At 63.4% G+C, this 57,241-nt stretch carries 51 protein-coding genes (2 of these 51 only partly in view); 28 read left to right on the top strand and 23 right to left on the bottom strand.

What is annotated here, in order from left to right:
- The 6 genes from NKK50_RS23800 to puuE form a co-directional block, all read right to left on the bottom strand.
- Nucleotides 1–867 carry the 5' portion of an ABC transporter substrate-binding protein gene (locus NKK50_RS23800; RefSeq protein WP_352543930.1) on the bottom strand. It extends 720 nt beyond the left edge of the window, so the window shows 867 of its 1,587 coding nt (coding positions 1–867); its start codon is at nt 865–867; the stop codon falls past the left edge of the window.
- A 154-nt stretch (nt 868–1,021) separates the two neighbouring features.
- On the bottom strand, nt 1,022–3,007 hold the full coding sequence (locus tag NKK50_RS23795; protein WP_352543929.1) for a CocE/NonD family hydrolase: 1,986 nt from the start codon (nt 3,005–3,007) through the stop codon (nt 1,022–1,024).
- Nucleotides 3,008–3,104: 97 nt separating this feature from the next.
- A complete protein-coding gene (locus NKK50_RS23790; protein WP_352543928.1) occupies nt 3,105–3,698 on the bottom strand; it encodes a nucleoside deaminase in 594 nt (197 codons plus the stop codon).
- Nucleotides 3,699–3,701: 3 nt separating this feature from the next.
- A complete protein-coding gene (locus tag NKK50_RS23785) occupies nt 3,702–4,202 on the bottom strand; it encodes an ureidoglycolate lyase (RefSeq protein ID WP_352543927.1) in 501 nt (166 codons plus the stop codon).
- Nucleotides 4,199–5,056, bottom strand: coding sequence for a bifunctional allantoicase/(S)-ureidoglycine aminohydrolase (locus tag NKK50_RS23780; RefSeq protein WP_460221618.1), 858 nt, complete (start codon nt 5,054–5,056; stop codon nt 4,199–4,201). Before NKK50_RS23780 ends, NKK50_RS23785 begins: the two co-directional genes overlap by 4 nt.
- Nucleotides 5,057–5,088: 32 nt before the next feature.
- Nucleotides 5,089–6,507 carry an allantoinase PuuE gene (puuE, locus tag NKK50_RS23775; protein ID WP_352543926.1) on the bottom strand — a complete coding sequence of 473 codons (1,419 nt, stop codon included), beginning with the start codon at nt 6,505–6,507 and terminating at the stop codon, nt 5,089–5,091.
- 184 nt (nt 6,508–6,691) lie between these two features.
- Here puuE and uraH point away from each other — a divergent pair, with 184 nt between their 5' ends.
- The 4 genes from uraH (at nt 6,692) to xdhC (ending at nt 12,014) form a co-directional block, all read left to right on the top strand.
- A complete protein-coding gene (gene uraH, locus NKK50_RS23770; protein ID WP_023694734.1) occupies nt 6,692–7,066 on the top strand; it encodes a hydroxyisourate hydrolase in 375 nt (124 codons plus the stop codon).
- A 3-nt stretch (nt 7,067–7,069) separates the two neighbouring features.
- Nucleotides 7,070–8,551: a xanthine dehydrogenase small subunit gene (gene xdhA, locus NKK50_RS23765; RefSeq protein WP_352543925.1), complete on the top strand. Its 1,482-nt coding sequence runs from the start codon at nt 7,070–7,072 to the stop codon at nt 8,549–8,551.
- A complete protein-coding gene (gene xdhB, locus NKK50_RS23760; protein WP_023742580.1) occupies nt 8,551–10,917 on the top strand; it encodes a xanthine dehydrogenase molybdopterin binding subunit in 2,367 nt (788 codons plus the stop codon). Before xdhA ends, xdhB begins: the two co-directional genes overlap by 1 nt.
- Before the next feature lie 74 nt (nt 10,918–10,991).
- Nucleotides 10,992–12,014, top strand: coding sequence for a xanthine dehydrogenase accessory protein XdhC (gene xdhC, locus NKK50_RS23755; RefSeq protein WP_352543924.1), 1,023 nt, complete (start codon nt 10,992–10,994; stop codon nt 12,012–12,014).
- On the opposite strand, the gene NKK50_RS23750 is transcribed toward xdhC, so the two are convergent.
- The 3 genes from NKK50_RS23750 to NKK50_RS23740 form a co-directional block, all read right to left on the bottom strand.
- Nucleotides 12,011–13,270 (bottom strand): LLM class flavin-dependent oxidoreductase, encoded by a 1,260-nt coding sequence (locus tag NKK50_RS23750; RefSeq protein ID WP_352543923.1) that lies wholly within the window; start codon nt 13,268–13,270, stop codon nt 12,011–12,013. The genes xdhC and NKK50_RS23750 overlap by 4 nt on opposite strands.
- Nucleotides 13,267–14,208, bottom strand: coding sequence for an LLM class flavin-dependent oxidoreductase (locus NKK50_RS23745; RefSeq protein WP_023834808.1), 942 nt, complete (start codon nt 14,206–14,208; stop codon nt 13,267–13,269). The genes NKK50_RS23750 and NKK50_RS23745 overlap by 4 nt, the downstream gene beginning before the upstream one ends.
- A 107-nt stretch (nt 14,209–14,315) precedes the next feature.
- A complete protein-coding gene (locus NKK50_RS23740; RefSeq protein WP_023671373.1) occupies nt 14,316–15,236 on the bottom strand; it encodes a LysR family transcriptional regulator in 921 nt (306 codons plus the stop codon).
- A gap of 135 nt (nt 15,237–15,371) precedes the next feature.
- Here NKK50_RS23740 and NKK50_RS23735 point away from each other — a divergent pair, with 135 nt between their 5' ends.
- From NKK50_RS23735 to NKK50_RS23720, 4 genes are all read left to right on the top strand, one after another.
- Entirely contained in the window at nt 15,372–16,589 is a 1,218-nt protein-coding gene (locus NKK50_RS23735; RefSeq protein WP_023819674.1) for a urate hydroxylase PuuD, read from the top strand.
- Nucleotides 16,590–16,591: 2 nt separating this feature from the next.
- Nucleotides 16,592–17,908 (top strand): guanine deaminase, encoded by a 1,317-nt coding sequence (gene guaD, locus NKK50_RS23730; protein ID WP_023834807.1) that lies wholly within the window; start codon nt 16,592–16,594, stop codon nt 17,906–17,908.
- 310 nt (nt 17,909–18,218) lie between these two features.
- Entirely contained in the window at nt 18,219–18,725 is a 507-nt protein-coding gene (locus tag NKK50_RS23725) for a heme-degrading domain-containing protein (RefSeq protein WP_023711326.1), read from the top strand.
- A 167-nt stretch (nt 18,726–18,892) separates the two neighbouring features.
- Nucleotides 18,893–20,173: a glycerate kinase type-2 family protein gene (locus NKK50_RS23720; RefSeq protein ID WP_023689251.1), complete on the top strand. Its 1,281-nt coding sequence runs from the start codon at nt 18,893–18,895 to the stop codon at nt 20,171–20,173.
- Between the two features lie 276 nt (nt 20,174–20,449).
- Here the strand turns inward: NKK50_RS23720 and NKK50_RS23715 are convergent, their stop codons facing one another.
- From NKK50_RS23715 to NKK50_RS23700, 4 genes are all read right to left on the bottom strand, one after another.
- On the bottom strand, nt 20,450–21,919 hold the full coding sequence (locus tag NKK50_RS23715; RefSeq protein ID WP_352543922.1) for a UdgX family uracil-DNA binding protein: 1,470 nt from the start codon (nt 21,917–21,919) through the stop codon (nt 20,450–20,452).
- A 2-nt stretch (nt 21,920–21,921) separates the two neighbouring features.
- Nucleotides 21,922–23,157 carry a putative DNA modification/repair radical SAM protein gene (locus tag NKK50_RS23710; RefSeq protein ID WP_023689249.1) on the bottom strand — a complete coding sequence of 412 codons (1,236 nt, stop codon included), beginning with the start codon at nt 23,155–23,157 and terminating at the stop codon, nt 21,922–21,924.
- Nucleotides 23,158–23,276: 119 nt separating this feature from the next.
- The gene (locus tag NKK50_RS23705) at nt 23,277–24,662 is read right to left on the bottom strand and encodes a glutamine synthetase family protein (protein WP_023683505.1); all 1,386 of its coding nucleotides are present in this window, start codon (nt 24,660–24,662) and stop codon (nt 23,277–23,279) included.
- Nucleotides 24,663–24,697: 35 nt separating this feature from the next.
- Nucleotides 24,698–26,080, bottom strand: a complete 1,383-nt coding sequence (locus NKK50_RS23700; protein ID WP_352543921.1) for an aspartate aminotransferase family protein — start codon at nt 26,078–26,080, stop codon at nt 24,698–24,700.
- 155 nt (nt 26,081–26,235) lie between these two features.
- Here NKK50_RS23700 and NKK50_RS23695 point away from each other — a divergent pair, with 155 nt between their 5' ends.
- Nucleotides 26,236–26,688 carry a hypothetical protein gene (locus NKK50_RS23695; protein ID WP_023683507.1) on the top strand — a complete coding sequence of 151 codons (453 nt, stop codon included), beginning with the start codon at nt 26,236–26,238 and terminating at the stop codon, nt 26,686–26,688.
- A 1-nt stretch (nt 26,689) separates the two neighbouring features.
- Here the strand turns inward: NKK50_RS23695 and NKK50_RS23690 are convergent, their stop codons facing one another.
- Nucleotides 26,690–27,664, bottom strand: coding sequence for a WD40 repeat domain-containing protein (locus tag NKK50_RS23690; RefSeq protein WP_352543920.1), 975 nt, complete (start codon nt 27,662–27,664; stop codon nt 26,690–26,692).
- 248 nt (nt 27,665–27,912) lie between these two features.
- On the bottom strand, nt 27,913–28,965 hold the full coding sequence (locus NKK50_RS23685; protein ID WP_023689243.1) for a CobW family GTP-binding protein: 1,053 nt from the start codon (nt 28,963–28,965) through the stop codon (nt 27,913–27,915).
- Between the two features lie 421 nt (nt 28,966–29,386).
- Here NKK50_RS23685 and NKK50_RS23680 point away from each other — a divergent pair, with 421 nt between their 5' ends.
- Nucleotides 29,387–29,857 carry a MarR family winged helix-turn-helix transcriptional regulator gene (locus NKK50_RS23680; RefSeq protein WP_023671361.1) on the top strand — a complete coding sequence of 157 codons (471 nt, stop codon included), beginning with the start codon at nt 29,387–29,389 and terminating at the stop codon, nt 29,855–29,857.
- A 10-nt stretch (nt 29,858–29,867) separates the two neighbouring features.
- On the opposite strand, the gene NKK50_RS23675 is transcribed toward NKK50_RS23680, so the two are convergent.
- Nucleotides 29,868–30,731, bottom strand: a complete 864-nt coding sequence (locus tag NKK50_RS23675) for an AraC family transcriptional regulator (protein ID WP_023736881.1) — start codon at nt 30,729–30,731, stop codon at nt 29,868–29,870.
- Between the two features lie 46 nt (nt 30,732–30,777).
- Between NKK50_RS23675 and NKK50_RS23670 the strand changes: the two genes are divergently transcribed.
- Nucleotides 30,778–31,185, top strand: coding sequence for a DUF2000 family protein (locus NKK50_RS23670; RefSeq protein WP_023683511.1), 408 nt, complete (start codon nt 30,778–30,780; stop codon nt 31,183–31,185).
- Here the strand turns inward: NKK50_RS23670 and NKK50_RS23665 are convergent.
- Nucleotides 31,182–31,970, bottom strand: a complete 789-nt coding sequence (locus NKK50_RS23665; protein WP_023683512.1) for an alpha/beta fold hydrolase — start codon at nt 31,968–31,970, stop codon at nt 31,182–31,184. The two genes, NKK50_RS23670 and NKK50_RS23665, sit on opposite strands and share 4 nt — an antisense overlap.
- Nucleotides 31,971–32,098: 128 nt before the next feature.
- Between NKK50_RS23665 and NKK50_RS23660 the strand changes: the two genes are divergently transcribed.
- The 5 genes from NKK50_RS23660 to NKK50_RS23640 all read left to right on the top strand — a co-directional run bounded on the left by NKK50_RS23660 (nt 32,099) and on the right by NKK50_RS23640 (nt 36,668).
- Nucleotides 32,099–33,040 carry a LysR family transcriptional regulator gene (locus NKK50_RS23660; RefSeq protein ID WP_023755786.1) on the top strand — a complete coding sequence of 314 codons (942 nt, stop codon included), beginning with the start codon at nt 32,099–32,101 and terminating at the stop codon, nt 33,038–33,040.
- 182 nt (nt 33,041–33,222) lie between these two features.
- A complete protein-coding gene (locus tag NKK50_RS23655) occupies nt 33,223–34,107 on the top strand; it encodes a DMT family transporter (protein ID WP_032889662.1) in 885 nt (294 codons plus the stop codon).
- A gap of 65 nt (nt 34,108–34,172) precedes the next feature.
- A complete protein-coding gene (locus NKK50_RS23650) occupies nt 34,173–35,195 on the top strand; it encodes a LacI family DNA-binding transcriptional regulator (RefSeq protein WP_023671355.1) in 1,023 nt (340 codons plus the stop codon).
- A complete protein-coding gene (locus tag NKK50_RS23645; protein WP_352543919.1) occupies nt 35,192–36,175 on the top strand; it encodes a 2-hydroxyacid dehydrogenase in 984 nt (327 codons plus the stop codon). Before NKK50_RS23650 ends, NKK50_RS23645 begins: the two co-directional genes overlap by 4 nt.
- Before the next feature lie 82 nt (nt 36,176–36,257).
- Nucleotides 36,258–36,668 carry a hypothetical protein gene (locus NKK50_RS23640; protein ID WP_023671353.1) on the top strand — a complete coding sequence of 137 codons (411 nt, stop codon included), beginning with the start codon at nt 36,258–36,260 and terminating at the stop codon, nt 36,666–36,668.
- A gap of 10 nt (nt 36,669–36,678) precedes the next feature.
- On the opposite strand, the gene NKK50_RS23635 is transcribed toward NKK50_RS23640, so the two are convergent.
- A complete protein-coding gene (locus NKK50_RS23635; protein ID WP_023671352.1) occupies nt 36,679–37,452 on the bottom strand; it encodes a gamma-glutamyl-gamma-aminobutyrate hydrolase family protein in 774 nt (257 codons plus the stop codon).
- 295 nt (nt 37,453–37,747) lie between these two features.
- Here NKK50_RS23635 and NKK50_RS23630 point away from each other — a divergent pair, with 295 nt between their 5' ends.
- Complete coding sequence (locus tag NKK50_RS23630) at nt 37,748–38,857, top strand: TRAP transporter substrate-binding protein (protein ID WP_023725935.1); 1,110 nt, start codon at nt 37,748–37,750, stop codon at nt 38,855–38,857.
- Between the two features lie 249 nt (nt 38,858–39,106).
- Here the strand turns inward: NKK50_RS23630 and NKK50_RS23625 are convergent, their stop codons facing one another.
- From NKK50_RS23625 to NKK50_RS23610, 4 genes are all read right to left on the bottom strand, one after another.
- The gene (locus NKK50_RS23625) at nt 39,107–40,135 is read right to left on the bottom strand and encodes a zinc-dependent alcohol dehydrogenase family protein (RefSeq protein ID WP_352543918.1); all 1,029 of its coding nucleotides are present in this window, start codon (nt 40,133–40,135) and stop codon (nt 39,107–39,109) included.
- A 33-nt stretch (nt 40,136–40,168) separates the two neighbouring features.
- Nucleotides 40,169–41,947 (bottom strand): TRAP transporter large permease, encoded by a 1,779-nt coding sequence (locus NKK50_RS23620; protein WP_352543917.1) that lies wholly within the window; start codon nt 41,945–41,947, stop codon nt 40,169–40,171.
- A complete protein-coding gene (locus tag NKK50_RS23615) occupies nt 41,944–42,549 on the bottom strand; it encodes a TRAP transporter small permease subunit (RefSeq protein ID WP_352543916.1) in 606 nt (201 codons plus the stop codon). The genes NKK50_RS23620 and NKK50_RS23615 overlap by 4 nt, the downstream gene beginning before the upstream one ends.
- Before the next feature lie 197 nt (nt 42,550–42,746).
- Complete coding sequence (locus tag NKK50_RS23610; RefSeq protein WP_352543915.1) at nt 42,747–43,652, bottom strand: branched-chain amino acid ABC transporter permease; 906 nt, start codon at nt 43,650–43,652, stop codon at nt 42,747–42,749.
- A 148-nt stretch (nt 43,653–43,800) separates the two neighbouring features.
- On the opposite strand from NKK50_RS23610, the gene NKK50_RS23605 reads away from it, so the two are divergent.
- From NKK50_RS23605 to NKK50_RS23560, 10 genes are all read left to right on the top strand, one after another.
- Nucleotides 43,801–44,409 (top strand): CGNR zinc finger domain-containing protein, encoded by a 609-nt coding sequence (locus NKK50_RS23605; RefSeq protein ID WP_023746551.1) that lies wholly within the window; start codon nt 43,801–43,803, stop codon nt 44,407–44,409.
- Nucleotides 44,402–44,932, top strand: coding sequence for a hypothetical protein (locus tag NKK50_RS23600; protein WP_023746550.1), 531 nt, complete (start codon nt 44,402–44,404; stop codon nt 44,930–44,932). The genes NKK50_RS23605 and NKK50_RS23600 overlap by 8 nt, the downstream gene beginning before the upstream one ends.
- A gap of 221 nt (nt 44,933–45,153) precedes the next feature.
- Entirely contained in the window at nt 45,154–48,624 is a 3,471-nt protein-coding gene (locus NKK50_RS23595) for an indolepyruvate ferredoxin oxidoreductase family protein (RefSeq protein ID WP_352543914.1), read from the top strand.
- 112 nt (nt 48,625–48,736) lie between these two features.
- A complete protein-coding gene (locus NKK50_RS23590) occupies nt 48,737–51,079 on the top strand; it encodes a putative bifunctional diguanylate cyclase/phosphodiesterase (protein ID WP_488362113.1) in 2,343 nt (780 codons plus the stop codon).
- A gap of 167 nt (nt 51,080–51,246) precedes the next feature.
- Entirely contained in the window at nt 51,247–52,014 is a 768-nt protein-coding gene (locus NKK50_RS23585) for an N-acyl amino acid synthase FeeM domain-containing protein (protein WP_023671342.1), read from the top strand.
- Between the two features lie 104 nt (nt 52,015–52,118).
- Complete coding sequence (locus NKK50_RS23580; protein WP_352543913.1) at nt 52,119–52,268, top strand: DUF3096 domain-containing protein; 150 nt, start codon at nt 52,119–52,121, stop codon at nt 52,266–52,268.
- A gap of 164 nt (nt 52,269–52,432) precedes the next feature.
- On the top strand, nt 52,433–52,657 hold the full coding sequence (locus NKK50_RS23575; RefSeq protein WP_023671340.1) for an aa3-type cytochrome c oxidase subunit IV: 225 nt from the start codon (nt 52,433–52,435) through the stop codon (nt 52,655–52,657).
- A gap of 101 nt (nt 52,658–52,758) precedes the next feature.
- Nucleotides 52,759–54,036 carry a Re/Si-specific NAD(P)(+) transhydrogenase subunit alpha gene (locus NKK50_RS23570; RefSeq protein WP_023806225.1) on the top strand — a complete coding sequence of 426 codons (1,278 nt, stop codon included), beginning with the start codon at nt 52,759–52,761 and terminating at the stop codon, nt 54,034–54,036.
- Nucleotides 54,036–54,461 carry a proton-translocating transhydrogenase family protein gene (locus tag NKK50_RS23565; RefSeq protein WP_032885960.1) on the top strand — a complete coding sequence of 142 codons (426 nt, stop codon included), beginning with the start codon at nt 54,036–54,038 and terminating at the stop codon, nt 54,459–54,461. The genes NKK50_RS23570 and NKK50_RS23565 overlap by 1 nt, the downstream gene beginning before the upstream one ends.
- A 6-nt stretch (nt 54,462–54,467) precedes the next feature.
- Nucleotides 54,468–55,865 carry an NAD(P)(+) transhydrogenase (Re/Si-specific) subunit beta gene (locus tag NKK50_RS23560; protein ID WP_023671337.1) on the top strand — a complete coding sequence of 466 codons (1,398 nt, stop codon included), beginning with the start codon at nt 54,468–54,470 and terminating at the stop codon, nt 55,863–55,865.
- A gap of 90 nt (nt 55,866–55,955) precedes the next feature.
- Here the strand turns inward: NKK50_RS23560 and NKK50_RS23555 are convergent, their stop codons facing one another.
- On the bottom strand, nt 55,956–56,873 hold the full coding sequence (locus NKK50_RS23555) for a membrane protein (protein ID WP_023729730.1): 918 nt from the start codon (nt 56,871–56,873) through the stop codon (nt 55,956–55,958).
- A 331-nt stretch (nt 56,874–57,204) separates the two neighbouring features.
- Between NKK50_RS23555 and NKK50_RS23550 the strand changes: the two genes are divergently transcribed.
- Nucleotides 57,205–57,241: the beginning of a hypothetical protein gene (locus NKK50_RS23550; RefSeq protein ID WP_023729731.1), read on the top strand. Its footprint extends 1,409 nt past the window's final position; 37 of the gene's 1,446 nt are visible here — the first part of the coding sequence; its start codon is at nt 57,205–57,207; its stop codon lies off the right edge, out of view.

Genomic DNA, 57,241 nt, shown 5'->3' with positions numbered 1-57,241 from the left:
GCCGGGGCCGGCATGGTTGCGGATGGTGACGCCCGGTACACGCTTGATCAGGTCGACGATCTTCGGCTCGACGCGGTTGATCATGTTGACCTGGCCGCCCTGCAGGGCGGCCGTGCGCGCGGTCGCGTCGTTGATGACGATGATCTCGATCTGGTCGGCATGGCCCATCTTGTCGGCCTGCCAGTAATTGGCGAAGCGCTCGCCGCCATGGCGCACGCCGGGCTCGTTGGTAGTGACCTTGTAGGGTCCTGCCGAGATGCCGGCATCCGCCTTGTCCTTGCCGCCGTTGGGCTGGACAATGAGGTGGTAGTCGCTGAGGAGATAGGGAAGGTCGGCGTTGGCCTCCTTCAGCGTCAGGACGACTTCCTTGCCACTGGCCTTGATGCTGTCGATGCCTTTCATGTAGCCCAGCGCGCCGGACTTCGATTTTTCATCGGAATGGCGCTCGAGGGTTGCCGCCACATCCTCAGCGGTCACCGTCTTGCCGTTGTGGAATTCGACGCCGTCGCGGATTTTCAGCGTCCACACCTTGGCGTCGTCCGACGAGCCGATCTCTTCGGCGATGCGGTTCTCGAGTTTGCCTTCCGGGGACAGCTCGACGATCAGCTCGCCCCACATCTTGCCAAAGGCGAACGGCACTTGCGTCATGAACAAAGCCGGGTCCAGGCTGTTCGTGGATTCGCCGCCTACGAGGCCGGCCTTCAGCGTGCCGCCCTTGACCGGGCCTTCTGCGCGAGCCGCACTGGAAAGCAGCATATTGGCGAAGGGCGCTGTGACGCCGAGTGCTGCGGCGCGGCCGAGGAAATCACGACGGTTCAGCTTGCCGGACGCAACGCGCCGGCTCAGATATTCGAGTTCGTTGGACATTTGAGTTCCTCACTCTGTTGGTTCGACCTTATGGTCGTTTTTTGCTTGTTGTTACCACAGGGATATTGACCGGAAGGCAAAGCCGTAAGCAAGACGGAATGCGACATGCCGTGGCGTAAATCGTGCGTCGCAACTGGACCAGTCGGGTGGACGCTCAGAGCAGGTCGCGCGGGATCGTCTCTTCGAAATCGCGTTCGAAAACCAGCGTTTCGCCCTCATAGGCTTCGATTCTGGCGCTGACGACGAAGTTTTGCGCGTCGCTGCGCATTTCAGCCGATGTCTCGGTGCGCACGGACCATCCGTTTCGCGACAAGGTCTGCGTCCAGTGCGTCCGGCCCGAGGCAGACAGCGGGTCGTAGGGATGGATCGTCCAGCTCTCGCGGGCAATGCTGCCATTGGCCAGTCCATGCGCGAGATCGCGCACTTCGCCGAAATCATCCGTGATCGAGAGCGTGACGATGCCGGTCTTCTCATCGCGATCGACGTGACGCTCGGAATTCGCTGCACGAACTGTCGCGGTTGCCCAGGGTGTTGCGCCTTCGGGAGACTGGAATGAAGTCTCGTCGCTTTTTGCGAGCGGGCGCAGCGGCAGCCTCAGCGTCGCCGCTGAAAGGTCGAGCCGCACCGGCTCCGGCGACGGCCAGATCATCGGCCAGTAAGCGTTGGAAACAGCGATGCGCAGGCGGTGTCCGGCCGGCACGCGGTAGGCGCACTGGTCGAGAATAACGCGCGCCGAAACCGTTTCGCCCGGCACCAGCGCTTGCGGCTGTTCGTGCGAAGCGCGATGCGTCAGGTTGAGCACGCCGTAGGAGATCAGTTCCGAGGCGCCGTCGGGGTGCACGTCGCACAGTCGAACCGCGATGTTCGCCTGCGGGCGATCGGACGATATCCGGACCAGAAGCTCCGGCGCACCGACAATGTCGATGGCTTCGGCGAGCACAGGCTGATCAAAGCAGACCGATAGTGCATCGTCCGGACGCTGATCGCCCGGCAGCTCCGGGCCGAAGGTGAACGGAAAATACTCGCCGCCGGCGAGCCCGCAGCTTTGCGGGGTCGCAATGATCGCCGGCCTGGCGCCGTCAGCAATGATTTCGATCTTGCGCGTCTTGATGTTGGGCGACGGCCATTTCTGTTCGGCCACCCAGCGGCCCGGCCGCTCGGGGTGCCAGCGCGCCGGACGCACGCTGTCCATCACATAGGCGCGATAGTCCGGGTCGGCCTCGACACCGGTGTCGACGCCTTTCAGCCAGCGGTGCCACCAGCGCAACGCCTCCTGCAGGAATCCGATGGCGGGCGTTGGCCGGGCATAATGCGGATATTTGTGGATCCATGGCCCGACAATGCCCTTCACCGGAGCCTGGATGTTGGTGACCAGGTGCGAGATCGTGTTGCGATAACCGTCATGCCAGCCGCCGATCGACAGCACGGCGGCTTTGACGGCGGAGAAATCCTCGCAGATCGAACCGCGTTTCCAATAGGCGTCGCGATGCTGATGGCTGAGCCAGAGCGGCAGAAGGAAAGTCTGGTTCTCCAGCCGCGTCAGCCAGAGGTCGCGCCAGCGGTTGTCGCCCGCAATCAGCGGATCCGGCGGTCGCGACGAATAGGACAACATGGTCGAGGCCCAGCCGAAATTTTCCGTCAAAAGGCAGCCGCCCTTGTAGTGGATGTCGTCGGCGTAGCGGTCGACGGTCGAGCACAGGCTGATCACCGCCTTCAGCGCCGGCGGCTGCTTGGCCGCCACCTGCAGGCAGTTGAAGCCGCCCCAGGAAATGCCCATCATACCGACACTGCCGTTGGACCAGGGCTGTGCTGCCGCCCAGGCAATCACATCGCAGGCGTCCTGCAATTCCTGCTCGGAATATTCGTCGTCCATCAGGCCTTCGGAATCGCCATTGCCGCGCATGTCGACGCGGATCGAGGCGTAGCCGTGGCCGGCAAAATAGGGATGCGTCAGTTGATCGCGAAAGATGGTGCCGTCGCGCTTGCGGTAGGGCAGGTGCTCGAGGATCGCCGGCACCGGATCGCTGCTGGCGTCCTCCGGCATCCAAACCCGCGCCGACAGCCGGCAACCATCCGGCATGACGATGCCCATATCGGGGAATTCGACGACCTTGCGGGGAAATTCGGTGATGGTTTTCATGCGGGGCTCATAACGCCCCGCTATGCCAAGACTTTCAATCGCCATTCGCGACTGGAGCAGTGAAAAATGCGACCTGGCCGCAGCCTGCTTCACGACCTCAGTTCAGCGGAATCTCGTTTTCGGCCTTGCTGTCCTGATAGACGCCGGAAAGCGCGTCGTAGCGGGTGGAAATATTGCCGATCCTTGCCTCAAGCCGGCCGCGCTCGGCCTCGGGCAGCGTCCGCACCAGCCTGCGAATGGAAAAACTCTTCCAATAAGCGTTCTCGGCATTGTAGCCGCCGGGATCAAGAGTGAAGACCTCTTTCAGGATTTTCAGATCGTGCGGGATCGCAAAGCTGTCGCGTGAATCCTCGTGGCTGAAGAGGTAGTAGAAATTGTCGAAGCCGGTCCAGGTGATCGCCGACAGGCAGAGCGAGCAGGGCTCATGCGTGGCGATGAAGATGGCGTCCTTGGTGTCGACGCGCTCGGCTTTCGGCATTTCATAGAAACGCTTCAGGCAGTGCACCTCGCCATGCCAGAGCGGATTTTCCATCTCGTTGTTGGTTTCGGCCAGCACCAGCGAGCGGTCGCCCTTCCGCAGGATGGCGGCGCCGAACAGCTTGTTCCCATGGGCCACGCCCTCTGCCGTTTTCGGCACGATGTCGTGCTCGATGACATCGAGCAGGCGGTCGATCAGCGATATGTCGGTCATTTCTCAGGTCTCGTTGGGGAGATGGATTTCGTAGGGGTGCGAGAAATGGAACTCTTCGAGGTTGGAGCCGTCACCGCCGCGGTCGACGATGACGAAATCCTGCGCTTCACCGAGTGGTGTCAGCACGCCGTGCCAGAGATTGCGCGGATAGTTGACGCCTTGCCCCGGTGCGGTGATGAAGGCATGCGGCTCGCGCGGACCGTCCTTGCCGTCATGGCAGACGACGACCAGGAAAGGCCGCGGTGACAGCGGGATGAACGCCTGGCTGCCTAAGGGATGGCGCTCGACCATGGTCAGCCTCAGCGGCAGGTCGTAAGGCGTGCCGCGCGCCATCGAGATCAGCACGCGGGCATTCGGTCCCGCGGCTTCAGCGGTGGCGAGATTCTGGTAGCGCTCGGTCTTGCCGCCATTGATCGGGTAGTGATTGCCGCCGCCCATGTCGATGACATCGCCGAAGCCGGCAAAGCTTTCGCGGGTCAGCGGCCGCGCTGTGATGCGGGTCACCGCGCGCGACCGCCAATGCCCGCCCCGCCGAGCTTGGCGTGCCGGTTGACGTCCTTGTAAAGGAGATAGCGGAATTTGCCTGGGCCGCCCGCGTAGCAGGCCTGCGGGCAGAAGGCGCGCAGCCACATGAAGTCGCCGGCCTCGACCTCGACCCAGTCCTGGTTGAGGCGGTAGACCGCCTTGCCTTCCAAGACATAGAGCCCGTGCTCCATGACATGCGTCTCGGCAAATGGGATGACGGCGCCAGGCTCGAGCGTAACGATGGTGACGTGCATGTCGTGGCGCATGTCGGCTGGATCGACGAAACGGGTCGTCGCCCAGCGACCCTCGGTGCCGGGCATCGGCGTCGGCGCCATTTGCTGGTCACTGCTGAACAGGACTTCCGGCGCGTCGATGCCGTCGACGGCCTCATAGGCCTTCCTGATCCAGTGGAAGCGCACGGCGTCGCGACCTTCGTTGCGCACCGTCCAGCCGCTGTCCGGCGGCAGGAAGGCAAAACCGCCGGCTTGCAGCACGTGCTTCTTGCCGGCCAGCGAAACGGTCAACTCGCCCTCAACCACGAACAGCACGCCCTCGGCGCCGGCGTCCGGCTCGGGCCGGTCGCTGCCGCCGCCGGGCAGGACCTCGACGATGTACTGCGAAAATGTCTCGGCGAAACCCGAAAGCGGCCTGGCGATGATCCAGGCCCTGGTCTCGTCCCAGAACGGCAGTGGGCTGGTGACGATGTCCTGCATCACTCCCTTCGGTATGACGGCATAGGCCTCGGTGAAGACGGCGCGGCCGGTCAAAAGCTCATTTTGGCCGGGATGGCCGCCATGCGGTGCATAATAGGTTTTCTGGTCAGTCTTGATCATATCCATTGGGTCCTGACCCCTCAGTCATTTCATTAGAGCGGGAGCATGTCTTTCAGGCGGAGCAGCGCGATACGCTCGACCTGTTTGCAGGCGGTATCGAGTTCTACGCCACGGCTGTTGCCGATGCGCGCCTCGAACTCGGCGAGGATCTCCTCCTTGGTCTTGCCCCGCACCGCGATGATGAAGGGAAAGCCGAAGGTGGTGACGTAGGCGGCGTTGAGCTTGGAAAACAGCTCGCGCTCCTTGTCGGTCAGCGCGTCGAGGCCGGCGGAGGCCTGCTCGCGTGTGGATTCCGCAGTGAGGCGTCTCGCTTTGGCCAGTTTGCCAGCGAGATCGGGATGGGCGTTGAGGACGCCGATCCGCTCGGTTTCGCTGGCGGCGCGGAAGACGCGGCAGAGCGCATTGTGCAGGCCGCCGGCGCTGTCATGCGCCGGCCCAAGCTCCAGCTCATAGGCACGTTCGGCGATCCAGGGCGAATGTTCGAACACGCCGCCGAAAGTGTCGACGAAGGTCTCGAACGCCATCTTCGACGGCTTGAGCGCCGCCGGCTGGTAGGGGTGGTTTTCCTGCCAGTGCCTGGCGATATCGATGCGCCGTGCCAGCCAGACCTTGTCGTGCGATCTGACATAGTCGACGAAGCGCTTCAGCGCCGCCACCCGCCCGGGACGTCCGACGAGGCGGCAATGCAGGCCGATATTCATCATCCGCGGCCGGCCCGCTTTGCCCTCGGCATAGAGCGTGTCGAAACTGTCCTTCAAATAGGCGAAGAACTGGTCGCCGGAATTGAATCCCTGCGGCGTGGCGAAACGCATGTCGTTGGCATCGAGCGTGTAGGGGATGACGAGTTGCGCGCCGCCGCTGTGCTCGAACCAGTAGGGCAGTTCGTCATCATAAGTGTCCGACACATAGTCGAAGCCGCCCTCTTCGGCCAGCAACCGCACCGTATTGACCGAGGTGCGGCCGGTGTACCAGCCGGTCGGCCGTTGGCCCGTCACCTCGTAGTGCAGCTTGATCGCCGCTTCGAGGTCGCGGCGCTCGTCCTCGGCGCTGTGGTCGCGGTAGTCGATCCATTTCAGGCCGTGCGAGGCCATTTCCCAGCCGGCCTCCTGCATCGCCGCCACCTGGTCGGGCGACCGGGCTAATGCTGAGGCGACCCCGTAGCAGGTCACCGGCACTTGCGCCTCGCTGAACAGGCGCAGCAGCCGCCAGAAGCCTGCCCGCGCGCCATATTCGTAGATCGATTCCATGTTCCAGTGGCGCTGGCCGACCCAGGGCGCGGCGCCGACGATTTCCGACAGGAAGGCTTCCGAGGCCTTGTCGCCGTGCAGCACGCAGTTCTCGCCGCCTTCCTCGTAGTTGACGACGAATTGGACGGCCACATGCGCACCGCCCGGCCATTTCGGATCCGGCGGATTGGCTCCGTAGCCGCGCATGTCTCTAGAGTAACGCATTGCCCCTCCCCGCCGGACGCTGCCGGAAGTTATGATCAGGATAGTCGAAAGGGTTGCTCGCGCATTCCCCCGAAATTTTTGAAAGTGTTTTTGTGCCACTCCGCTCGACCGGGACTTATGCATCGCCTTTAATTGGCGCACAATTCACTGCTTTGTTCGGCTGTATCGGAAATGGGAGGCGCCAGTGGCAGAAACGTCGAAAGCCGATGGCGGACGTCTGACGACGCATGTGCTCGACACCGCGACCGGCAAGCCGGCGGCGGGCCTGTCGATCGCGCTTTATCATCTTGAGAGCGACGCGCGGATACATTTGAAGACCGTCGTCACAAATGCCGACGGCCGCTGCGATGCGCCGCTGCTGGCAGGAGCGGAATTCCGCCTTGGAGAATACGAACTGGTGTTCGCCGCCGGTGACTATCTACGCGGCCAGGGCACCAAACTGCCGGAACCGGCCTTCCTCGACAGTGTGCCGATCCGCTTCGGCATGGCGGAATCCGTGCATTATCACGTGCCGTTGCTTATCTCTCCTTATGGCTACTCGACCTACAGGGGGAGCTGACGCATGGCCAAGATCACCATACGCAACGAGATCCGCTTCATCCTCAATGGCAGGGATGTCGCGCTGTCGTCGGTGGCGCCCGACGCGACCTTGCTCGACTGGTTGCGGCTCGACCGCTCGCTGCGCGGCACCAAGGAAGGCTGCGCCGAGGGCGATTGCGGCGCCTGCACGGTGCTGGTCGGAAAATTGTCCGCCGGCAAGCTGGTTTATGAAAGCGTCAATGCCTGCATCCGCTTCCTGGGCTCGCTCGACGGCACCCATGTCGTCACCGTCGAGCATCTGCGCGGCGCGCCTGGCCAATTGCATCCGGTGCAGCAGGCGATGGTCGATTTCCACGGTTCGCAATGCGGCTTCTGCACGCCGGGCTTCGTCATGTCGCTCTACGGCCTGTGGATGAAGTCGCCGGACCCGTCGAATGCCGCGATCGAAAAGGCCTTGCAAGGCAATCTTTGCCGCTGCACCGGCTATGAGGCAATCATGCGCGCCGCGCGTGCCATCTCCAGCTACGGCAATGCGGCGAAGGATCCGCTGGCGGCCGAGCGCAAGGCGATCACCGCCAGGCTCGAGGCTATGCATGACGGTGCCCGCGTCGAAATCGGCGCCGGCAAGCAGCGGCTGGTTGTGCCGGGTGACGTCGACGATTTCGCCGCTGTACTGGACAAGGAGCCCGGCGCCACTGTTGTCGCCGGCTCGACCGACGTCGGCCTGTGGGTCACCAAGCACATGCGCGACATCTCACCGGTAGTCTTCATCGGCAATCTCGAGGGGCTGTGCGCGATCTCCGAAGACAATGACGTCATCACCATCGGCGCCGGCGTCACCTACACCGACGCCTTCGCGACACTGGCCAAGCGCATCCCCGCGCTCGGGCCATTGTTCGACCGCATCGGCGGCGAACAGGTACGAAACATGGGCACCATCGGCGGCAACATCGCCAATGGCTCGCCGATCGGCGACACGCCGCCGCCCCTGATCGCGCTTGGTGCGCAACTGACGCTGCGCCGCGGCAAGAAGCGGCGCACCATCGCGCTCGAGGATTTCTTCATCGCCTATGGCAAGCAGGACCGGCAGCCAGGCGAATTCGTCGAGGCCGTGCACGTTCCCGTGCCGGCCAAGGGCACGAAGTTTGCCGTCTACAAGATCACCAAGCGCCGCGACGAGGACATCACCGCAGCCCTTGGCGCCTTTTTCCTCGACTTGGCCAAGGACGGAACCGTGGCCGATATATGCATCGCCTATGGCGGCATGGCGGCCACCCCGAAGCGGGCTTTCGGTGTCGAAAAAGCGCTGCTCGGCAAGCCGTGGACGGAGACGACGGTGGAAGCGGCCATGGCTGAATATGCCGGCGATTTCACCCCGCTGACCGATATGCGGGCATCGGCCGAATACCGGGCGCTGGCGGCCAGGAACCTGCTGCTGCGCTTTTTTGCCGAAACCAGCGGCAGCAAGGCGCCGTTCCAGGTGTCGCGCAACGAGGCGGCCTGATGAACAAGCACGCCTCTCCAGATCTCAAGGCGCAGAAGATTTCCGGTGGCGTCGCCGCCGACCAGCGCCACGATTCCGCGCACAAGCATGTCAGCGGCAGCGCGGTCTATATCGACGATATGCCGGAACCGGCGGGCATGCTGCATGGCTGCCTCGGCCTGTCCACGGCGACGCATGCGACGATCAGCAAAATGGATCTGTCGGCGGTGCGCGCGGCGCCGGGCGTCGTCGATGTGCTGACGGCCAAGGACGTTCCGGGCGAAAATGACATCTCGCCGACCGGCCGCCACGACGAGCCGGTGCTGGCCGACGACAAGGTGCAGTTTTATGGTCAGCCGATCTTCTGCGTTATTGCCAAGACGCGCGAACAGGCGCGCCGCGCCACCCGGCTGGCCAAGGTCGAATACAGTCCATTGCCTTTCGTCACCGACATTGGCGACCTCGACCCCCGCAAGGACAAGCTGGTCACGCCGCCGCTCACGCTGAAGCGTGGCGATGCCGCTGCCGCGATCAAGGCGGCGCCGCGCCGGCTGAAGGGCAAGATGCGCATCGGCGGCCAGGAGCATTTCTATCTCGAAGGCCATATCGCCGTGGCCATCCCCGGCGAAGACCAGGACGTCACCATCTATTCCTCGACCCAGCATCCGAGCGAAGTCCAGCATATGGTCAGCCATGCGCTGGGCGTGCCGAGCAACGCCATCACAGTGGAAATCCGCCGCATGGGTGGCGGCTTCGGCGGGAAGGAGACGCAAGGCAACCAGTTTGCGGCATTGGCTGCGATCGCCGCCAAGAAACACCATCGCGCGGTCAAGATCCGGCCCGACCGTGACGACGACATGATTGCCACCGGCAAGCGCCATGACTTCCTCGTCGACTACGAAGTAGGTTTCGACGACGCCGGCAACATTCTTGGCGTCGACTTCATGTTCGCGGCGCGTTGCGGCTTTTCATCGGACCTGTCCGGCCCGGTCACCGACCGCGCGCTGTTCCATTGCGACAACACCTATTTCTGGCCGGCGGTGCATGCGCAATCGGCGCCGCTTTACACCAACACCGTGTCGAACACGGCGTTTCGCGGCTTCGGCGGCCCGCAAGGCATGGTCGGCGCCGAACGCGTCATCGACGAGGTTGCCTTTGCCGTCGGCAAGGACCCGCTCGAAATCCGCAAGCAGAATTTTTATGGCACCAGTGGTGATAAAGACGGGGGCCGCAACGTCACCCCGTATCACCAGACGGTCGAGGACAACATCATCCACCGCATCGTCGCCGAGCTGGAGGCGAGCGCCGACTATGCGGGGCGCCGCCGCATCATCCAGGCCTTCAACGCCAACAGCCGCTTCATCAAGCGCGGCCTGGCGCTGACGCCGGTCAAATTCGGCATCTCTTTCACAGCCACCCACTACAACCAGGCCGGCGCGCTGGTGCATGTCTACACCGACGGTTCGGTGCATCTGAATCACGGCGGCACCGAGATGGGGCAAGGCCTCTACGTCAAGGTGGCGCAGGTGGTGGCGGAAGAGTTCCAGATCGACCTCGACCAGGTCAAGATCACCGCGACGACCACCGGCAAGGTGCCCAACACTTCGGCCACCGCGGCGTCGTCCGGCACCGACCTCAACGGCATGGCGGCGCAGAACGGCGCCCGCCAGATCAAGGAACGGCTGACCGACTTCGCCGCCGAAAAATACCAGGTGCCGCGCGAGCAGGTGCTTTTCCTGCCCAACCGGGTGCGCATCGGCAATCAGGAGATCGCCTTCACCGACCTCGTCAAGCAGGCCTATATGGCCCGCATCCAACTGTCGGCGGCGGGTTTTTACAAGACGCCGAAAATCCACTGGAACCGTGACAAGGGCGAGGGCCGTCCGTTCTATTATTTCGCCTATGGCGCCTCGTGCTCGGAAGTCTCGGTCGACACGTTGACCGGCGAATATGTCGTCGAGCGCACCGACATATTGCATGACACCGGCCGCTCGCTGAACCGCGCCATCGATCTCGGCCAGATCGAGGGCGGCTTCATCCAGGGTATGGGCTGGCTGACGACGGAGGAACTGTGGTGGGACGACAAGGGCCGGCTGCGCACGCACGCGCCGTCGACCTACAAGATCCCGCTCGCGTCCGACCGGCCGAAGATATTCAACGTCACGCTGGCCGACTGGCCGGAGGCCAACGAGCCGACGGTGCACCGTTCCAAGGCGGTCGGCGAACCGCCCTTCCCGCTCGGCATGTCTGTGCTGCATGCGCTGTCGGACGCGGTGGCAAGTGTGGCCGATCATAAGGTCTGTCCGCGTCTCGACGCTCCTGCAACACCAGAACGGGTGCTGATGGCGATCGAACGGCTGAAGGGTGAAGCCAAGAATAGCGCCTGACTCTGACCTGGATTCTGGCAAAACGTGCAATTCAGACTGAAAAACCCTATATTTCCCGTACGGGAATGCGAAATATGAAGTCGAAAGTGCAAAGCCTCAGAGCTTTTCTCGCCAGCGCCGACCGGTTTGCCTTGGTCGAAGTGGCCAGTACCAAGGGCTCGACCCCCCGCGAGAAGGGCGCCTTCATGCTCGTCTCGCAGGCGGCGACTTTTGGCACGATCGGCGGCGGTCAGCTCGAGTACATCGCGATCGACAAGGCGAGGCAGATGGTGGGGTCTTCACCCTCCCCCTTGTGGGGAGGGTCGACCGGCGAAGCCGGCCGGGGTGGGGGTGCGGACGATCGTGCCAAGCCACCCCGTTTCGCTGACGCCGCCACACGGCGTCCGCTCACCGACCCTCCCCACAAGGGGGAGGGTAAAGAAGCCCGCATCGGCTTCGACGAAGTCTGCGCCACGCTTGACGTGCCGCTAGGCCCCGAGATCGGCCAGTGCTGCGGCGGGCGCGTCGAAGTCTTGATCCGTGTCGTCGATGCCGCGCTTACTGCCGAGCTGATCGCGGCCGCAGAAGCCGAGGAAGCCCACCTGCCGCATGTCTATATCTTCGGCGGCGGCCATGTCGGCCGGGCGCTGGCCTCGACTGTTGCACTTCTTCCCGTGCGTGGTGTCGTCATCGAGACGCGGGCCGAAGCGCTGGAAGGCATGCCGGAAACCGTCGAGACGCGGCTGACGCCGATGCCCGAGGCCGAGGTGCGAAACGCCCCCGCCGGCACCGCCTTCGCCATCCTCACCCACGACCATGCGCTGGATTTCCTCATCGTCGCCGAAGCGCTGAAGCGCGACGACGCGGCCTATGTCGGCATGATCGGCTCGAAAACCAAGAGAGCGACGTTCAGGAACTGGTTCCTGAAATCGGCTGAGGGCACGGAGGCTGAGTTCGCCCGCCTCGTCTCGCCGATCGGCGGCGATGCGGTCAAGGACAAGCGCCCACCGGTCATAGCTGCGCTGGCCGCGGCCGAGATCATGACGGCGCTGGTCGCGCACGGCGCGGCACCGGCGGTAAGCCAGCAGGCGCGGCAAGGCCAAGAGGTAGCCGGCTAATCTTTTTTATCCGACCGCTTCAGGCCAAGATGATCTCGCAAGGTGCTGCCTTCGTATTCCCGACGGAATAGTCCGCGCCGCTGCAGTTCCGGCACCACCAGCGTGGCAAAGGCATCGAGCTCGCCGGGGAAGTATGACGGCATGACGTTGAAGCCGTCCGCGCCGCCGCCCTCGAACCGCGCCTGCAATTCGTCAGCGATCTGCGCCGGCGTGCCGACGATACGCCAATGGCCACGTGCGCCGGCGAAATGGCGCGCAAGCTGGCGGATCGACAGGCCGTCGCGGCGCGATTGTTCGATGACCAGCGCCTGGCGGCTTTTCATTCCCTCGGTCTCCGGCAGCTCGGGCATCGGTCCGTCGATCGGATAGCTCCCGAGATCGGAGATGCTGAGATAGCTGGACAGTAGCGCCACGCCGACATCGTCGGGGATCAGCGCCTGGAATTCCTCCTGTTTCTCCCGCGCTTCGGCCTCGGTATCTGCCACCACCGGGGAGACGCCGGGCATGATCTTGATGTCGTCGGGTTCCCGCCCATAGGCAGCCATACGGCCCTTGAGGTTGTCGTAAAAGCCCTTGGCTTCCTCGAGGGTCTGCGCCGCCGTGAACACGACGTCGGCGGTGCGGGCGGCAAGGTCGCGGCCGACATCCGAGGCGCCGGCCTGCACCATCACCGGCGCGCCCTGCGGCGAGCGCGGCAGGTCGAGCGGGTCGCGCACCGAAAAGCTCTGGCCGTTGTGACCGTGAAAGCCACTGCCTTGCCAAAGTCCTGATACCACCTCGGCGAATTCGCGCGCCCGCTCGTAGCGGTCGGCATGCGGTTTCAGGCCCGTCGCGCCGAAATTGGCGGCTTCGATGGGGCTGGCCGACGTCACCAGGTTCCAGCCAGTCCGGCCACCACTCAGATGATCGAGCGACAGAAAGGTGCGCGCCAGGCCGTAGGGCTCGTTGTAGCTGGTCGACGCCGTCGAAACGAGGCCGATGCGGCTGGTCTGCACGGCGAGCGCGGACAGCAGGCTGATCGGCTCGAAGCCGATCGAGCGTGAGGTCTGGCTGGCGATGCCGACATTGGCTTCGCGCAGACCGGCGGCGTCCTCGCAGAACACCATGTCGAACTTCGCCGCTTCCGCCGTGCGCGCCAGCTGGATGTAATGATCGATGTCGATGCCTGCCGTGACATGCGCCTTGGGGTGACGCCAGGCGGCGATGTGGTGGCCCGTCGCCCACAGGAAGGCGCCAAGCTTCATCTGGCGGGTCATTGCGCTCCTCCGGCAAGTCTGAGATGAGAGCGCAAGGTGGTGCCGGGATAATCCGGGCGGATGAGGCCGCGGCGCTGCAATTCCGGCAGCACGCGGCCGATGAAACCGTCAATCGCCGCAGGCGGTATTGCGATGTTGAACCCGTCGCAGCTTTGCGAGCTGAACCATGTTTCGAGCGCGTTGGCAGCGACATCTGCGCCAACGTTCAGCAGCAGCTTGACCGCACCCGGATCGCGTCCGCAGGCCACAACGCGGCGCTTGAGATCGTCATGGCGCGCCTTGGGGTCCTTTGTGGGTCTGTCCAGCAGGACGACATCGGCGGTGCGGGCGGCCATATCCAGGTCGGCCTCGGACAGGCCGGACAGCACCAGCACCGGCGTATCCTGCGGCGAGCGCGCGACGTTCAGCGGCCCGCGCACGGAGAAAAATTCGCCCTTGTGGTCGAGCAGGTGCATTTTTTCGGGATCGTGGAAGCGGCCGCCGATCTTGTCGAACAGCAGCGCGTCGGCATCCCAGCCCTGCCACAGGCGCTGAACGATGCCGATGTATTCCTGCGTGCGGCGGCGGAACACATCGTCGGAAAATCCATCCGGCCGGCTGAAATTGGCGGCTTCCCCTGGCGCCTGCGCCATGGTCGCGTGCCAGCCGGCGCGGCCATGGCTGATGATGTCGAGCGAAGCAAAACGGCGCGCCAGATTGTACGGCTGGTGAGCGACCGTCGAGGCTGCAGCGACAAGGCCGATCCGACTTGTCATCGTCGCCAGCGCCGCCAGCAAGGTCGTCGCTTCGAAAGAACTCGACCCGGCGCTGTTCGGCGCGGAATCATCGAGGACAATCATGTCCAGCCCCGCCGCTTCCGCTTGCTTGGCAAAGCCGGCCAGATCGCTAAACCCGAGCGGCTGCCCGCAAGCAATGTTGGGCGAAACGGCAAGATGCATTGTGGCTTGCTGGTCAGTCGGCATGGGACCATCGATCATAGGGCGGCGTATGCGAACCTAAGGTCACCTGCTTGTAAGACAATCCTGGCGACTGGGCCAACAGCCCCTCACTTGCCGGCCAGCAAATCCTTGATCAGCCGCTGGCAACGCTCGGCCATGAAGTCGAGCAGCAGCCGCACCTTTGGATCCTGGAGCTTCTTGTGTGGATAGACGGCGGCGAACTGCACCGGCGTTGGCGGTGTGCTGGCCAGGATGACCTGCAGCCGCCGGTCGCGGATGAAAGGTTCCACTTCGAACCGCGGCTTGTTGATGATGCCGCGGCCCGACAGCGCCCAGCCGGTCAGCACATCGCCATCGTCGGTGTCGTAGGGGCCGTGCACCTCGAATTTCTGCGGGCCGGACGGCGTCTGCAGCGTCCAGACATATTCGCGCGCCCCGGAATAGCGCAGCATCAGGCAGTCGTGCTTCTTGCCGATCAGCTCCTGTGGCTCCACCGGCTCGCCGCGCGCTTCGAGATATTTCGGTGCCGCCACCAGCACGCGTTCACATTCCATGATGCCGCGCATCCGCAGGCTGGAATCCTCGATGATGCCGAGCTTGAAGGCGACGTCGATGCCTTCCTTCATGATGTCGATATTGTGGTCGGAGAGCCTCAGCCGCACCTCGATATCGGGGTATTTGTCGTGGAAATCCGGAATGCCCGACGCCACCAGCCGCCGTCCGAGGCCGAGCGGTGCGGTCACCTTGATGGTGCCGCGCGGTTGGCCGGAAAGAGCCGAGACCGCGGCTTCCGCCTCGGTGATCGCCTCCAGCACCTGCTTGGCGCCGGAGTAGAACACCGTGCCATGCTCCGTCGGCATCAATTGCCGTGTGGTGCGGTTGAACAGCCGCACGCCGAGGTGTTTTTCCAGCTCCTTGATGCGGTTGGAGGCGACCGCCGGCGAAATGCGCATGTCGCGGCCTGCCGCCGAGAGATTGCCAAGCTCGACGACGCGGACGAAGACGGCGATGTTGTCGAGATAGGCCATTCGTGGCTCTTTATGTGGCGGCGTACGTGGTCAGCCTAGTATTTTCCATTTTTTTTTGAAAGTCATCGTACACCTCGCCTCTTTTCGTTTGCGCCCGACACCGTAAAGTCAGCCGATCGGCAGGGACGATTTCAAATGATGGATTTCGCGATTTTCTGGGACTGGCTGAGTTTCGCCGTGCGCTGGCTGCACGTCGTCACCGGCATCGCCTGGATCGGCTCGTCCTTCTATTTCGTCGCGCTCGACCTTGGGCTGCGCCAGCGCCCCGGCATGCCGGCCGGCGCATTCGGCGAGGAATGGCAGGTGCATGGCGGCGGCTTCTACCACGTCCAGAAATATCTGGTGGCGCCGGCCGAAATGCCGGAACACCTGACCTGGTTCAAGTGGGAATCCTACGCCACATGGTTGTCCGGCTTCGCCATGCTGTGCGTGGTCTACTATGCCGGCGCCGATTTGTTCCTGATCGACCCCAATGTTCTGTCCATGTCGGTTCCCGTGGGCATCCTGCTGTCGATGGCGACGATCGGCGTCGGCTGGGTTGTCTACGATCTGCTCTGCCGGTCGCCGCTCGGCAAAAGTGACACCGGACTGATGCTGGTGCTCTATGGCGTGCTGGTGTTCATCGCCTGGGGGCTGACGCATCTGTTCACCGGCCGCGCCGCTTTCCTGCATCTCGGCGCCATCACCGCCACGATCATGTCGGCCAATGTCTTCATGGTGATCATTCCAAACCAGAAGATCGTCGTCGCCGACCTGATTGCCGGCCGCAAGCCCGACCCGAAATACGGCAAGATCGCCAAGCAGCGCTCGCTGCACAACAATTACCTGACGCTGCCCGTGCTGTTCCTGATGCTGTCGAACCACTATCCGCTGGCGTTTGCGACGGAGTTCAACTGGGTCATCGCCTCGCTGGTGTTCATCATCGGCGTCTTGATCCGGCACTATTTCAACACCGTGCATAAGCGTGCCGGCAACCCCCACTGGACCTGGATGGCGGCTGCGGTGCTATTCGTCATCATCATGTGGCTGTCGACAGCGCCGAAAATACTGACCGGCGAGCCCAAGGCATCCGCCGCGGCCGAAGTCTATATCGCCTCGTCGCATTTCCCGGCGGTGCGCGACACCGTGCTTGGCCGCTGCTCGATGTGCCATACGGCCGAGCCGGTCTATGAAGGCATCTACCATGCGCCGAAGGGCGTGATGCTCGACACCGACGCCGGCATTGCCGAGCATGCGCGTGAAATCTATTTGCAGGCCGGGCGCAGCCACGCCATGCCGCCCGCCAACGTCACCCAGATCAGCGACAAGGAACGGGCGCTGCTGGTCGCCTGGTTCGAAGGCGCAGGGAAATAAGCATGACTTCGACACTTCTGCGCGGCCGCACGCTGAGCTTTTTGCGCTTGCCCGAAGCCATCACCGACCATGCCGCCTGGCGCTATGAGGAGGATGGCGGCCTGCTGATCCGCGATGGCCGAATCGTTGCCGCCGGCGCCTACGCTGATGTGGAAAGGCAGGCTGGCGACGGTGCGAAAAAGATCGATCATCGGCCGCATCTGTTGCTGCCAGGCTTCATCGACGCGCACGCGCATTTTCCGCAGATGCAGGTCATCGCCTCCTATGGCGCCGAACTGCTCGACTGGCTGAACACCTACACCTTTCCCGAAGAGACCAAATTCGCAAATGCCCAGCACGGCCGCCGCATCGCGCGGCTGTTTTTGGATGAAATGGTGCGCCACGGCACGACGACGGTCGCCGCGTATTGCTCGGTGCACAAGGCCTCGGCCGAGGCGTTCTTTGCCGAATCGCACGCGCGCGGCATGCTCAACATTGCCGGCAAGGTGATGATGGACCGCAACGCGCCGGCAGGCGTGCTCGACACACCGCAATCGGGCTATGACGACACCAAGGCGCTGATTGCGGAATGGCACGGCAAGGGCCGCCAGCTTTATGCGATCACGCCGCGCTTCGCCATCACCTCTTCGCCCGAACAGTTGGAGATGTCGGGCGCGCTCTGCCGCGAGCATCCCGATCTGCATATGCAGACGCATCTGTCGGAAAACCACGCCGAAATCGCCTTCACGCAAAAACTCTATCCGCAGGCGCGCGACTACACCGATGTCTACGAGCAGTATGGCCTGCTGGGGCCAAAGAGCCTGTTCGGCCACTGCATCCATCTCTCGGAACGCGAGGCCGATGCGCTGTCGGACTCAGGCTCGGTGGCGGTGTTCTGCCCGACCTCGAACCTGTTCCTCGGCTCCGGCCTGTTCGATTACCAGCGCTTTCGGCGCCGCGACAAGCCGCTGCGCATCGCCGCGGCCAGCGATGTCGGCGGCGGCACCAACTATTCGATGCTGCGCACCATGGACGAGGGCTACAAGGTGATCGCGCTGACTGGCGAAAAGCTGAACCCGTTCCAGTCCTTCTGGCAATTAACGCGTGGCAATGCCGAGGCGCTGTCTATGGCGGAGAAGGTCGGCACGCTGGATGAAGGCACCGATGCCGACATCACCGTGCTCGACGCCCGCGCCACACCGGCGATGCGGCTGAGGATGGAGACTGTGGAGACGCTGGCGGAGGAGCTGTTCCTGCTGCAGACGCTGGGCGACGACCGCGCGGTGCGCGAGGTCTATGTCGCGGGGCGGCCTGCCAAGAGTGATATAATCGCCGGTTAGGACCCATCATCCGCGCGGGACAAGATGATGATTGCGCCTGGTTGCCAAGTGGTTCCCCCACTCCGTCGCCGCTTCGCGGCGCCACCTATCCCCCTCCGAGGGTGAGGAAGGGAGCCTTTGCTTCGGAGGACGGGCGCCGGTTCGGACAGCTTGGCGCCCTTCCTCTACCCCGTCGATCGGGGGAGAGGTGTCGAGAGAAGCTCGAAGGAGTGGGGGGCGACCCTGGCGGGGCAAGACCACCACCGCGACGAGACCTTGACCGGGCGGAGCTTGTCGTACACACGATTTGTGACGATTTCGGAGAACAAAAATGGCCGCCGCGGACGACATCGCTCTGATCCAGAAACAGGAAGAGACGCTGGTCTTCCCGGCCTTCGACGAGGCCGTCGCCTTCAAGGTCGGCGCGGCGATCCGCGAGCGGGCGCTGGCCGAAAAGCTGCCCATCATTGTCGATATCAGGCTGTGGGATCGGCCGCTGTTTTATGCCGCGATGCCCGGTTCAAACGCCTCCAACCCCGACTGGGCACGACGCAAGATCAATGTGGTCAAGCGCTACCTCAGGAGCACCTATCGTCTGGTGCTGGAACAGCAGCGACCGGACCGCACCTTCAAGGTCGGCGAGGGGCTGGATATTGCTGATTACGTACTGGCCGGCGGCGGGTTTCCGGTGACTGTAAAGGGTGCCGGCGTCATTGGCGTCATCGCCGTCTCCGGCCTGCCGGAACGCCAGGATCATGGCGTCGTCGTCGATGCACTGTGCGATCATCTCGGCGTCGATCGGACACAATTGGCGCTGCCGCCGGAAGGTAAATCGTGACGTTGGCGCTGCCCCTCATCCGCCTGCCGGCACCTTCTCCCCGTATAGTGACGGGAGAAAGGACAAGCTCGAGCGCTGGCGATCCCCTCTCCCCGTCTTTCACGGGGTGAGGGTGAGGGGCAGCGCCAACGTTTGCTCATTTTGAAAACCGCCAGTTACGGCCAAGGATAACCGTGCTCGATCCCAAATCCTTTCTCATCTCGATCTTCAATGCCGCTGTTGCCGCTGCCGATCCTGAACGGACCATCAGGGATCATCTGCCGGCCAGGCCCAAGGGCCGTACCATTGTCATTGGCGCCGGCAAGGGCTCGGCGCAGATGGCGGCCGCGTTCGAGAAGGTGTGGGATGGCCCAATCGAAGGGCTGGTCGTCACCCGCTACGGCTATGGCGCCAGATGCGAGCGCATCGAAATCATCGAGGCGGCACATCCGGTACCGGACGCTGCCGGTCTTGAGGCGTCGCGGCGCCTGCTCGAAAAGGTGCAAGGGCTGACTGCGGACGACCTGGTAGTGGCGCTGATATCGGGCGGAGGATCGGCGCTGCTGCCGTCGCCTGCCGCCGGCCTGACGCTCGCCGACGAAATCGCCGTCAACGAGGCGCTGCTTGCCTCCGGCGCGCCGATCGCGGCGATGAACACAATCCGCAAGCATCTCTCGACCATCAAGGGCGGCCGGCTGGCAGCTGCCGCCTGGCCGGCCAAACTGGTATCACTGGTTGTCTCTGACATTCCCGGCGACAACCCGGCGCTGGTGGCCTCCGGCCCGACCGTGCCCGACTCCGGCAACCGCGCCGATGCGCTGGCCTCGATAGCGGCCTACGGCATGAAACTGCCCGACGCCGTCATGGCGCACATCAACTCGCCAGAGGCCGATGCGCCAGATCTGGATGACCAGCGCTTTTCACGCAATGAAGTGCACCTGATCGCCTCGGCTGGCGTGTCGCTGGAAGCGGCAGCCGCTGAGGCAAAACGGCAGGGCATCGAAGCCGTCATCCTCTCCGATTCCATCGAGGGCGAGGCGCGCGAGGTCGGTGGCGTGCATGCAGCCATTGCGCGCGAAGTGGCGACGCGCAACCGGCCGTTCAAAAAGCCGGTGCTGATCCTGTCCGGCGGCGAGACGACCGTGACCTTGCGGGCCCCTGTTGACGGAAAAAGGGGCAAGGGCGGCCGCAACTCCGAATTCCTGCTCGCCTTTGCCATCGGCATCAGCGGCGCGGAAGGTATTCATGCACTGGCCGCCGATACCGACGGCATCGATGGCTCGGAAGACAATGCCGGCGCCTTTGCCGATGGCTCGACCGTCTCGCGCATGCGTGCCGCCGGCGTCGACGCCAAGGCGATGCTGGCCGGCAACAATGCCTGGACGGCGTTCAACGCGATCGGCGATCTGTTCGTGCCGGGGCCGACGGGTACGAATGTGAATGATCTGAGGGCAATCCTGATCAGTTAATTCGGCCGTGGCGGCCGAAGTTTCCAACGTTGGATTCACGACCGTAGGTGATTGGCTGAAGCCACTCAGCTTCGTCATCCCTGGGCGAAGCAGGAGCGAAGCTCCGTCGCAAAGCCCCGTGTCCATTCCGTGATGTTAGCCGTCGAGCGCAGCGGAGCAGAATTCTGCACCGTAGCAGCGTGCAAACGTCGCGGCATGCATCCTCGGGTCTGCGCTGCGTCGCTTCCCTCCTTGCTCCGCCCGCGGATGGCGATGTCGCTGAGGCTTTCGCTCATCTCACGACCCCATAAGCCGCTTCACCTCTCTCATATCCCTGAGAAACCGCTCGCGCTCTGCCTCCTTGTCCGCCGGCTCATGAATACGCAGGATGAAGGAAGGATGGATGGTGATGAACACGCGCAAACCGTCCTCGCGCTCGATCACCTGGCCGCGCATTTTCGTCACGGCAATGGCCTTGCCCAGCAGCGACAACGCCGCCGTTGCCCCAAGCGCCACGGCGAGGTCCGGCTTGATCAGCTCAAGCTCCCGGCCGATCCACCAGCGGCAGGCCTGGACTTCGCCGGTATTTGGCTTCGAGTGGATGCGGCGCTTGCCGCGCGGCTCGAACTTGAAGTGCTTGACGGCGTTGGTGACGTAGACTTTTTGCCGGTCGACGCCTGCGTCATCGAGAATTGCATCGAACACTTTGCCCGCTGGCCCGACAAAAGGTTTGCCGGCGAGATCTTCCTGATCGCCAGGTTGTTCGCCGACGAAGACCACTTTGGCGTCATCCGGCCCCTCGCCGAACACGGTCTGTGTCGCGTCGCGCCAGAGCGGGCAGCGACGACAACCCTTTGCAGCCTCGCGCAAATCGGAAATCGTCTTGGCATCGTCTTCATCCGGCGCCTCGGCCGGCTCGGGCTTCGGCCAATGTCTTGCCTGCAGCTTGGCGTGGTGCGGCGCCGGCGTCGTCGGTTGTCTGGCAATCATGGCTATAGCGGCCTCGTCCGCTCCTGCGATCAGATCTGGAATGAGCGAGGCCTCGGGAAGGTTCCGCCAATATTTCTTCGGCATCTCCTTCTGCATCGCCTTCACCTTGAGCCGCGCCGGGTTGAAGATGTTTTCGAAATAGGTCAGCCACAACGCCTCGGTGTCGTCCTGATCGGGTGCATCGCCCTTGGCCGCACCCGGCCCGATGGCCAGCCTTTCGCCGTTCCAGTCGGCGGAGGCATAGGGCGTCAGGATGGTCCAGCGCATGCCGGTGAACCGCCGAACGAAGAAATCCGCGTTGCGCTCGACAATGAAATGCTCCGGCTCGAACCAGGCGACGTAGCGCTCGTTCTCGCCGTCGCCGATCTTCCGGAAGCGTACGAAGGCATGCATCTTATGGCTGTCGCGCCGCACCGCCTTTTCCATGGCTTCGAGCCGCCTGGTGTCGGGATCGGATGCGATCGCCAGCAGTTTCGGCTCGGTGCGCAGGCGCCAAAGCATCCAGTAGAGAAAGGCAAACCGGCCGGGGTCGGAGTGGCAGAAGGCGGTTTCGGCATGGGCGATGAACTCGCGCGGGACGGTAAGCTGCGCGCCCTCTGGCACCGCCGGCAAGGCATCTCGAGGATCATTGGCGTCGGACCCGACACCCCAACTAATATCCTCAGGCCGGACCTCATTCAGCGCCAGACGCCGTGCCGCATCGCGCCAACCGGCGAAATCGGTCTGGCTCGCTAGCCGGACAGTGTATCGGGCAAGGTCGAGCTGGGCCGGCTGCATGGTCAAAACAGAGACAGTTGTTCGCAGGACTTTACGATCGTGTCGCGCAAGCCGGTCTTGTCCGTCAGTCTACCCGGCGACCAGCCTTCGGCGATGATGAAGGGCCTCAGCTTGGCGATCGAATGGCAGATCCGTCCGACATCTTCCAGCCGCATGTGTCGGTGGCGGCGGGTTTCAAGGATCTTCGCCACCACCTTGGTGCCCAGACCCGGAACCCGCAGCAGCGCTTCCCGATCGGCGCGGTTGATGTCGACGGGAAACCTCGCCCGATTGCGCAAAGCCCAGGCGAGCTTGGGGTCAATGGCGAGATCGAGCATGCCGTCGCTGCTGCCGGCGAGGATTTCCGGCTGCGAAAAGCCGTAGAAGCGCATCAGCCAGTCGGCCTGATAGAGCCGGTGCTCGCGCATCAGCGGCGGTTTCTGCAGCGGCAGCGACGATGACGAATCCGGGATCGGGCTGAAGGCGGAGTAATAGACGCGCCGCAGATGGTAGCTGCCATAGAGCCGCGCACTGGAGTGTAAGATACCGTCGTCGGATGTCTTGTCGGCGCCGACGATCATCTGCGTCGACTGACCTCCGGGCGCAAAGCGTTCGCGCTTCTTGGTCCTCAGCGTCGGCTCGGCTTTTTCCTCCATCTTCCGGCGCAGGTTCGCCATGGAAAGGCGGATCGTTTCCGGCTTCTTCTCCGGCGCCAGTTTCTTGACGCCCTCATCGGTCGGCAGTTCGACGTTGATAGACAGCCGGTCGGCGTAGAGCCCGGCCTGCTCGACCAGTTCGGCCGAGCTTTCCGGAATGGTCTTCAGATGAATATAGCCGGAGAATTTTTCGTCCAGCCGCAGCCGCCGCGCCACCTCCACCATCTCGGCCATGGTCTCGTCCGGGGAGCGGATGACTCCTGAGGACAGGAAGAGGCCCTCGATGTAGTTGCGCCGGTAGAAATCCATGGTCAGCTTCACCACCTCCTCGATGCTGAAGCGGGCGCGGCGCACATTCGATGACGAGCGGTTGATGCAGTAGCTGCAATCGTAAATGCAGAAATTGGTCAGCAGGATTTTCAGGAGCGAAATGCAGCGGCCATCCGGCGCGTAGGAATGGCAGATGCCCATGCCTTCTGTGGAGCCGATACCGCCGGATTGGAGCGAATCCTTCTTCGCCGAGCCCGACGAGGCGCAAGAAGCATCGTATTTGGCGGCGTCAGACAGGATTGCCAGCTTTTCACGGACGGTAGGTGCGCTCATCCGTTCATGATATGTTCTTGAAGGCTGCAGCGCCACCTCATTTGATGCAGGCGGCGAAAAAGTAATCGCCGCCTGATCGTCGGGCTAGCAGGACGACTGCCCGAGTTCCAGGCGGTCTCTCAGACCTCATGGAGGTAGAGGTGGTAATCCAGCTCGCTGACGGTGCGGGCGACGCGCAGATACTCCGACTGCTTGATCGCCACGAAGGTGCGATGCAGATCCTCGCCAAGCGCCTCTTTCAGGAAGCTCGAGGCCCGCGCCGCCTCGATCGCGGCGCGCCAGTCGACCGGCATGGTCGTGCGCGTGACGGCGGCTTCATAGCCATTCCCAGTGGTTTCGGGGCCGGGGTCGAGGCCTTCATCCAGACCCTTGATGATGCCGGCCAGCACCGTTGCCGCGATCAGGTAGGGATTGGCGTCGACACCCGACGGCCGGTGCTCGATGCGCCGGTTCTTGGCGTCGCCGGCCGGCACGCGCAGCGCCACCGAACGGTTGTTGACGCCCCAGGTCGGCGCCACCGGCGCATAGGACTGCGAGACGAAGCGCCGCCAGGAATTGGCGTGCGGCGCAAACACCAGCATCGATTCGGCCATGGTCTGGATCAGCCCGCCGAGCCCCTGCAGCAGCGGCAGCGACCAGCTTTCGCCGCCGGCTTCGGCAAAAACGTTGCGGCCGTTCTTGTCCTGCAGCGAAACATGGAAATGCATGCCGGAGCCGGCATATTTTTCGATCGGCTTGGCCATGAAGCAGGCGGTAACACCATGGCGGCGCGCCTGCGCCCGCACCAGCCGCTTCAACATGACGAGGTCGTCGGCCGCCCGCATGACATCCTTGCGGTAATTCAGCGTCAGCTCGTACTGGCCGGGCGCGTATTCCGAAATCACCGTTTCGGCCGGAATGCCTTGCGCCTTAGCCGCGGCATAGATGTCGGAAAACAACGGCTCCATGCCGTGCAGATGGTCGACGGAATAGACTTCCGTCTTGGCCGAGCGGCGGCCGTCGAGCACGGCGTCCGCCGGTTTTACCTTGCCGTCGGCGTCACGCTCATTGGCAAGCAGGAAAAATTCGAGTTCGAAGGCGCCGGCGGGATAGAGGCCCTTGGCCGCCAAGATGTCGACCTGCCTGGCCAGCGCCAGCCGTGGGTCCGACGACATAGGCTGTCCCTCGAGATGGTACATCGCCATCAGCAACTGGCCGCGCGGCGGGTTCGTGCCGTAAAGCGGCACCAGCGTGCCGGGGATCGGCCATGCCCTGAGATCGCCGTCTCCAGTCGTCCAGATCAGCCCGGTTTCGTGCACATCCTCGCCGGTGATGTCGAGGCCGAGGATCGAGATCGGCATGTGGCGGCCGCCCTCGAAGATGCTTTTCAGCTCATGCCGGCGCACGATCTTGCCGCGGCCGACCCCGTTGGCGTCGGTCAAGACGATATCGAAGGCTTCGATTTCGGGATGGGCGTCGAGAAAGGCTTGCGCCTCGGCGGGCGTCGAGCCCGAAGGTGAAGTCATGATTAGTGTACTCGAGTTTGGCTTGGCAGCTTGTCTCATGCCGTCAGCCTTGCCGCAACCGTGGCGAAGGCGGTGATCAGCCGGTTGACCTGGGCGCCGGTGGTGGCCGGTGAGATCAGCATCATGTTGTGAAAGGGCGCGATCAGCACGCCCTGGTTGACCAGCGCGACATGGATAGCCGCCTCAAGCTCCGGCGCATGGGCAGTCTCGGCTTCGGCGCCGTTCCTGAGCGGGCCAGGGGCGCAGATGAACTCGACGCGGGCGCCGACGCGGGCGACATGCCAGGGCAGATTGTAGCGATCGATGACGCCGGTCAGCCCGGCATCGAGCCGCAGGGCGAGGCGATCCATCCGGGCATAATTCTCCTGCGTCATCACCTCTTCGAGCGTTGCGCGCATGGCTGCGAACTGCAGCGGGTTCGCCGACAGCGTCGTGCCCATGCCGGAATAGCCCGGCTCCTTGGTTCGATTGTAGTCGGCATAGCGCGAGGCGACCTCGTCGCTCATGCCCCACACGCTTGCCGGCACTCCGCCGGCGATCGGCTTGCCCAGCACGAACAGGTCGGGCTGCAGCCCGAATTTCCTGGTGTAGCCGCCGGGTCCAGTCGAAATCGTGTGCGTCTCGTCTATCAGAAGCAGCGTTCCGGCCGCGCGCGTCAGTTTGCGCAAGGCGTCGTGAAAACCCGGATCGGGCAGCACCATGCAGGAATTGGTCAGCACCGGCTCAGCAATGACGCAGGCGACATCCTTGTCCTTGAGCGCTGCTTGCAGCGCGGCGACATCGTTGAATTCAATGACCTTCGCCGTCTTGGTCAGGTCGCGAAACTCACCCGCCAGCCCCGGCCGATTCACGGGCTTGCCGTCGACCATCCGGACCATCGTCTCGTCGACCGAGCCGTGATAGCAGCCGTTGAAGACCAGTATCTTTTCGCGGCCGGTGACGGCGCGGGCGACGCGCAGCGCGAAGCGGTTGGCGTCGGTGGCGGTGGTGGCGATCTGCCAGAACGGCAGACCGAAACGCTGAGTGAGCAGCGGCCCGATGGCCAGCGGATCTTCCGAAGGCAGCATATAGGTCAGGCCGCGCCCGGCCTGGCGGCGGATGGCGCGCGCCACCGGCGGCGGCGAATGGCCGAACATCGAGCCGGTGTCACCGAGGCAGAAATCGTCCAGCCTGTTGCCGTCGATATCCGTGATGGCGGCGCCCTTGGCGCTTTCGACCAGGATCGGGAATGGCGTCGGCCAGTCGTTCATCCAGTGCATCGGCACACCGCCGAAGAAGCCTGGCAGGCCGTTACCGACCTTGGCCTGCGATTTCGGCCGCGCCTTGCGGAAGGTGTTCGCCTCGCTTGTCCGCAATGCAGCGATGCGGTCACGGCTGATACCGCCAATGGACGCCTTTGAACTGTTCGTGCTGTGCATGAAATCCCTCTCGGCCGGCACACTACCCAATTGGCGACGGCAACCGCAATTGGCCGTGTTGGTGCGCTGCATTGGGTCAGCAGCAAGTTCGGCAGACTTGACCTTCCGGCGCAGTCGGGCGCCAATGCGATCGGGTCTGTGGTTTGGGGAGAAAAATGCGGACGATCATCTGCGCTATTGCGCTACTCTTGTCGGCCGCTGCGGCTTCCGCATCGGGCGGCGTCTGGTGTTCCGTCGATGACAAAGCGGTGCAATTCGAGGTCGGCGCCGGGGTCACCAGAGGTATGGGCGGCCCGACCTTCAATTTTCGCGGCGATCTCGAGATACTTGGCCGGCCGGAAGGCGACAGTCTGCGCAAGACCGTCTTCGAGGATTCCGACCTCACCCAGTACTGGCTGGACGACAAGGAGTTGCGGCTGAACGTCTACCACGAGCATCAGCTCGGAGATAAATTCAACTCTGTCGAACTGACGATCCTGACCAAGACCAGTGACGAGGGCGTCTATGACGGCCGGTACACGCTTGCCGTCTACGACAACGCCGCCGACACGGAACAGGACGGCAAGCCGAAAGAATTGACCGGCAAGGTGTCGTGCGGAGCCGAATAGGTCACGCCGAGATATCGATGACGCCGCAGTCGCCGGCGGCACTGCCGAAGGCGACCCGGCGCTCTTCCTTATCCCACATCATCGCGGTGATGGCGCCCTTGCCCGGGCGGCGCAACAGCACCTCTTTGGCATCGGTAAAGCGCACCGCCATGACCATGCCGTCATCATAGCCGACGGCGACGACATCCTGGCTCGGATGGCAGGCAACCGATGTCACCATGGCGTTGCCGCGCGTGCCGAGCTCCAGCGGCGCCTTGCCCATCGGGCCGTCCTTGCCCGAAAACGGCCAGACGATCGCCGCCGGCGCGCCGGAACTCGCCAGCCATTTGCCCTTCACGCTCCACGACAGGCTTTTGACCTTGCCGGGATAGCCGGTCATGCGCATGTGCTTGCCGTCGGCGAGCTTCCAGCCATGCAGCGCGTTTTCCTGCATGGTGGTGACGAGGAAGGCGCCATCCGGCGAGAAGGTGACGCCGGTATGGGCACCGGCCCATTCCAGCTCCACCGGCCTGCCGTCGGCGGCCGGGAAATGCAGCGTCGCGCCATTGTAGCGGGCGACGCCGAAGCGCATGCCCTTGGGGGAGAAGGCCAGCCCCTCGACCGAACGCGGATGGGCAAACTCTTTGGTCTTGCCGTCGGCAAAGCGCACGAACGCAGTCTTGCCTGTGGCATAGGCGATAGCGCCTTGCGGCCCGGCGGCGACGCTGGTGATCCACTTCTTGCCGGCGCTCGCCAATTCGCCGACGGTGCCACCTGCGGTGACAGCAAAAATCTTGCCGTCCTCGCCGCCGGTGATCAGGCGGTCGTTGGCGGCGTCATGGAACGTGGAGAGCAGGCCGTCATTGGCCTGAATTGTCTTGTGGCCGTTGTCGAGCCTATGAACTGTCCCATCGGCCAGCGCATAATGCGGCACGTTGTCGAGGAAGACGGCGGCAAGGCAGTGACCTTCCAGGTCGAGGGGAGCAACTGTGGGCATCAGGACCATTCCAATGAAGCTGTCACCACTCCCGGGAAGCCATTGAGGCGGCCAGGCCTGGCGTCAACCTTCCCCTTTGTGGGAGAAGGTGGATCGGCGCGCAGCGCCGAGACGGATGAGGGGTGTTGGACGGATCGCCGTCGGTGCCGAGCTGGAGCACCCCTCATCCGACCTCGCTTCGCGAGGCCACCTACTCCCACAAGGGGAGAAGGAAGAGCGGGCAGCGCTAGCGCCATAGAGTCCGGAAATCAAGCCGCCTGGCAGGCGTCAAAGCTCTTCTTCAGCCGTTCGGCGTCAAGCTCGCGGCCGATGAACACCAGCCGGCTCTCATGCTTTTCGCCGTCTTTCCAGGCGCGCTGGTGGTCGCCTTCGATGATCATGTGCACGCCTTGGATGACATAGCGCTCGTCGTCGCCCTTGAGCGCGATGATGCCTTTCAGCCGCAGGATGTTGGGACCTTCCATCTGAGTGATCTTCTCGATCCACGGGAAGAATTTCTTCGGGTCCATCTCGCCGCCGCGCAGCGACACCGACTGCACGGTCACGTCATGGATGTCGGAGGGATGCGCGTGATCGTGATGATGATGGTCGTGATCATGGTCGTGGTGATCGTGGTCGTGATCATGGTGGTCGTGATCATGATCGTGCGCCTCGAGAAAATGCGGATCGTTTTCCAATGCGCGCGACAGGTCGAAGGCGCCGCGGTCGAGCACTTCGGACAGCGCCACGCCGGCGCGCGTGGTGCGGTGAATCCTGGCCGCCGGGTTGATGGCGCGGATGGTCGCTTCGACCTTGGCCAGCTCTTCGGGCGTCACCAGGTCGGTCTTGTTCAGCACGACAACATCGGCAAACGCGATCTGGTCCTCGGCTTCCTTGGAATCCTTCAACCTGAGCGGCAGGTGCTTGGCGTCGACCAGGGCCACGACAGCGTCGAGTTTGGTCTTGGAGCGCACGTCGTCGTCCATGAAGAAGGTCTGCGCCACCGGCACCGGATCGGCGAGGCCGGTGGTCTCGACGACGATGGCGTCGAAGCGGCCGGGACGGCGCATCAGGCCTTCGACGACGCGGATCAGGTCGCCGCGCACCGTGCAGCAGACGCAGCCATTGTTCATTTCGTAGATTTCCTCGTCGGATTCCACGATCAAATCATTGTCGATGCCGATCTCGCCGAATTCATTGACGATGACGGCATAACGCTTGCCATGGTTTTCCGACAGGATGCGGTTGAGCAGCGTCGTCTTGCCGGCGCCGAGATAGCCGGTGAGAACGGTCACGGGGATTTGCGTCTGTGCTTCGCTCATATCTTGCCTCGAAATGGCTGGGCCACGGAATTGCGGGCCGCAAGAAGGGATTGTTGGCCTGATATAGGATGTGTGCCGGCCTTTTGCACGAGGCAAACCGCCTGGGTGTTTGACCCAGGATTGACGAAGCGGATGGGTAGACCCGAGAGGCCGAGTGCGAGGGATGCCGACCATCAACGTGTCGCTGGAAACGCCTCTTCGTTGACCTGTGCTGAGCCGCGCCGCGTCAAACCGTTGCAATCGCCTTGGCGGAAACTCGTTTGTCATCTAACTGAAATAAACATCTGGCATCACCATTTCGAGCACCACAAATGCTTGCCGGCAAAGCTGTTTCGAAAGCCGGAATCTTTTTGATCGTCGATTGCCAACCGGCCGGCTGCGTCTATGCTGCACGCACCGGTACGGCCGAAGAGGGATCACCATGGCCAAGGCGGACAAGACTGCAACGATGAGCCGGCTGCATTCGGCGGCAAGGCTGGCAAGGACCGCGCTGGCGGCGCGGCTTCTGGCGCACGGCTTCTATGCCGGCCAGGACCAGATCATGCTGACGCTCGACCGCGAGGACGGCCAGACGCCCGGCAATCTCGCCGGCCGCCTCGGCGTGCGCCCGCCGACCATCACCAAGACCATCAACCGGCTGCAGGCCCAGGGCTTTTTGGAAAAGCGCGCTTCTTCCGCGGATGCACGCCAGGCGCATATCTTTCTCACCGACACCGGCCGCGAGATCATCCACGCCATCGAGAAGTCGGTGAAGAAGACCGAGAAGCAGGCGTTGAAGGGCCTCGACAAGAAAGAACAGAAGACGCTGTTCAAGCTGCTCGCCCGCATCGAGGCCAATTTGTCGAACGAGGAGCTGGTGCTTGTCGACGACGATGGCGACATCGACGATTGATCTTCCTCACCTAGGCGGCTACCGAAGGCCCGCGCACCAGGGTCGACCAGCGGCCGGGCGTCAGGCCGAATGCTTTCTTGAAATGCCTGTTGAAATGGCTCTGGTCGCTGAAGCCGGCGCCAACGGCAATCTCGGCCAGCGGCTCGCCCACCTCGATCATCCGTCTTGCCTTTTGCAGCCGGCGCATCAGCAGGAACCGATGCGGGCTGGTGGAATAGGTCGCGCGAAAATGGCGTGACAGCGCATAGCGGTCGAGCCCGGTGACGGCTTCCAGCTCATCGGAACGAACGGACCGCTCGGCATTCTCCTCGAGATAGCCGCGCGCCAGCGCTGCCGCACGCGAGGCCGACTTCCCCATCGGCTTTGCTTTCTGTCCCGCATGACGCCCCAGATGCTGCGCCAGCTCCGCAACGAAATCGGCGACGAACAGCTCGTCCAGTTCCTCATCGAGCGGCGACAGGGCCGAAAGCAGCGTGCCACGCAAGGCAGGATCGCTGACCACAGCATCCCTGACGAAAGGCAGCGGCGCGCCGTCGAGGCAGTCGAGCAGCAGTGAGGGTTCCAGATAGAGGATCCGGTAGCGCAGACCATCCTCGGTCCCGGCGCCGCCATCGTGCACTTCGTCGGGATGCAGCACGATAACCTGGCCGGGCAGGCTGTGGTTGACAGTGCCCCTGTAGTGGAAGCGCTGCACACCGGAAAGCGTCACGCCGACGGCAAGTGTATCATGACGGTGCAGGTCGAAGGCGTTGCCATGGAAATGCGCCTCGATGCGCTCGATGCCGGTGCTGCCTGGCGCCGAGACGATCCGGTCTTCATCCGCGCACGAACGTCCAAGACCCTGTGTCGCCTCACCGTCTAGATCGTGCGTCATCACCTATCCCTGCCCTTCATGGGCGTGCTCCGGAGTCCTCATTTTGGTGTTCGATACGAAATTTGCAATCGTGCTGCGGGACGATCTCGCCGTCTGGCAAAAGCTCAACGTCGCCGCCTTCCTGACCAGCGGCATCGTCGCGCAATTCCCCGCCATTATCGGCGAACCCTACCGCGACCGCGCCGGCAACCTTTATAATCCTCTGTCGATCCAGCCGGTCATCGTGCTTTCGGCCGATGGGCCGACGCTCAACTCCATCCACCGGAAGGCGCTGGAGCGGGGCGTGACGGGGTCAGCCTATGTCGAGGAGATGTTTGCCACCGGCTTCGATGCGGCCAACCGCGCGGTCTTCGCCGAGTTCGGGCCTGAGGACGCCAAGATCGTCGGCATCGCGCTGCGTGCCGACAAGAAACTCGTCGACAAGATCACCAAGGGCGCCCGCATGCACGCCTAATTCAGCAGGAAGCGTGTAACGGCGCTCATGAATTCAGTCGGCCGCTCGACGTTCAGCATATGGACGCCCGGAAGCAGTGTAAGCGTGGCGCCGGGGATGCTGGCTGCGATCGCCTCGCTGTGGCTTGCCAGCGTTACCTTGTCGTCTTCTCCACCGATCACCAGGGTGGGCGCGGTAATGAGGGAGACAGTCCGGCGCAGATCGCAATCGCGTACGGCGGCGAAGCATCCCGCGAGACCTTGGGGCGGCGTCGCCAGGACCATCGCGCGGAACGCGTCGACGGTTTCGTTTGGGCCGGCAAGCATCGAGGCGGGAAACCAGTTGTGCATGAACATGTCCGCGGTGGCCGACATGTTGCTCGCTGCAAGGACAGTCCTGATCTGCTCATCAAAGTAAGAAGCCGGCCCGAGATGCGGCGAGGTGTTGGAAAGGATGAGACGCTCGATGCGCTCCGAGGCATGGATACCCAGCCACTGCCCTACGAAGCCGCCCAGCGACAGCCCGCAGAAATGCACGCGGGCGATTTGAAGCGCATCCAGCAGCTCAAGGACGTCGCGGCCCAGCCGATCAAGCGAATAGGCTCCGGCCGGAGCATCGGAACTGCCGTGGCCGCGCAGATCATAGCGCAGCACCCGGAAAGATCCGGCAAGTTCCGCTAGCTGCCGGTCCCACATATGCAGGTTCGTCGCAATGGAATTCGAGAGCACAAGCACAGGGCCGGCCCCCGCCAGCTGATAGGCGATCCGGCAGCCGTCGCCCGTCGTAAAATAAAGCGTGTCAGTCATCTGGTCCTCATCTCACCCTGGCGAAAGGAGTTCCATGCTCCCGCCGCCCTTTGAATGAGCCACCCTAGGCCTCGTAATTATCCAGGAAAATTACTATGATTGGACGATCTCAGTAGGTTTTTACGATAATGAATGGTCTGAAACTCCACGACTTACGGTGCTTTGACGCCGTGGCAAGCGAGGGCAGCTTCCAGGCGGCCGCCCTCGCCTTGAATCGATCGCATCCATCCGTCTTCGCCGCTGTCGCACGCCTCGAGCAGTTGCTCGGGCTCACACTTCTCGACCGCAGCGGATATCGGGTGGGGCTGACGGAGGCGGGCCGCGAGTTTCACGCGCGAGCGCAGCTGACATTGCGCGAGCTCGACCATCTGCGAACCTATGCGGGCCAGTTGGCGAGCGGCGAGGAGACGGTCCTGCGTGTCGTCATGGGTGATCTCTGCCCGCGACCGCAAATCCTGCGTATGCTCAGCGGCTTCTTTGCCGAACGCACCGGGACACGCCTGCACCTGGAGTACGAGGCGGTCGGCGGTCCGCTCGAACGGTTGATGGAAGGCTCGGCTGACCTCATCTTCCATCGCGCGGATCCTTCCGATCCGCATCTCGAGCGGATCGATCTCTGCGCGGTGCCCCTCGTGCCGGTGGTGGCGCCTGGGTTCCTTCCGTTCGCGCCTGGCCGCGAGATTGCGCCGGAGCAGATGCGGCCCTTCACCCAGTGCGTGATCCGCGACACGGCGCGGCGGCCATCGCCGGAGAGCTATTTCCTCATCGACGGTGCGCATCAGTGCTCGGCGCCGGATCATCTGATGAAGAAGGAACTGATCCTTCACGGACTGGCCTGGGGCCATCTGCCGGCATGGCTGATCGAGGACGAACTGCGGGATAGGAGGCTGATCTCGATCGCTGGTGCACATCTGCCCGGCCGGACGGAGATCTTGGCGGCGGTGCGCCGGCGCGACCGACCGCATGGACCCGTCGCCGAGGCGTTGTGGCTTCATCTCCAGGCGCAAGTGGCATCCGACGGCAAAGCACCGGGATGTCAGAACGTCGCAGCGGAACGCAAAGCGCCTTAGCTGGCATCGGATCGGCCTGCGCTGAACCTGTCTCAGACGCCTGTTGTGCCAGTCGCTTTTGGCTTGCCGAGCGCTGGAGATTGCCGCAAAGGTTAAGCGTTGATCCTCCCTGCCCGGCCTGACATTTGAACGTTCCCGCAAGATCAGACGAAAGCGCAACGCCGCCCGCGGCGATGCTGTTCATGCTTTCCACCTATGTCTTTTTCACCTTTCTCGACACATCGAGCAAATATCTGGTGCTGGCCGGCGTCTCGGCGCTGATCGTCGCCTGGGCCCGCTTCACCGTCCATGTCCTGCTTGTCGGCGTTTTTCTGCGCGGCTGGCGCGAGCCGTCGCGCTTCCGCGCCAACAATCTGTCGGCCCACATCCTGCGCGGCGGACTGCTGTTCGGCTCGACCATGTGCAACGTCATGGCGCTCAAGACACTGCAATTGGCCGAGACCACCTCGATCTACTTCTTCGGCCCGATGGTGATCACCGCCCTTGCCGGACCGCTGCTTGGTGAATGGGCCGGCTGGCGGCGCTGGCTGGCGATCCTGTCGGGCTTTGTCGGCGTGCTGGTGATCACAAGGCCTGGCGTCGGCGTGTTCGGCGTCGGCCACCTCTTTGCGCTCGGCTCGATGCTGTCGAACAGTTTTTACGTCATCATGACGCGGCGCATGTCGGCCAGCGAAAGCTCGGAGAGCCTGATCCTGTTTTCAGCGCTGGCGCCGGCCGTGCTGCTTCTGCCGATGCTGCCGTTCTCGCATGGGCTGCCGCAGGATGGCTGGCACTGGTTTATCCTTGTGATGCTGGGTGTGTTCGGCGCCGGCGGCCACTGGCTGCTGGTTCAGGCCTACCGACTGGCGACCACCACGGCGCTGGCGCCTTACCCGTATTCGCAGATGGTCTGGATGATCCTGTCCGGCTGGATCATCTTCCATCAGTTCCCCGACCGCTGGACGCTGGTGGGTGCTGCCATCATCGTCGCCAGCGGCCTCTACATCATCCATCGCGAGCACCGTTTGCGGCTGCGCAATCGCACGACCGTCGATGTCGAGGCGGAGGCTCTGGCGAAAAAACTTTGATTTGCTCCGAATCCGATGGCATAACGCCGCATTTAAAAAATTTAAAAAACTCGGGGAGCGAAGGGCTGGCACAAAAGATCAAGCTTTCGACGATCGCGGATGCGCTTGGCGTCTCCACGGCCACGGTCTCCCTCGCCTTGCGCGACAGTCCACTGGTCGCAGGCGCCACGCGTGACCGCATCAAGGAGCATGCGCGGGCCATCGGTTATATCTACAACCGCCGCGCCGCCTCACTGCGCACCTCGCGCTCGGGGATTGTCGGCGTCGTCGTGCACGACATCATGAACCCGTTCTTCGCCGAGATCCTGCGCTCCATCGAAAGCGAACTCGATCGCAGCCGGCAGACCTTCATCCTGTCCAATCACTACGACCAGCTGGAAAAGCAACGCACCTTCATCGATACGCTGCTGCAGCTCGGCGCCGACGGCGTCATCATGTCCCCGGCCATCGGCACGCCGGCCTCCGACATCGTCATGGCCGAGGAAAACGGCCTGCCTGCGGTGCTGATCGCACGCAGCGTGGAAGGCGCCGACGTGCCGGTGTTTCGTGGTGACGATGCCTATGGCACGGCACTTGCCACCAATCATCTGATCTCGCTCGGGCACAAGCGCATCGCCATGATCGGCGGCACCGACCAGACCTCGACAGGGCGCGACCGCTACCAGGGCTATCTCAACGCCATGGAGGCCGCCGGGCTTGAGGTCAGGCCGTCCTGGCGCATCGCCGGGCCGCGCACCAAGCAGGGCGGATTCGAGGCGGCTGGACAGTTTTTGGCGCTTAAAGACAAGCCAACCGCCGCTTGCTGCTGGAATGATCTGGTCGCCATCGGCCTGATGAACGGCATTGCCCGCGCCGGCCTGGTGCCGGGCGCCGACATCTCGGTGACCGGCTATGACGATCTCGAGGAGGCGGCAATCGCGACACCGGCGCTCACCACGGTCTGGAATGGCCAGCGAGAGGTCGGCCGCCGTGCCGCCAGCGCGCTGCTCGACAAGCTGAACGGACAGGCGGTACGGCCGTCACAGGAACTGATCAAGCCGGAACTGCATGTGCGCCAGTCGACCGGCAAGCCGGTGGAGCGTGCATGACCAAGACTGATGCGTTGCAGACCGTCGCCGTTCTGGTGCCGGGACATTTCAACGACCATGCGGTCGAGCGCATCGACCGCACCTTCAAGCGGGTCAAGATAGAGCGCGCCGATCCCGCCCTGGTCACCGACGAGATGCGCCATGACGTGCGCGCCATTGCGTCCTTCGCCGGCGTCAATGCGGCATTGATGGATGCATTGCCCAACCTCGAACTCATCGCCTCCTTCGGCGTCGGCTATGATTCGGTCGATGCCGGCCATGCGGCCAAGAAAAACATCATGGTCACCAACACCCCCGATGTTTTGACCGAGGAGGTCGCCGACACCACGATCGGCCTTTTGCTCAACACCGTGCGTGAACTTTACAACGCCGAGAAATGGCTGCGCGACGGCAGTTGGGTGAAGAAGGGCAACTATCCCCTGAGCCGGCTGACCTTGCGCGGTCGGCATGTCGGCATTTTCGGCATGGGCCGCATCGGCCTTGCCATTGCGCGCCGGCTGGAAGCGTTCGGGCTGCCGGTGGCCTACCACAACAGGCGCAAGGTCGAAGGTCTGGCTTATGAATACCACCCGACTCTGAAGGGCCTTGCCGAAGCGGTGGATACGCTGATTTCCGTGGTGCCGGGCGGCGCTTCCACGGAGAAGGCGGTCAATGCCGAAATCCTGGCGACGCTTGGCGCCAACGGCGTTTTCGTCAACATCGGCCGTGGCAGCACGGTCGACGAGGCAGACCTCGCCGCAGCGCTTGCCAACGGCACCATCGCCGCGGCCGGGCTCGATGTTTTCGCCGATGAACCGAATGTGCCCAAGGCTTTGCTGGAGGCGCCAAACACCTCGCTTTTGCCCCATGTCGGCTCGGCCTCGCACCATACGCGCCGCGCCATGGCGGATCTGTGCGTCGACAATCTGGTATCCTGGTTCAGCGAGCGCCGGCCACTGACCCCGGTGCCTGAGACGGCGCAAGTCAAGCCACGAAGCTGAGCGGCTCTCTGCCACACTCGTTAACGTCGGCTTAACGCTTTGGAATCATTCTGCATCTGCGCCGGGGGGCGCGGAGTGCAAGATGACGAAACTTCCGGCATCGATTGCGGCAGCGGCACTTTTCGCCGGCTTTCAGCTGTTTCACGGCGGCAGCAGTGAAAGTTCGGCCAATGAAGCAAGGCCGGCAACCACCTTCAGGCTGGTCGCCAATGGCGACGAAGGCGACTGCGCGGTTAGCCGCGGCGCCGCGATTGACGATGGCCTGTCGCTGTTGACCGTGGCGCCGAATTGCCGCGGGCTGCTGCCCGGCATCGAGCGGGCAAAATTCTGGCGAGAGGGCGAGGACGGCACGATCGCGTTTAGCGCCGACGGCACCGACCCGATCGTCACCTTCTCGGTTGCGGATGGCGACGGCTACGAATCCTACGCTCCGGCCACGCCGCTGCTGTCGCTGGCGACAACCGGCGAACGGGATCAATCCGCCGGCAATTGATCGCCGGGATTTATTCCGCCGCCGCCCGCGCGCCGGCCTTCGCCGCCGCATGCAGCCGCACCGCATCGCCGAAGGCGCGGAAGATCTTGGCCGAGTTGTTGTCCGACTTGACCCAGTATTCGGGGTGCCATTGCACGCCGACGGCGAAGGCGCGGGCGTCCTTCACCGAAACTGCCTCCACCGTGCCGTCGCCGGCAACGGCCTCGACCTGCAGCTTCGAGCCGAGCCGGTCGATGCCTTGGCGGTGCAGCGAGTTGACCTTGATGTCGCCGGCGCCAAACACGCCGGCCAGGCAGCTGCCCGGCTTGATCGAAATGGTCTGGTGAATGGCGAAGCGTTCGTCCTGGTTGTCGCTCACCGGCGCGCGATGGTCGAGCGAGCCTTCGCGCTCCTGGATCTCGGTGCCAAGCGTGCCGCCCAGCGCAACGTTCAACTCCTGGATGCCGCGGCAGATGGCAAGCAGCGGCACGCCGCGCTCGATCGCCTTGCGGATCAGCGGCAGCGTGGTGGAATCGCGCGCCGGGTCGTAGGGGCCGTTGGCTTCGCTGGCGTCGCCGCCATAGAGCGATGGATGCACGTTGGACTTCGAGCCGGTGACCATGACACCGTCGACCGAAGACAACAGTTCGTCGAAATCGAGCCGGTCGCCGAAGGACGGCACCAAAAGCGGGAACACGCCGGCGCCGGAAAGTGCTGCCTCGATATATTGCTGCGGGACGGCATGCCAGGTGTAGTTGTCGAACTGACGGACGTCGGTCGATATGGCGACGAGCGGCTGGTGCATTTTGGGTCCGGATTCCATTTGGAGCGAAGCGAATAATCTATTGTGCCTGCAAAATAGGCGATCCGAAGGCGCTTTTCCATGGCAAGTTTCGCCATCTCGCATGGGCCACGCGCGACCGTTAGACTATAGTTGCAGGCTGGCTGGCCGGCCGGCGGATTTGTCGCCAGCGCCGCCGTCAAATCCCGCTGCCATGCTGGACTCGACCCCTTGCCCGTGTATTGTTTCGGCAAATCGATACCGGGCGCGAGGAGATGTCCCTGATGTCGGTTTTGTTGGTCCAAAAGGGAGGTTCTGCATGGATCGTCGTTCATTCATCCGCAAGGCCGGGGTCACCGGCGTGGGCGCTGCGGCGGCTGCCGCGACGCTAGCCGCACCGGCAATCGCCCAGTCCAATCCGAAAGTGACGTGGCGGTTGGCGTCATCCTTCCCCAAGTCACTCGATACGATCTATGGCGGCGCGGAAGTCTTCTCCAAGATGCTGTCGGAGGCGACGGACGGCAATTTCCAGGTCCAGGTCTTCGCCTCCGGCGAACTCGTGCCCGGCCTGCAGGCGGCCGACGCCACCACTGCCGGCACCGTCGAGGCCTGCCACACGGTGTCATACTATTACTGGGGCAAGGACCCGACATGGGCGCTCGGTGCGGCAGTGCCGTTCTCGCTCAACGCGCGCGGCATGAATGCCTGGCACTATCATGGCGGCGGAATCGACCTGTTCAACGAGTTTCTTGCCACGCAAGGCCTGTTCGGCCTGCCCGGCGGCAACACCGGCGTGCAGATGGGCGGCTGGTTCCGCAAGGAGATCAACACCGTCGCCGACCTCTCCGGCCTCAAGATGCGCATAGGCGGCTTTGCCGGCAAAGTGGTCTCGAAGCTCGGTGTCGTGCCGCAGCAGATCGCCGGTGGCGACATCTATCCGGCGCTGGAAAAGGGCACCATCGACGCCGCCGAATGGGTCGGCCCCTATGATGACGAGAAGCTCGGCTTCTACAAGGTCGCGCCCTATTACTACTATCCCGGCTGGTGGGAAGGCGGCCCGACCGTCCATCTCCTGTTCAACAAGGCGAAGTACGAAGAGCTTTCGCCGGCCTACAAGTCGCTGGTGCACACGGCCGCGCACGCGGCGGACGCCAACATGCTGCAGAAATACGACTACCTCAATCCTGCAGCAGTGAAGCGGCTGGTGGCCGGCGGCGCGAAATTGCGCCCGTTCAGCCAGGACATCATGGCCGCCTGTTTCGAGAAGGCCAATGAGGTCTACACCGAAATGGAAGCCACCAACGCGCCGTTCAAGAAGATCTGGGACTCGATCAAGGGCTTCCGCAAGGAGCATTATCTGTGGGCCCAGGTGGCCGAGTACAATTACGACACCTTCATGATGGTCCAGCAACGCAACGGCAAACTGTAGGCTGGGATCTGCCCCTTCTCCCCGTCACTATACGGGAGAAGGTCCCGGCAGGGGGATGAGGGGCGGCGCAACTTCGGCGATTGATCGCCTTGGGGTTTGTAGCCGCCCCGAAATTATAGCTTATCTTTCCAAGCGTTGACGCTACCCCTCACCTGCCTGCCGGCATCCTCTCCCCGTATAGTGACGGGGAGAGGGGCGCGGTCATCGCCGTTTCGCCAATCGCCAACGCCGCAGGATTGAGGCTGCCCTTCATTCCCTGCCCGGCACCACCAACACCTTGACCTCGCCGGGCGCTGCCGGGTTGGAGACAACCGAGGGGGCTCCGTCCAGGCCGACCTGTCTGGAGATGAGCTTGTCGATCTCGATTGCCCCGGACGCGACAAGGTCCGCCGCTCGCCCGTGGGTGAAGGGGTTGATGAACGAGCCGAGAACCTTCAGTTCGCGAAACAGGATGTCGAACGGTTCGAAGGGCACTTTCACGCCTTGCGGCATCACGCCGACGATCACCACCGTGCCGCCGGACTTCGCCAGCCGCATCGATTGTTCGACGGTATCGGGGACACCGGCGCATTCGAGCACCACGTCGGCCCCGCCGGGCACAAGGCCGGTTGGGCCGGCGATCGCCTCGATCGGGTCGACCGCGCTTGGGTCGACCGTCGCCGTTGCACCGAGCTCTTCGGCGAGCGCACGGCGGGAGGCCTGCCGCGTCGACAGGATGATGGTCGCCGCTCCTGCGAGCCTCGCCAATTGCACGGTAAGCAGGCCGATGACGCCGCCACCAAGCACCACCACGGCAGCGCCGGGTCTGATTCCGGCGAGGTCGACAGCGTGCAGGCAGCAGGCCAGCGGCTCGCAGAAGGCGCCATGCGTTGGCTTGAGGTTCGCAGGCAGAAGAAAGGCCTGGCTCTGCGGCATCACGACGTAGTCGGCGAAGCCGCCGTCGCGATGGATGCCGATGGCCCTGAGATTGCTGCACAGATTGACCCGGCCAGCCCGACAATGACTGCAGCGTCCGCAGAAGATGTTGGGATCGCCGGTAACACGGTCACCTATGGCGATGCCGGAAACCGCATCGCCGACAGCCTCGACGATGCCGCAGAATTCGTGACCAAGCGTCACCGGCGGGCTCGAAGGGAATTCGCCGTGGAGGAGGTGACGGTCGGTGCCGCAAACGCCGCAGGCTTCGACGCGCACCAGAACGTCCTGCGGTCCCGCAACAGGCTTGTCGACCTCCCGTAGCGCAATGCTGCCCACGGCTTCCAGGCGCACGGCTCTCATGACATCCTCACTCAGGTTCTCAGTGTTCACACATCAGTTGAAGTTCGGCGGCTGCGACAGGTCGGTCGCCGGCGCCGTCGGCTTGGCGGGCGGCGTCTCGCCGAGATTCGGCGGCTGCGAGAGATCGTTCGACGGTGGCGCCGCAGGTGATGGGCCACCGTTGGCTGGTGGTGGTGTGCCGAGAGGCGCAAGGCCTGGCATATCAGGCAAGTTGATCTCGATCGTTCCCGGATCGACGGCCGCACCCTTGTAGCGCATGACCATTTGCGGGAAGGCGATGGTCAGCCCGATCATGATCACCTGGATGCAGACGAAGGGCACGGCGCCCCAATAGATCTGGCCGGTGGTCACCGGCGCGATCTGCTTGCCGGTGAGGCGATCGAGATAGGGCACGCGCGCGGCGACAGAGCGCAGGTAGAACAGCGCAAAGCCGAAAGGCGGGTGCATGAAGCTTGTCTGCATGTTGACGCCGAGCAGCACGCCGAACCAGATCAGGTCGATGCCGAGCTTATCGGCAGCCGGCGCCAAGAGCGGTACGATGATGAAGGCGAGCTCGAAGAAGTCGAGGAAGAAGGCGAGCACGAAGACCAGGATGTTGACGCCGATCAGGAAGCCGACTTCGCCGCCCGGCAGCGACGTCAACAAATGCTCGACCCAGACGTGGCCGTTGACGCCGTAGAAGGTCAGCGAGAACACCCGCGCGCCGATCAGGATGAACAGCACGAAGGAGGAAAGCCTGGTGGTCGACGCGAGCGCCTGTTTGATGACATCCAGCGACAACCGCCCCTTCATTGCCGCCATCGCCAGGGCGCCAACCGCGCCCATGGCGCCGCCCTCCGTCGGGGTGGCGATGCCGAGGAAGATGGTGCCCAGCACCAGGAAGATCAGCGCCAGAGGCGGGATCAAAACGATGATCACCTGCTGCGCCAACCTGGACATCATGTTGATGTTCAGGCCCTTGTCGGCGATCGCCACGATATAGATCAGGATCACCCCGATGCTGGCGCCAAGGATATCGGCATTGTCGCCATGCGCCGGCGCAAGGTAGCGATAGGCCGCATAGGAAGCCGCGACTGCCACCAGCAGTGCCGCGAGCAGCGACAGCACGCCGTGGCCAAGCGTGCGGGCCGCCAGCGGCAACGCTGGCATCGAGTTCGGCCGGACGATCGACATGATCAGGATGTAGAGCGTGTAAAGGCCGGTCAGCACCAGGCCGGGGATCAGCGCGCCGGCATACATGTCGCCGACCGAACGGCCGAGCTGGTCGGCCAGAACGATCAGCACCAGCGACGGCGGGATGATCTGGGCGAGTGTGCCGGATGCCGCGATGACGCCCGACGCCAGTCGTCGGTCATAGCCGTAGCGCAGCATGATCGGCAGCGAGATCAGGCCCATGGCGATGACCGAAGCCGCGACCACGCCCGTGGTAGCGGCAAGCAGCGCGCCGACGAAAATCACCGCATAGGCAAGGCCGCCGCGAACCGGGCCGAACAGCTGGCCGATCGTGTCGAGCAGGTCCTCGGCCATGCCCGATCGTTCCAGCACGATGCCCATGAAGGTGAAGAACGGGATTGCCAAGAGCGTGTCGTTCGACATCACCCGGCTGCCGTAGAAATTGTCGGGCAGCGCATGCAGCAGCGGCCACGCCAGGTTGATCGAGCCGCCCGAATAGGGCGACAGCACGACGCCGATGAAGAAGAACATCAGGCCGTTTGCGGCGAGTGAAAAAGCGACGGGATAACCGATCAGCAGGAAGATGATCAGCGAAGCGAACATGATCGGCGCCATGTTCTGGGCGATGAACTCGATCATGGGCGCGCCTCCTGGGCGAGCGCCTTGGCCTCTTCAGCAAGGGCTTTCGCCTCGAGCTCGGCCTGTTCGTGCACCGAGATGAACGGATTGGGATCGTCCATGTCGCCGCGCATGATGGCGATCTTCTTGATGATCTCGGAGATGCCCTGCAGCGCCAGCAGAAAGAAGCCGACGAGCAGGATCGCCTTGGCCGGCCAGATGATCAGGCCGCCGGAATTGTTCGACATTTCGCCGCTGCGGAACGACAGCGACACGTAGGGGACAAAATAGATCACCATCAGCGTCACGAACGGCATCAGGAAGAAGACATGGCCGAGCAGGTCGATCCAGTGCTGCACGCGGCGCGACCACATGCCGTAGACGATGTCGATGCGGATATGGTCGTTCTGTTTCAGCGTGTAGGCGGCGGCCAGCATGAAGGCGGCGCCGAACAGGTACCACTGCAGTTCCAGCCAGGCATTCGACGAGACGTCGAAGACCTTGCGGACGATGGCATTGGCGGCGCTGACCAGGATTGCCAGCAGGATCAGCCACGATATCCACCGGCCGATGAACTCGTTGATACGGTCGATCGTTCTGGATAGAGCGAGCAGCCCTGCCATGCATTTCCTCCCTGAGGTCGAAGGCGCGCCGGCTCCCCTATTTTCCGTCGCGCCGCTGTGGCCCAACGGTATGCCGTGCGTGGTTCGGCGGGTCAACATGGCATGGGCGCGATCAACGCCGTCGTGACGGGAGGCAGGGGATAAGTGCCGACCGGCTGCTGCGTCATGCAACCAAAGTCTGACAGCGGATGCGGCGATCAGGCGATCTTCTGCTGGTCGCGGCCGGGACCGATCAGCACAAGTGCCGCGACCAGGAACAGATACATCCAGCCATCGCGCCATTCGATCGGGAAATAGCCGGCCCATAGCGACTCCGTCATGCCGAAGGCGGCCGCACCGAGCGCGGCCCGAGGCGGAGAGAGATAGCCGCCCACCGCCGTCACGAACAGGATTTTCAGCCCGTAGACGAGGCCGGAGCCGAAGCTGACATTGCCGTAGTAAAGGGCGGCCATGATTCCGGCCAGCGCGGCGCAGAAACCGCCGAACAGCACCGCATGCCGGAACACTGCGCGCACGTCCACGCCGCACATGGCAGCCGCTTTGGGATCGTCGGAGACGGCGCGCCAACAGCGACCGAAGCCTGAGCGGGCAAACGCCCATGCAGCGAGCATGATCGCTGCCAGAACCACCGCGCAATCGATGAGCTGGATCAGCGTCAGCGTCGCCTGGAAGCCGGCATCCTGAGCGAAGACAATGGGTTGCGCCAGCATCGGCGGCAGCCACCAGTCATGCGTGTCGGCGGCGATACGGCTTGCTTCCGACAGCACGAGCAGGATGCCGAGCGTCGTCACCACAATGGCATTGGGCGTGCGGTCGGCCAGCGGTTCGAAGACGCTGCGCGACAGCACGTGGCCGATCAGCGCGGCATAAAGGAAAGCCGTGACGACGCCGAGCACCACTGCCGCCAGCAAGGTCAGCCACAATACCTGATAGCCGAAGGCCACGGTCAGGATCATCGTCTGGCCGCAAAAGGCGAACAGCGCGCCATAGGCGAGATTGGTCCGGTGCAGGATGCCGTTGGTCAGCACGTAGCCGAAGGCAAGCAGCGCATAGAGCGCGCCGGAATGCAGCCCGTTCAGCACCTGCTGGAAGAAATAGAGCATGGACAGCTTTCAGGGCATGTCGCCCAAAAGTGCAAAGCGGTTTTGGGGCAACGACTTGCCTCAACAAAATCCTGCGCCGGAGCCCGCGCCAAGGTTTGCATCGTAAAATCTAACTTGTCAAACGCGATTTATCGGTTAGATTTCTGATATGACAGTATCTTGGACCCCACATCGCTTTACCGGCGGCATTCTTGCGCTCGATACGGCCAACACCGTGGTGTTGCGCAACGATCCGGAAAAGACTTTCGACCGTTTTGCCGATCCGGCCGAGATCGCGCGCTTCGCCAACGCCGCAACCGGCTTTCGCGGTGCCGAGCTTGGCGGCAGACCGCTGGAGGCGACCTCGCCGGACAGGATCGCCCCGGTGGTGCTGGCGATCCGCGAGACGACCGACCGCCTGTTTCGCGGCGCGGTGTCGAAAGGTGCGCTTGCCGCCGGCGACCTCGCCGCTTTTCTCAAGGCCTGCGCCAACGGCCTCGATCGGAGCCCTGCCGAAATCGGCGCACCGGGTAGACCGTTCGGCGATCCATCGACGCCGATCGCGTTCGAGGCGGCGCTGGCGGTTTCGGCCTTGTCGCTGCTGCGCGACGACACGGTCGCCAGGCTCAGGATCTGTCCCAATTGCAGCTGGCTGTTCGTCGACAGGAGCCGCAATTCCAGCCGCCTTTGGTGCGATATGGCTGTGTGCGGCAACCGCCAGAAAGCAAGCCGTCACTATCGCCGCCGCACGGCGGCACATGAGGTCAACAATGCTTAGGGTTGTTTTTCGTTCGATCCTTGTCGGTGCTGCGCTCATTGCAGCCGTTGCGCTTGGCGCCTGCCGCGACACCGGCGGCGACGGCAAGCTGTTCGAGGTTTCCGGCAAGGTCGTCGTCTTCAATTACCGCCTCGCCCGGGCGACCTATGTCGTGACGCTGCGGCCCCTGCAGCCGATGGGCGAAGGCCAGGTTGCGGTCGCCAGCTTCCAGAATCCGGCTGGCGGTCCTCCCCTGGTGATCGAGCAGAAGGTCTGGCCGAAGCTCGACAAGGTCAGCCTGGAAAGCCCGGCGCTGACCTGTATCGTCAAGGACAAGCCCTATGCGATTTCGATCAGCATCAGGGGTCCTGACGGCACGTTCCTGCAGAAGATCGACACGACGCTGATGTCGAGCGAGGACCAGTCGATCCTTCCCGACCGGCCGCTGGTGGTCGACCAGCTCTATACGGCCAATCCCGATCTTGCCGGCCATCCCGACGGCAAGCTGCCGGGTGAGCCGAAGCCGGATTGCTCGAAAGGCTGACGCGTCTTTGCCCGGCGCGACTGCGTGGAAATTTCTGGTCGCCGGACAACCGCCGCGGACCGATTTCGTGCCGAATACGCGACGGCAGCGGATCGTTCGTTGCGCTTTGCCTGGCACTTTCGATTTCGTTTGACCTGCCTTGCAAGCGGAGAAAGACTGCGCCATCTCACTCCTACGTTGGCTGCGCGCCCCCGGTGCTGTCTCCGCAGAGGAAATGCCTGATGACGCTGCACGACGTCGCGCTCGACGACAAGTTCGATCTTGGTAAGGAGCGCATCTTCCTGTCCGGCGCACAGGCGGTCATCCGCATGCTTTTGATGCAACGCGAGCGCGACCGCCGGGCCGGCCTCAACACGGCCGGCTTCGTGTCCGGTTATCGCGGCTCGCCGCTCGGCGGCCTCGATATGCAGCTGTGGCGGGCGAAAAAGCAGCTGGCGCAGGCCGACATCGTCTTCCAGCCCGGCCTCAACGAGGAGCTTGCCGCCACCGCCTGCTGGGGCTCTCAGCAGACGGAATTAATGGGCGAAGGCAAGCATGACGGGGTGTTTTCGGTCTGGTACGGCAAGGGACCGGGCGTCGACCGCTCCGGCGACGTTTTCCGCCACGCCAACCTCGCGGGAACGTCGAAGTATGGCGGCGTGCTTGCGCTGATGGGCGACGACCATATGGCCGAATCATCGACCAATGCGCACGCCACCGAATTCCTGTTCGTCGACACCATGGTGCCGATCCTCAACCCGGCCGGCGTTCAGGAGATCATCGACTACGGCCTCTACGGCTTTGCCATGTCGCGCTTCGCCGGCACCTGGGCGGCTATCAAATGCGTCAAGGACAACATCGAATCCACGGCCTCCGTCGATGCCGCGCTCGAGCGCCTGAACATCGTCGTGCCGGAGTTCGATATGCCGCCCGGCGGCCTCAACATCCGCGATGAGATCGACATGCTCGGCCAGGAGGAGCGGCTGCATGAATACAAGCGCGCCGCTGCATCCGCCTTCATCCATGCCAACGGCCTGAACCGCATCGTCTATTCGGGCGGCCGCGCGCCGAAGCTCGGTATCATCACGCTGGGCAAGAGCTATCTCGATGTCCGCCAGGCGCTGGAAGACATCGGCATCGACGAGGCCGCCGCCAACCGCATCGGCATCCGCCTGTTCAAGGTCGGCTGCCCCTGGCCGCTCGACCTGCAGCATATCGCCGAATTCGCCCGCGGCCTCGACACCATCGTCGTCGTCGAGGAGAAGCGCTCGCTGATCGAGGTGCAACTGCGCGAAAACCTCTACGGCACCGCCACCCAGCCGATGATCGTCGGCAAGAAGGACGAGCGCGGCGACTGGCTGTTCCCGGCCAAGGGCGCGCTCGACCCCAACGAGATCGCCATTGCGCTGGGCGAGCGCATCCTGCGCACAATCGGCCCTTCGGAAGAGATCACTGCAAAGGTGGCAAAGCTGCGCCAGTTCCAGGCGATGCTTGCCGACACCAGCGATATCGGTTCGCGCACGCCGTTCTTCTGCTCCGGCTGCCCGCACAATTCCTCGACCAAGGTGCCGGACGGCTCGATCGCCGCCGCCGGTATCGGCTGCCATTTCATGGCGCTGTGGATGGACCGCAACACGGTCGGCTTCACCGCCATGGGCGGCGAGGGCGCACAATGGGTCGGCCAGGCGCCATTCTCCAAGCGCGGCCACATTTTCCAGAATCTCGGCGACGGGACCTACAATCACTCCGGCACGCTGGCGATCCGCTTCGCGCTGTCGACCGATGCCAACATCACCTACAAGATCCTCTACAACGACGCCGTCGCCATGACCGGCGGCCAGCCGCATGAGGGCGGCCTGACTGTCGACATGATCGCCAGGCAGGTGCGCGCCGAAGGCGTCGAGCGCATCGCCATCGTCACCGACGAGCCGGACAAATATGCGGGGAAGGCCGAATTCCCCTTCGGCGCCACCATCCACCACCGCGACGACCTCGACCTCGTTCAGCGCGAGCTGCGCGACGTCAAGGGCGTCTCGGTGCTGCTCTACGACCAGACCTGCGCCGCCGAAAAGCGCCGCCGCCGCAAGCGCGGCACCTTCCCGGATCCCGACAAGCGGGTCTTCATCAACGAACTGGTCTGCGAGGGCTGCGGCGATTGCGGGGTGCAATCGAACTGCGTCTCGATCCAGCCGGTCGAAACCGAGTTCGGCCGCAAGCGCAGAATAGACCAGTCGAGCTGCAACAAGGACTTCTCCTGCGTCAACGGCTTCTGCCCGTCCTTCGTCACCGTGCACGGCGCCAAGATCAGGAAGGCCGAAGGCATTGCCGGGCGCTCCGACCCGCTTGACGGCGTGCCGGTGCCAGCCGAATTCCCGCTCGGTAGCGAGGGTTGGGCGGCGATCATCGACGGCGTCGGCGGCACCGGCGTCGTCACCATAGGTGCTGTGCTCGGTATGGCCGCCCATCTCGAGGACAAGGGCTGCGGCATGATCGACATGGCCGGCCTCGCCCAGAAGGGCGGTTCGGTGTTCACTCATGTCCGCATCGCCCGCACGCCGGACGACATCCACGCGATCCGCGTTTCGGCCGGCAAGGCCGACCTGGTACTCGGCTGCGACCTTGTCGTGTCCGGCGCCAAGAAGGTGCTTGGCGCGGTGCGCGAAGGCCATACCATCTTCCTTGCCAACACCGCCGAGATCATGCCTGGCGAGTTCGCCCGCTCGGCCGATTTCTCGCTGCCCATCGAGCGCCTGAAGAAGGCGATCCGCGCTGCCGCTGGCGACGACAAGACGCATTTCTTCGACGCGACGGGCACCGCCACCCAATTGTTCGGCAATTCGCTCGGCGCCAACATGTTCATGCTCGGCTTCGCCTTCCAGCATGGCGGGCTGCCGCTGTCGGCGCAAGCCGTTGAAAAAGCAATCGAATTGAACGGCGAGGCGGTGGCGATGAACATCGCCGCCTTCCGCTGGGGCCGGCGCGCCGCGCATCAGCCGGAGTTTGTGCGCGGCCTGGTCGCCCAGCCGGGCAAGGCCACTGAGATCGCCAAGACGCTGGACGATATCATCGCCCGCCGCGTCGCTTTCCTCTCTGCCTATCAGAATGCCGCCTATGGCAGGCGCTACGCCGAGAAGCTGGCGGTTTTGCGTGCTGCCGAGGCCAAGGCCGTGCCTGGCTCGACCGCGGTGACCGAGGCCGCCGCCAGAAACCTGTTCAAGCTGATGGCGATCAAGGACGAATATGAGGTGGCGCGGCTCTACACCGACGGCTCCTTCGCTATGGAGCTCTCAAAACAGTTCCAGAGCTACGAAAAGCTCGAATTTCATCTGGCGCCGCCGATCATGGGCAGGCGCGGCAATGACGGCAAGCCGAGGAAATCGAGCTTCGGCCCGTGGATGATGAAGGGATTTCGCCTGCTGGCGGCGCTGAAAGGCCTGCGCGGCACGGCCTTCGACGTGTTCGGCTACAGCACTGAGCGGCGCATGGAGCGGCAGCTTCTGGCCGGCTATGAGGCCGATCTGGAGCTTGTCGCCAAAGCACTTGCGCCAGGCAGGATCGAGGCCGCCATCGCCCTTGCCTCGGTGCCGGCGCTCATTCGCGGCTACGGCCATGTGAGGCAGGGCAGCGCCGAAAAGGCCGAGGGCGAGCGCACAAGGCTTGTCGAGCGGCTGGCCAACACGCCGGCGCGGCCTGAACTTCAGGCCGCCGAGTGATCGATACGCCTTGTTTACCTGAACACGAATTTTCGCGGTTTACGCCGGTGGAGCCGACTTGACGCCAAGCGTCGAAACGGCATCTCTAAACCTTTCTTAAGGCGAATGTGACATGACTGCGGTTCGTGCGACACCGCAGGCCATGCAAGAAAACAAAGCCGCAGAGATAGGTGAGGACGTCTATGCTGGGTTCGTGCGATCGTTGTTCAACGATCCCGGGATCCTGCTGATTGGCGCATTTTGCCATGGCCTCATCGGCATTCTGGTTTATTTTACCTCGGGGCATCCGGCCTATCTTGCATTGGCCGCGCTTATGCTTGCGGCCGGCCTTTACCGTTATTACGGCATCCGCAAAGGCCTGCGCATAGGCAGTTTCGAAAGTTATGAACAAGCCAAGAAGTGGGAACGCTACTACCTGGTTGGCGGCACCATCCAGGCTTTCTTCATGGGGCTTTTCTGCTTCACCTCAATCTATCTCATTCCCGATGTCTTCGGGGAAAGCGCCGCCATCGCCGTCATAATGGGCTCGACGGTGACCATTGTCGGCCGCAATTACGGCTCCAAGACCATGGTTGCGGTGCAGGCCTTCACGGTCGTGCTGCCGATCGCGGTCGGGCTGATGCTCAAGGGGCATCTCGGCGATTTCATCCTCGGCCTCTACATCGTGCCGTTCATCTTCATCATTACCCGGATGGCCAGCCACGTCCGCACCGTGCTGTTCAACGCCATTTCGGAACGCAAGACGGCCGCCAGGCTCGCCGAGCGCTTCAACCGCGCGCTCAACACCATGTCGCATGGCCTGGTCATGCTCGGCCCCGACGGCAAGGTCGTGGTCGGCAATGCCGAAGCCGCGCATCTGATGTCGCTGCGCTCTCCCGACCAGCTCCTCGGGCGGTCGATCCATTCGCTGCTCCTGCGCGGCGTCGCCGGCGGCATGCTGGCGCCGAAAGACTGTCGCTATGTCGAAGCGCAGCTCACGCGCGCCTTGCGCGAGGGCCGCGACCGCAAGGTGCTGGTCTCCTTCTCCAATGGCCAGCACTATGAGTTCTCGGCCCGAGAAGGCAATCAGGACCTCGGCGTCATCACCTTCGAGGACGTCACCGCCCGCGTCGAGGCTGAGGAAAAAATCCGCTTCATGGCGCGCTATGACAGCCTTACCGGCCTGCCGAACCGCGCGTATTTCCATGAGCTGGTCGGCGAGGCCATGGCGTCGGGCAGCCGCGACCGCCTGTGTGCCCTGGCGGTGCTCGATCTCGACGATTTCAAGAGCGTCAACGACACCCTTGGCCATCCGGTCGGCGACGGACTTATCTATGCCGTTGCCGAGCGGCTGGCGGCCGTCGCCGGGCAAGGCGTCAATGTCAGCCGTTTCGGCGGCGACGAGTTCATGATCTTCTTCGACCGCGTCGAGGATGAAAGCCATCTGACGGGCCTGCTCGACCAGATCTTTGCCGATCTGCAGGGCGAGGTCGACGTCGCAGGCCACGGTCTGCGCATCCAGGCAAGCGCGGGCGCCGTGCTGTCCAGGGTCGAGGACACCGATGTCGACGCCATGATCGTCAAGGCCGATCTGGCGCTCTACAAGGCCAAGGAACTCGGCAAGAACAACTGGCGGCTGTTCGAAGCAGCGATGGATGCGGCGTTCCGCAACCGCCAGCTGATGAAGGCCGATCTGCGCACGGCGGTCGAAGGCAAGGCGCTGCGGGTGGTCTATCAGCCGATCGTGGCGATGAACACCATGCGCATCGCCAGCTGCGAGGCCCTGTGCCGCTGGGATCATCCCGATCTCGGGCCGGTTTCGCCCAGCATCTTCATTCCGCTGGCCGAAGAAATGGGCATCATTTCCGAGATCAGCACTTTTGTGCTCGCGGCTGCCTGCGCCGAATGCGCCAAATGGCCGGGCCAGACCAGCGTCTCGGTCAACCTTTCGGCCAAGGATTTCCGCAACCGCGACGTTGTCCAGAAGGTTCGCGACGCGCTTGCCACTTCGGGGCTCGCCGCCGGCCGCCTCGAGATCGAAGTCACCGAAACCGCGCTGCTCGACGACAAATCGCTAACGCGCCAGTATATCGAGGAACTGAAGCAGCTTGGCGTTCGCATCGCGCTCGACGATTTCGGCACCGGCTATTCAAGCCTGAGCTACCTCCACAAGCTGCCGCTCGACAAGATCAAGATCGACCGTTCGTTCCTGATGGACGTGACCCAGAACAAGCGTTCGCTCGACTTGTTGAAGGGCATCGTCGACCTGACTCGCGTGCTCGGGCTGACCGTCACCATCGAAGGTGTGGAAACCTTCGAACAGCTGAAGATCCTGGTGCATTCGGTCAAGCCGGACCTCGTCCAGGGCTTCCTGTTTGGCGCAGCACTCAGTGCCTCGGGCATAGAGACCATGTCCAACGTGACCTGGCCTTTCGCCGCCGAGCTGCGGCCGGCGGCAAAACTCGCCACGCCCTGACCCGTCATTAAATTGCGCTTGAAAAGCCCGTCTAAAAAGCGTTGTATTGTCTAGACGTTAACTGATTGTTAAGGTTAATGATCGGTAAACACAGACGATTAGAGTTTCATCTTCTTGTTCCTTCTGTCGTCCGGTATTGTTCTCCTGCGGCGGTACGAGGGGAAGTAATGGACACGCATCAGTCAGGTGTGCTTTCGGGTGCGGCAGTCAAATCTGGCCCGCCTTCCCTGTTCGCCCGCAACGTCCTCGACGTCCTCGAGCGTGTCGAATACCGGCGCTGCGAAAGCGGCGAGGATCTCGAAGCGGTCTACCGGCTGCGCTACAAGGCCTTTCATACACACGGCCTGCTTGACACCATTACCGAACAGAAGCTCGTCGATCACCTTGACGAAGTGCGCAATTGCTACTGTTTCGGCGTCTTCATGGATGGCGAGCTGGTCAGCACCGTCAGGCTCCACCATTTGACCCGTGAGACCCCCGAAGCGCCGATCATGACCGTTTTCGGCGACCGGCTGCTGCTGCGGCTGGCGCGCGGTGAAACCTTCATCGACCCGAGCCGGTTGGCGATCGATCCGCAAATGTCGTCGGCCAACCGCGCCCTGCCCTATGTCACGCTGCGGCTCGCGGTTATCGCCAACACCTTCTTCAACGCCACCAGCTGCATTTCGATGATCCGCGAGGAGCACACGGCCTTCTACCATCGCATCTTCGGATCGGTGCAGGTCGGCGAGCCGCGCCTCTACCCGCCCTTCACCATGCCGATCTTCTTCTATGAATCGATCTGCGAGCAGAACATGGCCCCGACGCTGGAGCGCTTTCCCTTCTTCCAGTCGACGGCGCTGGAGCGGCGTATGCTGTTTGCCAAGGCGCCGGCCGGCGAGCTCGCGCCGCTGACCATCCTGCCCACCGCCAAATATTTTCGCGAAGCAGCGTAATGTCGGCAAAGCCGGCGCACTTTAGCGCCCGGTGCGAGGAGCTTTCCGGCCGCTTCGGCGTTCTGGACGTCACGACCCCGACGCGGCCATAGAAAGGAACCGACATGCATATTCCCGAGCTCGCGCTTACCCCGCTGATCTCGCTGATTGCCGGCGTGCTGATCCTGGTGATGCCGCGGCTGCTGAACTACATCGTCGCGCTCTATCTGATCGTCGTCGGACTGCTCGGGCTGTTCCCGCATCTAGCCGGTTGAAACGCAAAACCCTCAACGTTCGACGTTAGGCCGGCGACAAGCCCTACCGCCGGCTTTCAACATTCCTTTGAGGCTGTTGTCACTGGTCGTGCGGCAATAGCGCCATTGCTCTTGGCCCGGCTTTTCGCTATGTGCCTCAAAGATGTCTTCGAAGGGGTATTCCTATGGCTGATCACACGCCGACCGGTCCTGTCGAACTGGGCGCGAAGATGGACTATGCCGAACATGACCGCACCTATCATGGCTTTCTGGCGCTGGCCAAATACGGCTCGCTGTTCTGCGGCGCCCTGCTCCTGGCCATGGCTTTCGGCTTCTTCGCAGGCGGCTTCTTCTCCGCGACCATCCTGTTCGTGCTGATCCTCGCCCTCGGCGCCTTCATTCTCCGATAGTCTCTTCAGCCCCTTGCCAAGGGCGTAGCCGGACATCCGGCCGCACTCTTTCGCAAAGCCGCACTCTTGCGCAAACAGGTTCCAGCCGAAAGGATTATGCGGTGGGACAGACGGTTTTCATCCCTCGCGAGCTCGATGCCAGCGAGCCTCGTGTCGCGGCCTCGCCCGATACCGTGAAGCGGCTGGCGGCGCTGGGCTTCGACGTCACCGTCGAGACGGGCGCCGGCACCAGGTCGCGCATCCCCGATGAGGAGTTCGCCAAGGCGGGTGCCGCGATCGGCAAGGCTTCGGATGCGAGCCGGGCGGATGTGGTGCTGAAGGTGCGCCGGCCGACCGACGCCGAGCTGAAGGGCTACAAATCGGGTGCGGCGGTCATCGCCATCATGGATCCCTACGGCAATGATGCCGCGGTCGCGGCGCTTGCCGAGGCTGGGGTCACCGCCTTCTCGATGGAATTCATGCCGCGCATCACCCGCGCCCAGTCGATGGATGTGCTGTCGTCGCAGGCCAATCTCGCCGGCTACCAGGCCGTGATTGACGGCGCATCGGAGTATGACCGCGCGCTGCCGATGATGATGACTGCGGCCGGCACCGTGCCGGCGGCGAAGATCTTCATCATGGGCGTCGGCGTTGCCGGCCTGCAGGCGATCGCCACGGCGCGCCGTCTCGGCGCCGTCGTCACCGCCACCGACGTTCGTCCCGCCGCCAAGGAACAGGTGGCGTCGCTCGGCGCAAAGTTCCTCGCCGTCGAGGACGAGGAGTTCAAGGCGGCCGAGACCGCCGGCGGCTACGCCAAGGAAATGTCGAAGGAGTACCAGGCCAAGCAGGCAGCGCTCACCGCTGAGCACATAGCCAAGCAGGACATCGTCATCACCACGGCGCTGATCCCCGGCCGTCCGGCGCCGAAGCTGGTGTCGGCGGCGATGGTCGCCTCGATGAAGCCGGGCTCGGTGATCGTCGACCTCGCCGTCGAGCGCGGCGGCAATGTCGAAGGCGCAGTTGCAGGCCAGGTGGTGACCACGGCCAATGGCGTGAAAATCGTCGGCCACCTCAACGTGCCCGGCCGCGTCGCCGCATCGGCCTCGCTGCTCTACGCCAGGAACCTGTTCGCCTTCCTCGAGACGCTGGTCGACAAGACCAGCAAGACGCTCGCCATCAACCGCGAAGACGATCTGGTCAAGGCGACGATGCTGACCGACGCTGGCCGCGTGGTGCATCCGGCCTTCGCCAAGGCGGCGGAACAGCCCCATGTCGAACCGGCGGCCATTCCGGCGGAGACCATGGTGGCTGATGCCACGCCGAAGAAGGCTGCACCGAAAAAGGCGTCCGACAAAGCCACTGCCGGCAAGTCCGCCGCCAAGCCGAAGGGGATCGCGTGATGGATCAGACCTTGCAGAAAGCCCTCGATCAGCTCGACCAGGCAAGTGCCGCCGTCCGGCTGGCTGTGCAGAACCTGGCCAACGCGCCCGGTGGCGCCGATGCGGCGGGCGATGCCGCGCACGCACTGTCCGGCGGCGCCATCGATCCCTTCGTCTTCCGCTTCGCCATCTTCGTACTTGCGATCTTCGTCGGATACTACGTCGTCTGGTCGGTGACGCCGGCGCTGCACACGCCGCTGATGGCGGTCACCAACGCCATCTCCTCGGTCATCGTCGTCGGCGCGCTGCTGGCCGTCGGCATCTCGGCCTCCGGCATTGCCACCGGCTTCGGCTTCGTCGCGCTGATGCTGGTCTCGGTCAACATCTTTGGCGGCTTCCTGGTCACCCAGCGCATGCTGGCCATGTACAAGAAGAAGGACCGGTAGAGAGCCATGAACGCCAACTTCGCGTCCTTCCTCTACCTGGTCTCCGGCGTCCTGTTCATCATGGCGCTGCGCGGCCTGTCGCATCCGACCACCAGCCGCCAAGGCAATCTCTACGGCATGATCGGCATGGGCATTGCCATTGCCACCACGCTGGCGCTGGCGACTCCGTCCGCCGGGCGCTTCGGCCTGATCGTGCTTGGTCTGGCCATCGGCGGCGGCGTCGGCGCCGTTACAGCGCGCCGCATCGCCATGACTTCGATGCCGCAGCTGGTCGCCGCCTTCCACTCGCTGGTCGGCCTTGCCGCCGTCATGGTAGCGGCAGCCGCCATCTACGCGCCGGAAAGTTTCGGCATCGGCACGAATGGCGACATCCACGCCCAGGCGTTGATCGAGATGAGCCTTGGCGTTGCCATCGGCGCCATCACCTTCACCGGCTCCGTCATCGCCTTCCTCAAGCTCGATGGCCGCATGTCGGGCAAGCCGATCATGATCGGCGGCCGTCACATCATCAACGCGGTCCTCGGCATCGCGCTGATCGTGCTGATCGTGCTTCTGGTCACCACCGAGGCCAAGCTGGTGTTCTGGCTGATCGTCGCGGCTTCGCTGGCGCTCGGCGTCCTCTTGATCATCCCGATCGGCGGCGCCGACATGCCGGTCGTCGTCTCGATGCTGAATTCCTATTCCGGCTGGGCCGCCGCGGCACTCGGCTTCACGCTTGGCAATCTGGCGTTGATCATCACCGGCGCGCTGGTCGGCTCGTCCGGCGCCATCCTGTCCTACATCATGTGCAAGGGCATGAACCGGTCGTTCATCTCGGTCATCCTCGGCGGCTTCGGCGGCGAGACCGCGGCGGTTGCCGATGACGGCATCGAACGCACGGTCAAGCAGGGCTCGGCCGACGACGCTGCCTATCTGATGATGAACGCACAGAAGGTCATCATCGTGCCGGGCTACGGCATGGCGGTCGCCCAGGCCCAGCACGCGCTGCGCGAAATGGCCGACAAGCTCAAGGCCAATGGCGTGGATGTCAAATACGCCATCCACCCCGTGGCCGGCCGCATGCCCGGCCACATGAACGTGCTGCTCGCCGAAGCCAATGTTCCCTATGACGAAGTGTTCGAACTGGAAGACATCAACTCCGAGTTCGCGCAGGCCGATGTCGCCTATGTCATCGGCGCCAACGACGTCACCAATCCGTCCGCCCGCGACGACAAGTCGTCGCCGATCTACGGTATGCCGATCCTCGACGTCGACAAGGCCCGCACCTGCCTGTTCGTCAAGCGCTCGCTCGGCTCCGGCTATGCCGGCATCGACAACACGCTGTTCTACAAGGACGGCACCATGATGCTGCTCGGCGACGCCAAGAAGATGACCGAGGAAATCGTCAAGGCGATGGATCACTGATCCCGCCGCAACCTTCCACTGGAAGGTTTGGTCCATCATCGGAAACAAAAAAGCCCGGTTCGACCGGGCTTTTCTATGTTGAAGACCGGTTCAGCGGCTGGTCAGGAAAACCGCTTCCTCGTCGTCGCGCTGCCTGCCGCCCAGTGCTGCCGCAGCGCTGGCGATGAAGGCGCCGATAACCAGCGACAGGGCGCCAAGCAGTGCGAAGGTGGCGCTGCCTTTCCGGGCGGCGTCGGCGGCCTGCTTGGCCTTGACCTTTGCGTCCTCGACCCTGGCCACCAGGGCGTCGACACGCGCCTTGGCGTCAGCCTCGGAAAGCCCGGTGCGGGCGGCGACGAGCTGCGACAGATAGGTCTTGTCGTCAGCCGAAATTTCGCCTGCCGCCGCACTGGCGACGAGGATGCGCGAAGCCTGCCCGGCCGCAGCCGCATCGCTGTCCGGATTGGCCGCCGCGAGCCTGGCGGCATCAGCCGGACGGAACAGCGTATCCACAAGATAGGACGTTGCATTGTCGGCCGGTGCGCTGCCAGCATTGGCGGACGCGCCGGCCGAAGCACCCATGGCGGCGCCTGAGGCAACGGTAGAAGCCGCCTGCACGCCTGAACCAAGCACTGCCGACAGCGCCGACCCGAGAATGCCGACGACCAGCAATGTCGCCAGCGCCCAGGCGAGGAGGCCGTGCGCGGTGTCACGGAAATAGACCTCGTCGGTGTGGATGCCGACCCATTTGGTGCGCAGGCGTCCGGCAAGATAGCCACCGACCCCGGAGGACAGCCATTGCACGATGATGAGCCAGATCGCGCCGGACACCGCGAAGGTGGTCAGCGAGGCACTGGCGCCGGACCATGGCGAGACCATGGTCAGCCCCAGTCCTGAGCCGAGCAGCATGAGGATGAAGGTCAGCGTCGAGGCCGCGAAGGCGCCGGCGATGATCGGCCCCCAGCTGACGGCCGTGGCGGAGGATTCTGTTGAAGCAGATACGTCGACAGCCGATACGGTGGACTGCATCGACGCCTCCTACCGTACGAAGAGCATGATGAGAATGATGATCGGGATCGGAATACCGAGCAACCAGAGCAAAATACCGCGTCCCATAAAGAGCCTCCCTGCGAGAAATTGATCGATGTCGTCACAATGTTCCTGAGCGATTTCCGTTCCGAGGAGCAATGAAATGATTTGCTTAGCGGGAACGGAACTATTTTCCGCGCGGCCCGAGGCACGACTGCGAAACTGTGGATTGGTTCACGGAGGTCCACATGGGCTGCCGTGTATTGTTGGCTCGGTGAGCCGGGGGTAGCATGAGCGATCCCGCCGTCGGATGTCGTCAACGGAGACGCTGATGCCCAAGACTGTCGCATCGCTGGCTTACAAAAAGG

The organism is Mesorhizobium sp. M0001 (assembly GCF_040324255.1).
Classification (GTDB): Bacteria; Pseudomonadota; Alphaproteobacteria; order Rhizobiales; family Rhizobiaceae; genus Mesorhizobium.
This window is presented reverse-complemented; position numbering and strand designations above follow the sequence as displayed.

Bases quoted from the DNA above. Each gene is read 5' to 3' on its own strand.
- NKK50_RS23795 (WP_352543929.1), bottom strand. From the start codon at position 3,007: ATGAAAACCATCACCGAATTTCCCCGCAAGGTCGTCGAATTCCCCGAT.
- NKK50_RS23790 (WP_352543928.1), bottom strand. From the start codon at position 3,698: ATGACCGACATATCGCTGATCGACCGCCTGCTCGATGTCATCGAGCAC.
- NKK50_RS23780 (WP_460221618.1), bottom strand. From the start codon at position 5,056: ATGATCAAGACTGACCAGAAAACCTATTATGCACCGCATGGCGGCCAT.
- puuE (WP_352543926.1), bottom strand. From the start codon at position 6,507: ATGCGTTACTCTAGAGACATGCGCGGCTACGGAGCCAATCCGCCGGAT.
- xdhA (WP_352543925.1), top strand. From the start codon at position 7,070: ATGGCCAAGATCACCATACGCAACGAGATCCGCTTCATCCTCAATGGC.
- xdhB (WP_023742580.1), top strand. From the start codon at position 8,551: ATGAACAAGCACGCCTCTCCAGATCTCAAGGCGCAGAAGATTTCCGGT.
- xdhC (WP_352543924.1), top strand. From the start codon at position 10,992: ATGAAGTCGAAAGTGCAAAGCCTCAGAGCTTTTCTCGCCAGCGCCGAC.
- NKK50_RS23750 (WP_352543923.1), bottom strand. From the start codon at position 13,270: ATGACCCGCCAGATGAAGCTTGGCGCCTTCCTGTGGGCGACGGGCCAC.
- NKK50_RS23745 (WP_023834808.1), bottom strand. From the start codon at position 14,208: ATGCATCTTGCCGTTTCGCCCAACATTGCTTGCGGGCAGCCGCTCGGG.
- NKK50_RS23740 (WP_023671373.1), bottom strand. From the start codon at position 15,236: ATGGCCTATCTCGACAACATCGCCGTCTTCGTCCGCGTCGTCGAGCTT.
- NKK50_RS23735 (WP_023819674.1), top strand. From the start codon at position 15,372: ATGATGGATTTCGCGATTTTCTGGGACTGGCTGAGTTTCGCCGTGCGC.
- guaD (WP_023834807.1), top strand. From the start codon at position 16,592: ATGACTTCGACACTTCTGCGCGGCCGCACGCTGAGCTTTTTGCGCTTG.
- NKK50_RS23725 (WP_023711326.1), top strand. From the start codon at position 18,219: ATGGCCGCCGCGGACGACATCGCTCTGATCCAGAAACAGGAAGAGACG.
- NKK50_RS23715 (WP_352543922.1), bottom strand. From the start codon at position 21,919: ATGCAGCCGGCCCAGCTCGACCTTGCCCGATACACTGTCCGGCTAGCG.
- NKK50_RS23710 (WP_023689249.1), bottom strand. From the start codon at position 23,157: ATGAGCGCACCTACCGTCCGTGAAAAGCTGGCAATCCTGTCTGACGCC.
- NKK50_RS23705 (WP_023683505.1), bottom strand. From the start codon at position 24,662: ATGACTTCACCTTCGGGCTCGACGCCCGCCGAGGCGCAAGCCTTTCTC.
- NKK50_RS23700 (WP_352543921.1), bottom strand. From the start codon at position 26,080: ATGCACAGCACGAACAGTTCAAAGGCGTCCATTGGCGGTATCAGCCGT.
- NKK50_RS23695 (WP_023683507.1), top strand. From the start codon at position 26,236: ATGCGGACGATCATCTGCGCTATTGCGCTACTCTTGTCGGCCGCTGCG.
- NKK50_RS23690 (WP_352543920.1), bottom strand. From the start codon at position 27,664: ATGCCCACAGTTGCTCCCCTCGACCTGGAAGGTCACTGCCTTGCCGCC.
- NKK50_RS23685 (WP_023689243.1), bottom strand. From the start codon at position 28,965: ATGAGCGAAGCACAGACGCAAATCCCCGTGACCGTTCTCACCGGCTAT.
- NKK50_RS23680 (WP_023671361.1), top strand. From the start codon at position 29,387: ATGGCCAAGGCGGACAAGACTGCAACGATGAGCCGGCTGCATTCGGCG.
- NKK50_RS23675 (WP_023736881.1), bottom strand. From the start codon at position 30,731: ATGACGCACGATCTAGACGGTGAGGCGACACAGGGTCTTGGACGTTCG.
- NKK50_RS23665 (WP_023683512.1), bottom strand. From the start codon at position 31,970: ATGACTGACACGCTTTATTTTACGACGGGCGACGGCTGCCGGATCGCC.
- NKK50_RS23660 (WP_023755786.1), top strand. From the start codon at position 32,099: ATGAATGGTCTGAAACTCCACGACTTACGGTGCTTTGACGCCGTGGCA.
- NKK50_RS23655 (WP_032889662.1), top strand. From the start codon at position 33,223: ATGCTTTCCACCTATGTCTTTTTCACCTTTCTCGACACATCGAGCAAA.
- NKK50_RS23645 (WP_352543919.1), top strand. From the start codon at position 35,192: ATGACCAAGACTGATGCGTTGCAGACCGTCGCCGTTCTGGTGCCGGGA.
- NKK50_RS23640 (WP_023671353.1), top strand. From the start codon at position 36,258: ATGACGAAACTTCCGGCATCGATTGCGGCAGCGGCACTTTTCGCCGGC.
- NKK50_RS23635 (WP_023671352.1), bottom strand. From the start codon at position 37,452: ATGCACCAGCCGCTCGTCGCCATATCGACCGACGTCCGTCAGTTCGAC.
- NKK50_RS23630 (WP_023725935.1), top strand. From the start codon at position 37,748: ATGGATCGTCGTTCATTCATCCGCAAGGCCGGGGTCACCGGCGTGGGC.
- NKK50_RS23625 (WP_352543918.1), bottom strand. From the start codon at position 40,135: ATGAGAGCCGTGCGCCTGGAAGCCGTGGGCAGCATTGCGCTACGGGAG.
- NKK50_RS23620 (WP_352543917.1), bottom strand. From the start codon at position 41,947: ATGATCGAGTTCATCGCCCAGAACATGGCGCCGATCATGTTCGCTTCG.
- NKK50_RS23615 (WP_352543916.1), bottom strand. From the start codon at position 42,549: ATGGCAGGGCTGCTCGCTCTATCCAGAACGATCGACCGTATCAACGAG.
- NKK50_RS23610 (WP_352543915.1), bottom strand. From the start codon at position 43,652: ATGCTCTATTTCTTCCAGCAGGTGCTGAACGGGCTGCATTCCGGCGCG.
- NKK50_RS23605 (WP_023746551.1), top strand. From the start codon at position 43,801: ATGACAGTATCTTGGACCCCACATCGCTTTACCGGCGGCATTCTTGCG.
- NKK50_RS23600 (WP_023746550.1), top strand. From the start codon at position 44,402: ATGCTTAGGGTTGTTTTTCGTTCGATCCTTGTCGGTGCTGCGCTCATT.
- NKK50_RS23595 (WP_352543914.1), top strand. From the start codon at position 45,154: ATGACGCTGCACGACGTCGCGCTCGACGACAAGTTCGATCTTGGTAAG.
- NKK50_RS23590 (WP_488362113.1), top strand. From the start codon at position 48,737: ATGACTGCGGTTCGTGCGACACCGCAGGCCATGCAAGAAAACAAAGCC.
- NKK50_RS23585 (WP_023671342.1), top strand. From the start codon at position 51,247: ATGGACACGCATCAGTCAGGTGTGCTTTCGGGTGCGGCAGTCAAATCT.
- NKK50_RS23580 (WP_352543913.1), top strand. From the start codon at position 52,119: ATGCATATTCCCGAGCTCGCGCTTACCCCGCTGATCTCGCTGATTGCC.
- NKK50_RS23575 (WP_023671340.1), top strand. From the start codon at position 52,433: ATGGCTGATCACACGCCGACCGGTCCTGTCGAACTGGGCGCGAAGATG.
- NKK50_RS23565 (WP_032885960.1), top strand. From the start codon at position 54,036: ATGGATCAGACCTTGCAGAAAGCCCTCGATCAGCTCGACCAGGCAAGT.
- NKK50_RS23560 (WP_023671337.1), top strand. From the start codon at position 54,468: ATGAACGCCAACTTCGCGTCCTTCCTCTACCTGGTCTCCGGCGTCCTG.
- NKK50_RS23555 (WP_023729730.1), bottom strand. From the start codon at position 56,873: ATGCAGTCCACCGTATCGGCTGTCGACGTATCTGCTTCAACAGAATCC.